This window comes from Marinobacterium ramblicola (assembly GCF_019084545.1).
Classification (GTDB): Bacteria; Pseudomonadota; Gammaproteobacteria; order Pseudomonadales; family Balneatricaceae; genus Marinobacterium_D; species Marinobacterium_D ramblicola.
This window is the reverse complement of record NZ_JAHREP010000006.1, coordinates 56,381-114,051: the sequence shown is the minus strand read 5'-3', so window position 1 is coordinate 114,051 and position 57,671 is coordinate 56,381. Positions and strand designations below refer to the sequence as shown.

Below are 57,671 nucleotides of genomic sequence, written 5' to 3'. Positions count from 1 at the left end.
GTCGGCCGGTGATCGGTATCTGCAACACCTGGTCGCAACTGACACCGTGCAACGCGCACCTGCGCGATCTGGCGGAACGGGTGGCCCACGGTATCTACGAGGCCGGTGGCCTGCCGCTGGAGTTCCCGGTTTTTTCAGCGGGTGAGAGTTCGCTGCGTCCCACCGCCATGATGTATCGCAATATGGCGGCGATGGATGTGGAGGAGGCGCTGCGCGCCAACCCGCTGGATGGCGTGGTTCTGCTGGCCGGTTGCGACAAGACCACCCCGGCGCTGCTGATGGGCGCCTGCAGCACCAATATCCCCGCCATCGTCGTCTCCGGCGGGCCGATGCTCAACGGCTGGTTCCGCGGCGAGCGGGTCGGCTCCGGCACCGCGCTCTGGCAGATGTCGGAGGATATCAAGGCGGGCAAGATGAGCACCGAGGACTTCCTCGAAGCGGAACAGGCGATGTCGCGCTCGCCCGGCAGCTGCAACACCATGGGCACCGCCAGCACCATGGCCAGTATGGCCGAGGCGCTGGGCATGGCGCTCTCCGGCAACGCCGCCATCCCGGCGGTGGACAGCCGCCGTCGTGTGATGGCGCACCTGTCGGGGCGGCGGATCGTGCAGATGGTCAAGGATGATCTCAAGCCCTCCGATATCCTCACCCGCGAGGCATTTGAGAACGCGATCCGCGTCAACGGTGCCATCGGCGGATCTACCAACGCGGTGATCCACCTGCTGGCGATCGCCGGGCGAGTCGGCGTCGACCTGACGCTGGACGACTGGGATCGCCTCGGCCGCGAGATCCCCACCATCGTCAACCTGATGCCCTCCGGCAAGTACCTGATGGAGGAGTTCTTCTACGCCGGTGGCCTGCCGGTGGTGATCAAGATGCTGGGCGAGGGAGGTCGGCTGCACAAGCAGGCGCTGACCGTCTCCGGCGGCGCGATCTGGGACGAGGTGAAGGAGGTGCGCAACTGGAACGAGGATGTGATCCGCCCGGTGGACAAGGCGCTGACCGCCAGCGGAGGCATCGTGGTGCTGCGGGGCAATCTGGCGCCGGGTGGCGCGGTGCTTAAACCTTCCGCGGCAACGCCTGAACTGCTGCAGCATCGCGGCCGCGCTGTGGTGTTCGAGGATATCGACGACTACAAGGCGCGGATCAACGACGAAGCGCTGGATGTGGACGAAACCTGCATCCTGGTGATGAAAAACTGCGGGCCCAAGGGGTACCCCGGCATGGCCGAGGTGGGCAACATGGGGTTGCCGCCGAAGGTGCTGCGCAAGGGGATCACCGACATGGTGCGTATCTCCGATGCCCGCATGTCCGGCACTGCCTATGGCACCGTGGTGCTGCACACCACGCCGGAGGCCGCCGCCGGTGGACCGTTGGCGGTGGTGCGCAACGGTGACTTCATCGAACTGGACGTGGCCAACCGCCGCCTGCATCTGGATATCTCCGACGAAGAGCTCGCGGCCCGGCTGGCGGATTGGCAGTCGCCGGTCAAGGCGCCGGAAAGCGGCTACGCCAAACTTTTTTTCGATCATGTACAGGGCGCCGACACCGGGGCCGACTTCGACTTCCTGCGCGGCTGCCGGGGGGCACCGGTGCCGCGGGACAGCCACTGAATTTCACGATTGCAGGAGTAAGACAATGTTGACAGGCCAACATCTGATCGCCGGTCACTGGTTGGGCGGTAGCGAGACATTCGATCTGATACCGGCTTCCGGGCCGGTACGCAGCTTCGCCGTGGGCACGCCGGCGGAGGTGGAGCAGGCGGCACGGGCAGCCGAAGCCGCCTTTGCCACCTTCAGTTATACAACTCGGGCGCAACGGGCCGCGTTTCTGGATCGGATCGCCGACGAGATCGACGCTCGCGGCGATGCGATCACCGAGATCGGTTGTCAGGAGACCGGTCTGCCGCAGGCGCGACTGATCGGCGAGCGGGGTCGCACCGTCGGTCAACTGCGGATGTTTGCCCGCCATATCGAGGCCGGTGACTACCTGGATCGGCAGCACGACGCCGCACTGCCGGAGCGGCAACCGCTGCCGCGTCCCGACCTGCGCCTGATGCAACGCCCGGTGGGGCCGGTGGCGGTGTTCGGCGCCTCCAACTTCCCGTTGGCGTTCTCCGTGGCCGGTGGCGACACCGCCTCGGCGCTGGCCGCCGGGTGCCCGGTGATCGTCAAGGGTCATGCCGCCCACGCCGGTACCGGTGAGTTGGTGGCGCAGGCGATCGATGCCGCTCGCCGCGCGCTTGAACTTCATCCTGGCGTGTTCTCCTTCATCCAGAGCGGTAACCGCGATGCGGGCCAGGCGCTGGTGCAGCATCCCTTGGTGAAGGCGGTCGGTTTTACCGGTGGCCTGACCGGCGGTCGCGCCCTGTTCGACCTCTGTACACAGCGTCCGGAACCGATCCCGTTCTTCGGCGAGCTGGGCTCGGTCAACCCGATGTTCCTGATGCCGACGGCATTGGTTCGGCGCGGTGGCGAACTTGCCCAGGGTTGGGCCGCTTCGCTGACCATGGGGGCGGGACAGTTCTGTACCAATCCGGGGGTGGCGGTCCTGATCGACAGCGATGAGGCCGACGCCTTTATCGAGGCGGCAACCGGAGCCTTGGCCGAGGTCGGCGCCCAGACCATGCTGACCGATGGCATCGCCCAGGCCTATCGCGAAGGTGTCGGTCATCTGCAGGACTCGGCCAATGTACAGCAGCGAGTGGGTAGCCCCTGCGACAACCGTGACGCTACCCCCTATCTGTTTGTCACCACCGGGGCGGCCTGGTTGCGTGACGCCACCCTGAGCGAAGAGGTGTTCGGCCCGCTGGGGCTGGTGGTCAAGGTGGCCGACCTGGACGAAATGCTGCAGGTGGCCGGCGCGCTCGAGGGACAGTTGACCTGCACGCTGCAACTGGATGCACAGGACATCCCCCAAGCGCGGCGACTGATGCCGATACTGGAGCGTAAGGCGGGGCGGGTGCTGGCCAACGGCTTCCCCACCGGGGTCGAGGTGTGCGACGCGATGGTGCATGGTGGCCCTTATCCCGCCTCCACCAACTTCGGCGCCACCTCGGTGGGCAGCATGGCGATCCGCCGTTTCCTGCGCCCGGTCTGCTATCAGAACCTGCCGGTGGAGCTGTTGCCCGCTGACCTGCAGACGCTCGGGTGATGCTGTCTTGAATCTCGATTGGATCGCCGTGGATTGGGGCAGCACCCGTCTTCGCGCCTGGGCCTGTTCACGTGACGGCAGCGTGCTGCAACGGGCCGATTCGGCCCAGGGCGCGGCAGGATTGGCTCCGGAGCAGTTTGAACCGGCATTACTGGAGTTGGTGGAACCCTGGCTGACGACCGAGAAAAGAACAACGGTTATCGCCTGCGGTATGGCTGGGGCACGTCAGGGCTGGATCGACGCACCTTACAGTGCAGTGCCCTGTAGGCCACTTTCTGTCGAGCGGCTGATCGAAGCGCCGGTGACCGATCCGAGGCTGCGAGTATTGATCGTGCCGGGGCTCAGCCAGGCCTCTCCGGCCGACGTGATGCGTGGCGAGGAGACCCAACTGGCCGGCGTGTTGGCCGCACAACCCGGTTACCGGGGCCTGGTCTGCCTGCCCGGCACCCACTGCAAATGGGCCGAGCTGCAGGAGGGGCGGGTGATCGCGTTTCGCACCTTCATGACCGGCGAACTCTATGCGCTGCTGTCGCAATCCTCGGTACTGCGTCACAGCCTGCATGCCGATACCGATACAGGCGATGGCTGGGACAGTAACGTTTTCGTCGAAGCCACACGGCAGGCACTCGGCCACCCGGAACAGGTATGGGCCGAGCTGTTCGGCCTGCGGGCGCAGGGTCTGCTGCACGGCCAGGCGCCGGCAACGGCCCGTGCCCGCCTCTCCGGCCTGCTGATCGGCGCCGAACTGGCGGCAGCACGCAGCTTGTGGCAGGGCCGAAAAGTCACCCTGGTCGGCAATATCGGTCTGCCGGCGCTCTATCTGGAGGCGTTGCGCGCGCAGGATATCGAGGTGCAGGCCCTGAATACGCAACGCACCACCCTGGACGGATTGACACAGGTGTTCACCCTGATATCTGCCGAATCACAGGAGACAACCCGATGAGTCGCAACCTGATCGCCATCCTCAGGGGGATCCGCCCCGAGGAGGCCGAAGCGGTCACCGCCGCGCTGATCGAGGCAGGCATCACCCGCATCGAGGTGCCGCTGAACTCGCCGGACCCGCTGCGCAGTATCGCCGGCATGGCCCGCAGCTTCGGCGCGGATGCCGAGATCGGCGCGGGTACCGTTCTCGGTAGCGGCGACGTACGCGCCGTGGCCGATGCCGGCGGAGGCTTCATCGTCGCGCCCAACTTCAACCCTGAGGTGATGCGGGAGAGCGTCCGACTGGGACTGGATGCCTACCCCGGCGTGCTGTCGCCGACCGAGTGCTTCGCCGCCCTGGCCGCCGGGGCCAAGGCGCTGAAGGTGTTCCCTGCCTGTATGATGGGGCTGGATGGATTGAAGGCGATCCGCGCCGTGCTGCCGCCCGATGCGCAGGTGCTGATGGTCGGCGGCGTGGATGACGGCAACTTCGGCCAGTGGTTGGCCGCCGGCGCCAACGGCTTCGGTATCGGCTCGGCGCTCTATCGGCCGGGTAAATCGGTGGCGGAGGTGGCAGCGGATGCCGCGCGGATGGTGGCCACCTATGACCGGGAGCTGACAACATGGTGAAAGAGACAGGTGTGAAAACCTACGACGAGCGGCCCTGCACCTTAGGCGAGGGGGCGCTTTGGCACCCGGAACGGCAGCAGCTGTTCTGGTTCGATATTCTCGGCAACACTCTGATGACCCTCAACGACGAGGGGGTGGCCGATCAGTGGCACTTCGACGAGCATGTGTCGGCGGCCGGTTGGATCGATCGTGACACTTTGCTGATCGCAAGCGAGAGCGGCCTTTACCGCTTCGACATCGACACCGGCGCACGCGAACCGGTCTGCCCGCTCGAGGCCGACAATCCGGTAACCCGCTCAAACGACGGTCGCGCCGACCCCCGGGGCGGCTTCTGGATCGGCACCATGGGCAAGGCAGCAGAGCCCAACGCCGGTGCGATCTATCGCTACTATCGAGGCGAACTGCGCCGACTGATCGCGCCACTGACCATCCCCAATGCGATCTGCTTCTCACCGGAGGGGAGATACGGTTACTTTGCCGATACGGCAAAGGGGGCGATCTGGCGTGTAGAACTGGATGGGGAGAGCGGCTGGCCCGCGGGCGAGCCGGAGCTGTTTATCGACTGCAGACGTGAAGGGGTAAACCCGGATGGTGCCGTGGTCGACAGCGAGGGGCGGCTGTGGAACGCGCAGTGGGGCGCCTCGCGTATCGCCTGTTATGACCCCGATGGCCAATTCGTGACGGCGATCGCCTTCCCGACCGAGCAGATCAGCTGCCCCGCCTTCGGCGGTGCCGACTTCAGCCGGCTGTTCGCGACCTCGGCCAGGGAGGGGATGTCGGCCGAGGAACTGAGTGACCAACCGAAGGCTGGGTGTACCTTCGTCATCGGCACCGAAGTCAGCGGGCGGGCGGAGCCGAGGGTGTTTCTCTAGATATGCTTGCCAAGGGCCAGGCCGGAATATGGCAACGAACCTGCCAAGGTCGGAAGGGGTAGTGCTTTTTGGGACCGTCGCCGACACGGATGTCGGCGCCGAGCGTACAGGGAAGTATTCACCGCGTGTCCCGGAAAGCAATACCCCTTTCGACCCCTCGCCCTCTAAAGTTACTCGGCAATATTCAATTGGCTGATGCGATAATCCTTTGGCGTCATATTCAAGTGCTTGCGAAACACGTTGTACAGGTAGTGAACCGACGGGTATCCGCATAGGCCGGCAATTTCGGCGATCGGTAACTCGGTGGTGGTGATAAGCGTCGTCGCCCGTTCAAACTTGGTGAGATGTATCTCGTCGTGAACCGTCTGCTTGCGCTCCTGCCGAAACCGTCGTTCCAGACTGGAGCGTGATACGCCGATGTGATCGCTGACCTGATCCACCTTTATCCCCTTGCAGGCATTGAGGCGAATAAAGTGCATCGCCTGGATCACGACAGGGTCTTTCAAAGCCTTGAAGTCGGTGGACTGACGCTCGATAACGCCGGTCGGCGGGATCAGCTTGCGTACCGAGCGTAGCTCGGCGCCCTGAAGCGCCTGATGGAGCAGCTTGGCCGCATGATACCCCATCGCGCGACACCCCTGGCCGACCGAACTCAGCGGCACCCGGGTCAAATGTCGGGTCAACTCCTCGTTATCGATCCCGATCACTGAGACACTGTCCGGCACCAGAAGACCCAGATGTTCGCACACTTGTAGCACGTGTCGAGCCCGCGAATCGGTGACCGAGATGATGCCGATCGGTTTCGGCAGAGCCTTCAGCCATTCGGCGAGGCGGTCCATATCCTCCTGCCAGGTCTCGGGGCTGGTTTCTCCGCCTTCGAAAATCCTGCACTCATAGCCATCCTTCGCCACCAGACGGGAAAACTCCTTCTCCCGCTCTTGCGCCCATCTTTTTTTAGGGCTGGGCGGCAGCCCATAGCAGGCGAAATGCTCGAGCCCCTTGTGTTTCAGATGTTGGTATGCTTCGCGTACCAGCGACTGATTGTCGGTCGCGACATAGGGTACATGGGGGTAGTCGGCTTCATCCATGTATGAACCGCCTATCCCTATCACCGGGGCGCCGATATCCTTCAGCGCTTCCGCTATCTCCGGGTCGTCGAAGTCGGCAATGACGCCGTCGCCCATCCACTCCTTGATGTGATCGATGCGACAAAGGAAATCCTCTTCGAGAAATATATCCCATGCACTCTGAGATGCCTGAATATATTCGCCGATCCCCTGGATGATCTGGCGGTCGTATACTTTGTTGGCATTGAATAACAGCGTTATTCTGTAGGTGTTGTTATTCATATCACTTCTTGAAACCGTGCAATGCGGTTCTGATCGATTCGGCTGTCCGATCGATCCATGCGCTCGATAGCAGTGTACCAGTCGTCGATGGCCGAATGAATCCACCCGCCCGCGCAGTGCGGGAAAATTTCATAACACCTTTCCAAAAAACCGCAATTGCGGCGCTTTTTCATATCTCGCAATAATGATTCAAAGCATGGAAATCTGTTGAAACCGGCCCGGTATCGGACCGACGACCCAACATGTCATCGCAATATAAATATAAATGAGGCGAGTATGGCTGCTTATTTTAGAGATATAGATCGAGTCAAGTATGAAGGTCCTGAAAGCGATAACCCTTTCTCATTCCGCCACTATAACCCCGATCAGGTGATTCTGGGTAAAACCATGAAAGATCACCTGCGCATGGCGGCATGCTATTGGCACAATTTTGTCTGGAACGGGTCGGATGTGTTCGGGCAGGGAACGTTCGAGCGTCCCTGGCAGCAGCCGGGGGACGAGATGGAGATGGCGCTGCTGAAGGCCGATGTCGCATTTGAGTTCTTCAGGAAACTGAACATCCCCTACTACTGCTTCCACGACGTGGACCTGTTTCCGGAGGGCGGTTCCGTCAAGGAGTACCTCGAGCGTTTTGCACGGATGGAGGAGGTGTTGGCCGCGAAACAGGAGGAGAGCGGCGTCAAGCTCCTGTGGGGCACCGCCAACTGCTTTTCCAATCGCCGCTATATGGCCGGTGCAGCCAGCAACCCGAACCCGGAGATCTTCGCCTACGCGGCAACGCAGGTCTGTGCGGCGATGGGGGCGACCCGGCGTCTGGGCGGTGCCAACTATGTGCTCTGGGGTGGCCGCGAGGGGTATGAGACGCTGCTGAATACCGACCTGCGCCAGGAGCGCGAGCAGCTCGGCCGTTTCATGCAGATGGTGGTCGAGCACAAATACAAGATCGGCTTCGAAGGCACGATCCTGATCGAACCCAAGCCGCAAGAGCCGACCAAGCACCAGTACGACTATGACAGTGCAACCGTGTACGGCTTCCTGAAACAGTTTGGCCTGGAGAACGAGATCAAGGTCAATATCGAAGCCAACCATGCCACCCTGGCCGGTCACTCCTTTCACCATGAGATCGCGACCGCTATCTCACTCGGTATTTTCGGCTCCATCGATGCCAACCGCGGCGACGCGCAACTGGGCTGGGACACCGATCAGTTCCCGAACAGCGTCGAGGAAAACACCCTGGTGATGTACGAAATACTGAAAGCGGGTGGCTTCGTCAACGGCGGCTTCAACTTCGACGCACGCCTGCGCCGAATGAGCACCGATCCCGACGACATGCTGCATGGCCATATCGGCGGCATGGACGTACTGGCGCTGTCGCTCAAGCGTGCGGCTGCAATGGTGGAGAACGATCGGTTGTCGGAGCTGGTGGAACGCCGCTATGCGGGCTGGAAAAGCGGATTTGGGCAAAAGATCCTGCAGGGCGAGCTGTCACTGGCCGACCTGCAACGGTATGTGGTGGACAACGATCTCAAGCCGCAGCCTGTTTCAGGGCAGCAGGAGTATCTGGAAAACCTGGTCAATCGTATTATCTATTAAAGGACAAGGGATGAACTTCGGTTATTTTGTCGAAGTTCTACCCGATTATATGTCATGCCTACCTTGTTGGAAGAGTTAAAACGTTACAGCGTCGTTGTCGCCGATACCGGTGATCTTGATTCGATCAAAAGGTTTTCACCGGAAGATGCCACAACCAATCCGTCATTGATACTGCAGGCAGTTAGTTCCGGTAAATACGATGCGGTAATCAAACAAATATTATCGGAAGCGAAAAAGGGAGCCGATAAAACCCTCGATGAACTCTGCGATAGATTGATCGTTGCGATGGGGCGGGAGATTCTCGAGCGGATACCCGGTCGGGTATCCACCGAAGTCAACGCGCGTCTGTCGTTCGATACCGAAGCAAGCGTCGACAAGGCAAGAGGGCTTATCCGGCTGTACGAAGAGGCCGGTGTGGACCGGAGCCGTGTGCTGATAAAGCTCGCCGCAACCTGGGAGGGGATCAAGGCCGCCGAGGTGCTGGAGCGTGAGGGTATCGGCTGCAATCTGACGCTGATCTTCAGTTTTGCTCAGGCGCGTGCATGTGCGGAGGCCGGGGTGTGGCTGATCTCACCGTTCGTCGGACGGATTCTCGACTGGCATCGGAAAAATGAACCCGATGTTCGGTATGAGCCGGACAGGGAGCCCGGCGTGATATCGGTCCGGAAAATTTATGAGTATTTCAGAGAGCACAATTACCCGACCATCGTGATGGGGGCGAGCTTTCGTAATATCGGCGAGATAACGGCCCTATGCGGTTGTGATCGCCTGACGATCAGTCCGGCTCTATTGGAACAGTTGTCGGCCACCGACGGTGTGTTATCGCCGATACAGGTGAACAGCCCGACCCCGCCATTAATACCGGCCGAACCCCTTGGCGAATCCGAATTCCGTTGGTTGATGAACGAGGATGCCATGGCAACGGAAAAGCTGGCCGAAGGCATTCGGGGTTTCGAAGCAGACCAACTGAAACTTGAAGCGCTATTACTCGATAGGCTGCAAGGGCTTTCATGACGCACGGTAAAACCCGGTGTAGTCGAAGGCCGGCAGCATTGGAGGGAGAGTCTGACCATGTATATGGGCGTTGACTGCGGTACGCAGGGTACCAAGGTTGTTCTACTGGATTCCCGGTCGGGTGTTATTTGCGGGGAGGGGTATGCCCCCCACGAGTTGATCAGCGACGCCAATGGGCGGCGCGAACAACACCCGGCCTGGTGGATCGAGGCATTCCTGAAGGCGTATCGCAGCGCGCTCGGTCAATTCGGCGGTGATAGCCGCGCCATTCGTGGTATCGGCATCTCCGGACAGCAACACGGGATGGTGTTGCTGGACGACCAGGGAGCGGTTATCCGACCGGCCAAGCTCTGGTGCGATACCGAGACCGCCGCCGAGAATGCCGAGTTGATAACCCTGCTCGGCGGCGAGAAGGGGTGTATCGAGCGTTTGGGTCTGGTTGTTGCGACGGGCTATACCCTGTCGAAGCTGCTTTGGGTCAAGCGCCATGAACCGGAGCATTTTCAGCGCATCGCAACCCTATTGCTGCCGCACGACTACCTCAACTACTGGCTCACCGGTGAGCGGGTGACCGAATACGGGGACGCATCCGGCACCGGCTATTTCGATATCCGCACGCGGCAGTGGGCGCCCGAGGTACTGGATCTGATCGATGAGAGCGGGCGTCTGGCCAAGGCGTTGCCGCGCTTGATCGAATCCGACCGGCCGGTCGGCAGGGTGCGGGCCGATATCGCCGAACTGCTCGGTCTCTCCAAGGAGGTGATCGTCTCAAGTGGTGGCGGGGACAATATGATGGGGGCGATCGGTACCGGCAACATCCAGGACGGTATCGTGACCCTGAGCCTGGGTACATCCGGCGCGCTGTATGCCTATTCCAGCCAGGCGCCGTTAAACCCCAATCCGTCGGTGGCGCCGTTCTGCTCTTCGAACAACGGCTGGCTACCGTTGGTCTGCACGATGAATCTTACCGGTGTGATCAACCAGGTGCGTCAGCTGTTCGGCTACGATCTGGCGCGGTTCAACAGCGCCGCCGCCGAAGCGCCGATCGGGTCGGCCGGCATTACCATGCTGCCGTTCCTGAACGGTGAACGGGTGCCCGCCCTGCCTCTGGCGAAAGGCAGCTTCCTGGGGTTGCAGATGCACAATCTGACACCGGGCAATCTGTGCCGGGCGGCGATAGAGGGCACCACCTTTGGATTGAAATATGGCCTGGACCTGCTGCGGGAGTCGGGTATCGAAAGCCGTCAGATCCGTCTGATCGGGGGCGGTGCCAACAGCGTGCTTTGGCGGCAGATCGTCGCCGACATCATGGATGCCGAGGTGATCTGCCCCGTCATTGGCGAGTCCGCGGCGCTCGGTGGCGCCATTCAGGCCGCCTGGTGTGTGGAGGCGATGAGCGGCTCGAGCGCTTCGCTGGCGGAACTCTGCGAGCGCTTCGTCAAGCTGGACGAGCGCTCTTTGGCACTGCCCCAACCCGGTGCGGTGGCGCAGTACCGGGGTGTCTATGCGGAGTACCGAGCGCAGTTGGCGCGGATTCACTGCTCTTGAGTTGTGGCAGTTCATCCTGAACATAAAAAAAGAAAAAGGGAGATTAAATAACGTAATTGAAGCGCCAAAACGGCCACTGTGTAATGAGTCAGAGATGACCGCTCTACCTAGAAAAATAACGAGGAGCTTTATGATGAAAAAAGTGTTGACCCTGGGCCTGGCCCTGATGACCTCCGTTGCTGCCCTGTCCAGTTCTCTGGCTCAGGCGGCGCCAAAAATCGGTCTGTTGATGGCGGACCTTAGAATCGAACGCTGGCAACGTGACCAGAATCTGTTCGAGAAGAAAGCCAAGGAGCTGGGTGCCGAGGTCTATGTGCAGTCGGCCAACGGCAGCGAACAGACGCAGATCGGCCAGATCGAGAACATGATCTCCCGTGGCGTCGATGTATTGGTGATCGTGCCCCAGAACGGCGAGGTGCTCGGCAACGCGCTGGCGGAAGCCAAGCGCGAAGGGATCAAGATTCTGGCCTATGATCGTCTGATCAAGAACGCCGATATCGACCTCTATGTCTCATTCGACAACGTGCGCGTCGGCGAGATGCAGTCCGAGGCACTGATCAAGCGCGTGCCCAAGGGCAACTACTTCCTGATCGGCGGTTCGCCCACCGACAACAACGCCAAGATGTTCCGTCAAGGGCAGATGAACGTGCTGCAGCCGGCGATCGACCGTGGCGATATCGTCATTGTCGGTGACCAGTGGGCCAAGGACTGGATGCCGGAAGAGGCGATGAAGATCATGGAGAACGGTCTGACCGCCAACGACAACCATATCGATGCGGTCGTGGCCTCCAACGACGGTACTGCCGGTGGCGCGGTTCGGGCGCTCGGGTCCCAGGGGCTGGTCGGCAAGGTGGCCATCTCGGGTCAGGACGCCGATCTGGCCGCAGCTCGCCGTATCATCAAGGGTGAGCAGACCATGACCGTCTACAAGCCTATCTCCAAGCTGGCGAGCGCCAGTGCCGAACTGGCGGTCAAACTGGCCAATGACGAGCCGATCAAGACCGAGCAGGTTCTGAATAACGGCTTTACCGATGTTCCCGCCTATCTGCTGGACCCGATCGCGGTCGACAAGAGCAATATCGACGAGACCGTTATCGCCGATGGCTACCACACGCACGACTCTGTCTATCAATAAGGCTTGAGCTGAAAGAAAAGTCTCCGCCGTACTCTTGATGCAGCCTGGCTGCCGGGCAGACGGCGGAGACGCGCCTTGATTGGCTTGAAGTTTGAGGTAGCTATGAGTGAGTTTTTGCTCGAATTGCGCAACATCGTCAAGGAGTTCTCCGGCGTCAAGGCGCTGAACGGGGTGACGCTGACGGTCAAGCCGGGCGAGGTGGTCTCGCTGTGCGGCGAGAACGGCTCCGGGAAATCGACCTTGATGAAGGTGGTCAGCGGCGTATGGCCCCACGGCAGCTACAGCGGCGAGATCATCTTCGACGGTCGCCATCTGGAGGCAAAGGGGATACGCGACAGCGAAGCGGTCGGTATCGCCATCATTCACCAGGAGCTGGCGCTGGTGAAGGAGATGACGGTGTTGGAGAACATCTTCCTCGGCAACGAGATCACGCACTGGGGAAGATTGAACACCGAAGCGATGTTCAAGCGGACGCAGGAGCTGCTGAAGCGGGTGCAACTGGATATCAATCCGGACACTCCGCTGAAGGAGCTGGGCGTCGGTCAGCAGCAGTTGGTGGAGATCGCCAAGGCGCTGAACAAGAACGCCAGGCTGTTGATTCTCGATGAACCCACCTCCTCGTTGACCGAACGGGAGATCGAGCTGCTGCTGGAGATCGTTCGCCAACTGCGCCGGGAGGGGATCAGCTGCGTCTATATCTCGCACAAGCTCAACGAAGTGCTGGCGCTGTCGGACCGGGTCACGGTGATCCGCGACGGTGAACTGATCGGCACCTGCGACGCGGACTCGCTGACCCAGAACGACATTATTCAGATGATGGTGGGGCGCGAGCTTGATCAGCTGTTCCCGCGGGAAGCGCACCCGATCGGCGATGTGATCCTCGAGGTCAACCGCGCCTATGCCTGCAAGCCCGGCGCGTCGCGCCCGCAGGTGGACGATATCAGCTTCAACCTGCGCAAGGGGGAGATTCTCGGTATAGCCGGGTTGGTCGGTTCCGGTCGTACCGAACTGATGCAGTGCCTGTTTGGCTGCTATGAGGGGGAGTCCCGCGTCGATATCACTCTGCACGGCCGCAAGCTGAATATCACCAACAGTCGTGAAGCCCTGGGAGCGGGGATCGCCATGGTGCCGGAAGACCGCAAGCGTCACGGTATCGTGCCGATCATGTCGGTCGGTCGCAATATGACGCTGTCGAAACTGGACTTCTACTCCCGTTGGGTCAGCGGCGTCAACGAACAGGCCGAGTATGTGGATGTACTGGACTACATCAGGCGGCTGACGGTGAAAACCGCGTCGACGGAGTTGGCGATCAAGAACCTGAGCGGCGGCAATCAGCAGAAGGTGATTCTGGCGAAACTGCTGATGACCGAGCCGGAGGTGCTGATTCTGGACGAGCCCACCCGGGGTATCGATGTCGGCGCCAAGTATGAGATCTACAAGTTGATGTATGAACTGGTCAATCAGGGCATGTCGATCATCATGGTGTCTTCGGAACTGCCGGAGGTGCTGGGGATCAGCGACCGCGTGTTGGTCATGCACGAGGGGCGACTCAAGGGCGAGTTCGACCACCGGGGGCTGACACAGGAGATGATCATGGATTGCGCGATAGCCGAGGAGATAAGAAGCCATGATTAAAACCCTTATGGGTGCCGTTGCACCTTTGTCTCGGGATCGCTCGCCAGGCCAGGGTACCGGGCCCGTGGTGTCGATGCTGAAACGTCTGACCACCGCACAGATGCAGATGCTGGTGATGGTCGCGGCGTTGCTGATCATTGCCGTGTTCTTCACCCTCGCCACGGATGGCTCCTTTATTTCGTCCCGTAACGTCTCCAACCTGATCCGGCAGACCGCAATCGTCGGCATTCTGGCGATCGGCATGGTATTCGTGATCATCTCCGCCGAGATCGATCTGTCGGTGGGGTCGATGATGGGGCTGCTCGGCGGCATCGCCGCGATCATGGATGTCTGGTATGGCGTACCCCTGCCGCTGACCATCCTCATCACCCTTGCATCTGGCCTGCTGCTGGGGTTGTTCAACGGCTGGTGGGTGGCGTATCAGAAGGTACCCTCCTTCATCGTCACGCTGGCGGGGATGCTGGCGTTCCGAGGCGCCTTGGTCGGTTTGACCGACGGCTCTACGGTGGCCCCCACCAGCGGTGCCCTGAGCAGCATCGGCCAGAGCTATCTGCCCGGTGGCTGGGGCTGGAGCTTCGGGATCCTGGTCGGCGCGGGGCTGCTGCTGTCAGTGATGAAAAAACGCGGCTCCCAGCGCCTGCATGATCTGAAACCGGCGCCGGTGGCGTTCGATTACGGAAAGGCCGGCGTCACCGTATTGGCGTTGCTGGGGTTGCTCTGGGTGCTGGAGGAGTACCGCGGCTTGCCGACGCCGGTACTGATCATGGCGGCACTGATCCTGGTGATGACGCTGGTCTCCCGGCGTACCGCCTTTGGTCGCAGGATCTATGCGATCGGCGGCAATCTCGAAGCGGCCCGGATGTCTGGCGTCAACGTCGAGATGAACAAGATGCTGGTGTTTGGGCTCAACGGACTGATCGTGGCGATCGCGGCGCTGATCCTGACCTCCCGGCTGGGGGCGGGCTCTCCGTCGGCGGGCAATATGGCGGAACTCGATGCCATCGCGGCCTGTGTGATCGGCGGTACCAGTCTGGCCGGCGGTATCGGCAGCGTATTCGGTGCCATCATGGGCGCGCTGATCATGGCCAGTCTGGACAACGGCATGAGTATGCTGGATGTGCCGACCTTCTGGCAGATGATCGTCAAGGGCGGGATTCTGCTGTTGGCGGTATGGATGGACGCCAAGACCCGCAAGTAATTGGTTTCGGGGCTGCTCCAAACGGAGCGGCCCCTTACCATGTCAGGAAGCGGAACGCTTTAGAGGGTTGGCTCCGGCCCCGGAGCGAACTTCCACTCGATCAGATGCTCGTACACCTCGCCGGGCTCCAATCGCGCCGACGGGAAATCCGGCCGGTTGGGGCTGTCCGGGTAGGTCTGCGGCTCCAGCGCGATCCCGGCGGCCGGATGCAGTGGTCGGCCCTCGCGACTGCTCAGCGCCGGGCTGAAATGGCGGGCAAGGTAGAACTGCAGCCCCGCCTCGGTAGTGGAGAGGCTCAGGCTGCGTCCGCTTTCCGGGTCGGTCAGCCGCGCCACCGGGCGCAGTTGGCCCCGCGCGCCGTCGAGGCAGAAGTTATGGTCGTAGCCGCCGCTTTCGTCCAGTCGTTCACTAATCGACTTTTCCTCTCTGAAATCGAACGCCGTGTCCTCCACCGAGCTGCGTCCCGGCAGCGGGATCAGCTGTTCATCCACCGGTAGATACTCGTCTGCGTCGATCTGCAGCAGATGATCGGCCGCGCTGCGGCTGAAGTCGCCGCTCAGGTTCCAGTAGGCGTGGTTGGTCAGATTGACCACCGTAGGACGGTCGCAGGTGGCGGTGATCAGGCATTGCAGCCGGTCTTCGTCGATGATGCGGTAGGTCACCTGGATCTTCATCGTGCCGGGGTAGCCCTGGTCGCCGTCCGGCGAGGTGAGTGCAAAGGTGACGGAGCGATAGTCGAACGCGAGGGTGTCCCAGTGGCGGCGGTCAAACCCCTCTGCGCCGCCGTGCAGTTGGTTGGGCCCTTCGTTGGCGCTCAGCGCGATCGGTGTGCCGTCCAGTTCGAATCGGGCTTGAGCGATACGGTTGGCAAAGCGGCCGCAGATGGCGCCGACATAGCTGTCATGGGCGGGGTAGTCGTCGAGTTGCGGAAAGCCCAGCGCGATGTTGGTTTCGCTGCCGTCGGGGTTGCGTAGATAGAGCGCCGTGAGGCGGGCGCCATAGCTGCAGAATTCGGCCCGGATCAGATCGCTGTGCAACTCGAGGATGCGGGGTTCATGGCCGGCGAAGGGGGATGCGGTGGGCATCGGGAAATCCTTATGTTTATTGTTTTTAGAGACTGATTGGAATCACTTGATAGCCAAGCGCGGTGCCCGGGCCGAAAGAGGTGTTGGTATCCGGGACACGCTGTGAATACCTCCATGTACGCTCGGCGTCGGCATCCATGCCTCCGACGGTCCCGGACACCAACACCTCTTCCTGCCCAAAAAGTCGGGTGCGAGACTCCAAGCAGCCTGATAAGACCTCATCATACAATAAAAAAAGCGGCCCGAATGGGGCCGCCAAAATCGCTAGATGATGCAGGGAATATAAGGCAGTCAGGCCGCAAACGCCCCCGCCGGATGGTCGTTCGGGTCCATCGCGCCGGTCATGATCGCCACCGCATCGGACATGCTGTGGGTGTCCGGCTTGACCACCGCGACGCGCTGGCCGAGGCGGTGGATATGGATGCGGTCGGCCACTTCGAACACGTGCGGCATGTTGTGGCTGATCAGCACCACCGACAGGCCGCGGTCGCGTACGTCCTTGATCAGGTTGAGTACCCGGCGCGACTCCTTCACACCGAGCGCGGCGGTGGGCTCGTCCATGATCACCACATGCTTGGCGAAGGCCGCCGAGCGGGCCACGGCCACCCCCTGGCGCTGGCCGCCGGAGAGGGTTTCCACCGCCTGGTGGATGTTCTGGATCGTCAACAAACCCAGTTCCGACAGCTTGGCCTTGGCCTGCTCATCCATCGCCTTGCGATCGAGCATCTTGAACACCTTGCCGAGGATGCCGGGCTTCAGCAGCTCGCGACCCAGGTACAGGTTGTCGGAGATGTTGAGCGAAGGGGAGACGGCCAGGTTCTGGTACACCGTTTCGATCCCCGCCTTGCGTGCATCCATCGGGCTTTTGAAGTTGATCGGCTTGCCGTCGAGCAGTATCTCGCCCGCATCGGGTACCAGCGCGCCGGAGAGCGCCTTGATCAGCGAGGACTTGCCGGCGCCGTTGTCGCCGATCACGGCGAGGATCTCGCCTTCGCGCAGTTCGAAGTCGGCACCGTCGATGGCGGTGACATGGCCATAGCGCTTGACCAGACCACTGGCCTTGAGCACGAGTTTCTGAGTATCGGTTGTCATGATCACAGCCTCCTGATTAGACCTTGCGGATCCACTGGTCGAGTCCGACTGCGATGATGATCAGCAGCCCCACGGTAAAGTCTTGCCAGAGCACATCCACGCCGGACAGTGCCAGACCGTTGCGGAATACGCCCACCACCAGGGCGCCGATCAGGGTGCCGAAGATGGAGCCGCGTCCGCCGAACAGGGAGCAGCCACCGATCACCACGGCGGTGATGGAATCCAGGTTGGCCATCATCCCGGCCTGCGGGCTGACGGAGCCGATGCGGCCGATCAGGGCCCAGGCGGCGACCGCGCAGAAGAAGCCGGCTACGATGTAGACCGAGCGCAGGATCTTGTCGGTACGGATACCGGCCAGGCGAGCGGCGGCCGGGTCATCGCCGGTGGCGTAGACATGGCGGCCCCAGGCGGTCCAGTTCAGCGCGTACCAGACGATCACGAACAGGGCCAACATCATCAGCGAGCCGTAGGTGAGGCGGGCGCCGAACATCTCGATACTCTGCCCGGTCCAGTGCAGGATCGGCGCGGCAGCGTCGATCGCCTGGGAGCGGATGGTCTGGCTACCGGAGTACCAGAGGTTGAGCGCGAAGAAGATGTTCCAGGTGCCCAAGGTAACGATAAAGGGCGGCAGTCGGAACAGGGTGACCAGCAGGCCGTTGATGTATCCGGCCAGGGCGCCGGCGAACAGACCGAGTCCGAGTGCCAGCACGGGCGGCAGGCCGAACTCGACGCCGAAGCGGCCCATGATCACGGAGGTCAGCACCATGATGGCACCCACCGACAGGTCGATACCGGCGGTGAGGATGATCAGGGTCTGGGCGATACCCAGAATGCCGATGATGGTAACCTGCTGCACGATCAGCGACATGTTGAACGGGTGCAGGAAGCGCTCCCCGACGATGCTGGTGAACACCAGTATCGCCATCATCAGTACGATGGCCGGTGCCGCGGTCGGGTAGCGGTGGAAAAAGTGATGAAGGCGCGTCAGCAGCGGCTCTTTTTCCGCTGTGAACTTGGCAAAATCGCCGCTGGCGGAGGCTGCGACCAGCTCATGCTCGGCTGTTGCAGGTTTGGCGTTGGAGCTTGCCATGAGAGGTCTCCTGTTGAGTTGATTGCGAGCGATTTGGAGTTAAGGGGCGGGGTGGTGGGCAGGGAGGGGTATTACCGCCCGGGACACGCTGTGAATACATCCTTGTAAGCTCGGCGCCGACATCCATGTCGGCGACGGTCCCGGTCGGCAACACCCCTCCCTGCCTTGGCTAGCCCGGCGCGGGACTCCAAACGCTCTGGGAGAGGGCGTGGAGGCCGGGTATCAACCCCAGCAGATATCCATCCCTTCCTGGGCGCTCTTCGACTCCAGACCACTGACCGGCTTGTCGGTGATCAGCTCGACACCGGTGTTGACGAAGTCCAGACCTTCCGAAGCCATCGGCTTTTCACCGGTCTTGGCGTAGGTCATCACCGCTTCGACACCCTTGGCCGCCATACGCAGCGGGAACTGCATCGAGGTGGCGCCGATCACGCCGGCCTTGACGTTATCCACCCCCGGGCAGCCGCCGTCGACGGAGACGATCAGCACATCCTTGTCGCGACCGACGGCACGCAGCGCCTCATAGGCACCGGCAGCGGCCGGTTCGTTGATGGTGTACACGACGTTGATGCCGGGATCTTTCTGCAGCAGGTTCTCCATGGCCCGGCGGCCGCCCTCTTCGGCGCCCTGGGTCACGTCGTTACCGACGATACGCGGATCGTTTTCGTCACCGATCTTCTTCGGGTCGGCCAGGTCGATACCGAAGCCCTTGAGGAAGCCCTGATCGCGTGCCACGTCGACGCTGATCTGGCTGGTATTGAGGTCGAGCATGGCGATCTTGGCGTTGGCCGCCTTGTCGCCCAGTTGCGCGGCCGCCCACTGGCCGATCAGCTCACCGGCCTTGAAGTTATCGGTGGCGAAGGTGGCGTCTGCAGCGTCGGCGGGGGAGAGCGGGGTATCCAGCGCGATCACCAGCATACCGGCTTTACGGGCGCGGTCGATCGCGGGGACGATGGCGGCGGAGTCGTTCGGGGTGATCAGGATGCCCTTGGCGCCGGCGGCGATCAGGTTCTCCACCGCCTGTACCTGGGATTCGTTGTCACCGTCGAACTTACCGGCGAAGGTGCGCAGCTCGATGCCGTTGGCCTCGGCCTTCATCACCGCACCCTCTTTCATCTTGACGAAGAAGGGGTTGGTGTTGGTCTTGGTGATCAGACCGACGATCGGTTTATCGGCGGCGGAAGCAAAAGAGGTGCAGAGAACACCGGCCAGAGCCAGGGCGGAGACAATTGCTTTCTTTTTCATTGGGGACTCCCGTTGTTTTAATTTTTATCGAGTGTGCAGCGGTTGGTCCGCTGGGTAGGATCGATTAAATGGCCGGGAAATGAATACAGAATGTCGGGCGAAAATTATTTGGTTAACAATTGAAACAGAGCGGGCGCTCCCAAGGTTTAGGTGAGCCTGGCTAATGCTTATGTTGAATAGAATTTGACAACGTTGTCTCTGTTGGATTACTGTTCGACAACGTTGTCATTCATCGGGCGTTTCTGTGATGGTATCGATCAAAGATGTAGCCGAACATGCCGGCACCTCCTTCAAGACCGTATCCCGGGTGATCAATAACGATCCCGGTGTGCGCGAGGAGACCCGCGAGCGCGTGCAGGCGTCGATCGATGCCCTGGGCTACCGCCCCAACAGTGCCGCGCGGATGATGCGCAATCAGAAGTCCGGCGTGATCGGTTTTATCTCCGATGAGGTGGTCACCCAGCCCTATGCCGGCGAGCTGTTGCTCGGCGCGCAGGAGGTGGCCAGCGAACACGACAAGGTGCTGATGGTGGTGAACATCGAGCACGATCGTAAACGCCAACAGCGTGCCATCGACATGCTGCTGGAGCGTCGGGTCGAGGCGCTGGTCTATGCCAGCTACTACCACCGCGAGATTGAGCTGCCGCAGGAGATGCTGCAGGTGCCCTCAGTGTTGGTGAACTGCTTCACCACCGAGGCCGAGCTGCCGACCTTCGTGCCCGACGAGGTTCAGGCCGGATACGACGCCACCCGGCTGCTGATCGAGCAGGGGCACAGTCGCATCGGCATGATCACGCTCAATCCGCAGATCGTCGCGTCGCGCAAGCGTCTGGAGGGTTACCGTCGTGCGCTTGACGAGGCGGGGATCGCCTTCGACGGCGAGCTGATCGTGCAGGGCGAGCCACGCTTCGACGAGTCCGCCGAGGCTGCCAGCGTCGCCTTCGCCGTCGACACCCTGATGGCCCTGGACAAGCGCCCCACAGCGTTGGTCTGCGGCAAGGATGAATTTGCCATGCAGGTCTACTTCCTGCTTGCACGCTTCGGCTTGCAGGTCGGTCGCGACCTGGCCGTTACCAGTTTCGACAACCAGCGCCTGATCGCGCCAGGCCTTACCCCAGGCCTGACCACGATGGAGCTGCCGCATCTCGAGATGGGCCGCGCCGCGCTGCATTGTCTGTTCAACCGGACCGATGACAGGAGTACCCGGTTGATACCCTTTTCACCGATCGTGCGTGAGTCGCATCGGCTGAAAGTCTGAAAAGCTGTACCCGTTCAACAATAGCCGTTCAGCCATCCATTCAATTGGGCACAATAAAAACAAAGGAAAACGCATGAAAAACACCTATCTCTCCGTTCTGCCTTACGCTGTGATGACAACGTTGTCATTGTCTGCCGTCGGTGCCAGTGCCGCACCGGCCGAGATCAAGCTCTGGCGTCATGAAACCAGCAATATCGCCGAGATTCAGGTCAGTAAGGATGCGATCGACCGCTTCAACAAGTCGCAGGACAAGTGGCGTGTCGTGGCCGAGATGATCCCGGAAGGCTCGTACACCGAGACTGTTACCGCCGCTGCCCTGGCCGATGAACTGCCCTGTATCCTGGATATGGATCAGCCGGTGGTGCCGAACTTTGCCTGGTCCGGCTACCTGCGCCCGCTCGAAGGGCTGGTCTCCAAGGAAGCATTGGACAGCCTGATCGACAGCGCCAAGGGTACCTACAAGGGCCAGGTCTACTCCGTAGGTCAGTTCGATGTAGCGCTGGCGCTGTTTACGCGCAAGTCTATCCTCGACAAGTACGGTATCCGTCAGGCCACCATGGAGCAGCCCTGGAGCAAGGAGGAGCTGCTTGATGCCCTGGCCAAACTGAAGGCGGGCGGCGAATACCCCTATCCGCTGTCGATGCGCACCGGTTGGACCGGCGAGTGGTACTCCTACGGCTACACACCCTGGCTGCAGAGCTTCGGCGGCGACCAGATCAATCGCGGCAACTACACCGCAGCCGAAGGCGTACTGAACGGTAAGGCTGCTCTGGCCTGGGGCGAGTTCTTCCAGGATCTGTTCGAAAAAGGCTACGCAGATCGCAACCCGAGCGACGACAAGGCGTTCATCCAGGGCCGCTCGGCGCTCGATTATGTCGGTAGCTGGGAGATGGATAATCACTCCCAGCGTTGGGGCGAGGATCTGGTGGTGATGCCGGTACCGAACTTCGGCAACGGGCCGGTGATCGGCGGCGGTTCCTGGCAGTGGGGCGTGACCCAGTCCTGCGCCGATCCGGAAGGGGCGGCGAAGTTTGTCGAGTTTATCCTGCAGCCCTCCGAGATCGCCGAGATGTCGGAAGTAACCGGCATGATCCCGTCGTCATCGGATGCGGCACGCCTGACCAAGCACTACCGTGAAGGCGGCGACTGGCGCTTCTTCTACGATTACTCGGCAGCCTACGCCAAGTTGCGCCCGGCAACTCCGGCCTATCCGATCATATCCAGCACCTTCGAGACCATGGCACGCAACATCAAGGATGGCGCCAACGTGCAGGATGCGCTGGATGAGGCGGTCGATACCATCGAGCGCAACATCGCCGACAACAAAGGCTATGGCTTCAATTAATAAAAACGGTCGTTAAGCCTCCGTCGCCCCGAAAAAGGGGCGGCGGATCCAAACGATCAATAGCGAGACCTACCCCATGAATGCGGATACTTCAGCATTAAAGGGCACTGCACTGCCGATCCCCTCTGCGGGTGCAGCCGAGCCCTACCGACCGCCCAGGCGTCGTTACGTTTTCCTGTTGAGCACGCCGGCGCTGCTGGGACTGTTTATGTTCCTGATCCTGCCGTTCCTGATGGCGGTGGGGATGTCCTTCACCGACCAGCGTCTGCTGTCGCCGAACGAGACCGAATGGGTCGGCATGCGCAACTACGACCGCCTGCTCAGCGTGAACTGGCTGGTGCAGGAGCCGGTGACGGTCGACGGCAGCGTGCAGAGAGACGCCGACGGCGAGCCGACCTATCCGCGCCTGCGCACCCTGCTGCGCCAGGATCCGGCCTACGATGGGTACAAGGAGCTGACCAGTTGGAGCCTGGGCGACAAGCGTCTGGTGGTATTGGCGAAGGATCCGCTGTTTATTCAATCCTTTCTGAACACCCTGCAGTTCGTGCTGCTGGTGGTGCCCCTGCAGTGCGGCATGGCATTGGGGCTGGCGTTGCTGATCAACCGCCAACTGAAGGGGATCTACCTGTTCCGCACCATATTCTTCTCGCCGGTGGTGACCTCCATCGTCGTGGTTTCGATCGTCTGGAGCTTCCTCTACCACCGCGATCTGGGACTGTTCAACCACTACCTGCAGGCGATGACGTTCGGCCTGATCGGGCCAATCGACTGGCTCGGCGACCCACAGTGGGCGATGCCCTCCATCGTGCTGATGTCCGCCTGGCAGGCTGCCGGTGTGCAGATGCTGATCTTCCTCGCCGGTTTGCAGGGAATCTCGGCCGATCTCTATGAGGCCGCTGAACTGGATGGCGCCGGTACCTGGAGCAAGTTCTGGCACGTTACGCTGCCGGGCCTTAAGAACACCACGGTATTCGTCATCATCAGCACCACCATCCAGGCGTTCGGGCTGTTTACCCAGGTCGACGTGATGACCCGCGGCGGCCCCCAGGGCTCCACCTCAACCGTGATGTACCACGCCGTTACCAAGGGATTCCGCGAACAGGATATCGGCTATGGCTCCGCCATCAGCGTGATCTTCTTCCTGGTGATCCTGGTGATCGCGCTGCTGCAGAAACGTTTCTTCGACAAGCGGGAGGGCTAAGCGATGACTCGACTGACAAAACTGGGCTGGTACCTGCTGCTGGTCGCTTTCGGCTACGTGTTCCTGTTTCCGCTGCTGTTCATGCTGGTCTCCTCGCTGAAGCCGGAGCAGGAGATCTTCGCCGACCTCTACAGCATCCGCGCTATTCTGCCGGTGGGCGAGCTGTCGCTGGAGAACTACCGCCAGGTGTTCGCCAAGAGCGATGTCCTGCTCTACTTCCGCAACTCGGTGCTGATCACCTCGGCCACCGTGGTGCTGGGCCTGTTCGTCAACAGCCTGCTGGCGTTTACCCTGTCGCGCTTGGAGTGGAGCGGACGCAAGTATGTGCTGTCGGCGGTGATCGCGCTGATGATCATCCCGCTGGAGGCGATCGTGGTGCCGCTGCTGCTGCTCGTCTCCAAGCTGCCCACCATCGGCTGGGAGCAGGGGATGCTGGTGCTGAAGAGCTCCTGGCTCAATACGCTGGAGGTGCAGATCCTGCCATTCGTGGCCAACTCCTTCTTCATCTTCCTGTTCTACCAGTTCTTCCGCGACATCCCGAAGGACTTCGACGAGGCTGCCGAGCTGGATGGCGCCACACCGTTCCAGATCTACCGCCACATCATCGTGCCGATGTCCGGGCCGGTGTTCGCCACCGTGGCGATCCTGCACTTCCTGCTGATGTGGAACCAGTACATCTGGCCGATCATGGCGGTGCAGGGCGAAGACGCCCGACCGGTGATGCCCGGCATCCAGATCTTCTTCGGCCGCCAGACCGGCTGGGGCGAGATCATGGCCTATGCCTCCTTCGTCACCCTGCCGGTGCTGGCGGTGTTCCTGGCGTTCCAGAAGATGTTCGTGCGTAGCCTGGCCGGTGCCGGCATCAAGGGCTGACCTGAATTTACGAGTGTGAATCGATACAGCCGGTCCTGCACAAACAGGCGACCGGCGGGAGAATAAAAATGGCAGATCTTAAACTGACCAACGTGTTCAAGCGCTACGGTGAGATCGAGACGATCCACGGTATCGACCTGGATATCAAGGATGGCGAGTTCGTCGTCTTCGTCGGCCCCTCCGGTTGCGGCAAGTCCACGCTGCTGCGCATGATCGCGGGCCTCGAGCAGATCAGCGAGGGCGACCTGCATATCGACGGCGAGTGCGTCACCTCGGTGGCGGCTTCCCGTCGCGGCGTGGCGATGGTGTTCCAGTCCTATGCTCTCTATCCGCATATGAGCGTGCGCGAAAACATGGCCTTTGGCCTGAAGATGGCCAAAACGCCGAAGGCGGAGATCAAGCGCCGCGTCGACGAGGCCGCACAGATCCTGCAGCTCGAGGCTCTGCTGGATCGCAAGCCGAAGGCGCTCTCCGGTGGCCAGCGCCAGCGCGTGGCGATCGGCCGCACCATCGTGCGCAACCCCAAGGTGTTCCTGTTCGACGAGCCGCTCTCCAACCTGGACGCCGAACTGCGCGTACAGATGCGGGTGGAGATCGCCAAGCTCCACGCCCAGCTCAAGAACACCATGATCTACGTGACCCACGACCAGACCGAAGCGATGACCATGGCGGACAAGATCGTCGTGCTGCGCGCCGGCAACATCGAACAGGTGGGCACGCCGCTGGAGCTATACCTGAACCCGGTCAACGAGTTCGTCGCCGGTTTCATCGGTTCGCCGCGGATGAACTTCTTCGAGTGTGACGTCACCGGCCAGAGCGCCGACGCTCTGCAGCTGCGCCTGCCCTGCGGCCGCGAGGTGGAGCTGGAAGCCGATATCGCCGACGCGCCAGCGATGTCCAAGGTGAAACTGGGTATTCGCCCCGAGCATCTGCAGGAGGACGCGAGCGGTGAGGTGCCGATCGGCGTCGAGGTCGATGTAGTCGAGCACCTGGGCGGTACCACCTACGTCTACGCCCGCTACGCCGAGAAGGAGCTGATCCTGCAGGCGGGCGGCCTGAGCAAGATCCAGCCGGGCCAGCGTCAGCAACTGAGCTTCAATCTGGACCGCTGTCACCTGTTCGACTGCAACGGCAAGAGTCTGCGCAGCGCCAAGCCGGTACCGGAGAAGGCACCGATGCAACTACAGGCGCAGGTCGGCTGAGCAGAAGACAGAACGCATATCACCCGTTTCGACAATGGACACCCTATGACGCTTGCAGCAATACCGGCTGCACCGGCCGTGACGCCAGTGCGCCCGACACTACACTTTACGCCGCCCCAGGGCTGGATGAACGATCCCAACGGCCTGGTCTACTTTGACGGCGAGTATCACCTGTTCTACCAGTACCACCCGCACGGACTGGAGTGGGGGCCGATGCACTGGGGGCACGCGGTCAGCCGCGATCTGCTCCACTGGCAGCATCTGGATACCGCGCTGTTCCCGGATGAAGAGGGGATGTGTTTCTCAGGCAGCGCCATCGTCGACCATGACGACAGCAGCGGACTGTTCGACGGTAAGCCCGGCCTGCTGGCGTTCTACACTGCCCATCGTGTCACCGGCGAAGGGCCGCAGGATTATGTGCAGGAGCAGTGCATCGCCTACAGCCGCGACCGGGGCCGCAGCTGGACCAAGTACGCCGGCAACCCGATCATCGCACCGCCGGGCTTTCGTGACTTCCGCGACCCCAAGGTGATCCGCCACGCCGACTCCAGCGCCTGGGTCATGGCGCTCGCCTGCGGCCAGTCGATCCGCTTCTACCGCTCCGAAAACCTGCTCGACTGGACCCTGGCCAGCGAGTTCGGCGAAGGGCAGGGCCGACACACCCCCGGCCCCTGGGAGTGCCCGGACCTGTTCGAACTGCCGGTTATCGGCGGTGAGGGCAGCGGTGAAAAGAGCAGTCGTTGGGTACTGGTGGTCGGCGTCGGTGCCGGTGACGACAGCTGGGGCTCCTTCACCCAGTACTTCGTTGGCGATTTCGATGGCCATACATTCCACAACGACAACGCGCCGGAACAGGTGCTGCTGATGGATGAAAGCCGCGACTTCTACGCCACCCAGAGCTGGTCCGACACCCCGGACGGTCGCCGCATCGCCATCTCTTGGCTCAACAACTGGCTCTACGCCAACCAGATCCCGGAAAACGGCTGGCGCGGCGCCATGAGCCTGCCGCGAGAGCTGCGTCTGGTCGCCACCGACCAGGGCGTGCGCCTGGCGCAACGCTTCGCCGCCGAGCTGAAAACGGTACTCGACCCCACACCCCAGCGGGCCGAAGCGAGCCTGCTGAGCCGGGGCGACCAACTGCAACTGACGACACGCCCCGGCCCGACCCTCGGCCGGCTCAACCTGCGACTCGCCCCGGAGAGCCAGGTCGAACTCTCCCTGCTGCCCTCCGGCCTGCCGGAACTGACCCTGCAGCGCAACGACCAGGGCCTGAGCCTGCGCCACCGACGCCAAGGTGAAAACGGCAATGAAAAATTCGACCGTTACTACCCCCACGACTTCATCCTTGCCCTGGGCGAAGGCGATGCCGTGCAACTTGAGTGGTTCATCGAACACGGCAGCCTCGAACTGCTGGTTAACGACGGCCTGTATTCACTGACCTGTATCCAGTTCGATACCCTGCTCGATCCTGCGGGGCAGGGACCGGTCCTGACCGTTAAGGAGGGAGAGGTGTTGGTGGATCGGCTGGAGAGCCAAGCGCTGAAAGCCTGATCGAAAACCCGGTAAACGGCTTATAACCGTCTCTATCCAAAGGCTGCTCCCGGCGGAGCGGCCTTTGCCGTATCCCTTACGACCACCTTTAACGCCTCTCATCGCTCGGTTGAAAGCGATTGACTTGCCTGCAGACGCAATCCGATACAGACTGAAGTCAATTCGCGCCATAGGAAGCAGTAGGCGCCCCCAATCGACAAGGAACAGGAAACGGGTCGATGGTTAATATTCTGCCAACCTCATCAAAATCTCCCGCCCGCCCGGAAGGGGCCGTTACCCGTCGTAGTGCCTGGCGTTACCGTTTCGCCTGGCCCCAAGGGTGGATCGGTTGCCGTATAGTACTTGGCCAACCAAAGAGAAACCGAGCAGTGGCGTAGTGTCGAGCGATTATGGCGAAAGCAACTATACGGAAAGCGGTCTAGAACGGTTCTGACTGCTTGCGGACTAATACACTGTTAAAAGAAAAAGGGATGGGTCTGAAATTATGGATGAGTCAGAACACGTTAAAGAAGTCTATGCTCACTTTGGTTTGGCAATGTTTCTTGCTCAATGCGTGGAGCAATCACTAATACAGCTTTTGTTTTTTTATGAATTCTTCCCAAAAAATATCAAAGAAAAGATTCATGAAGATCCTGGCTTATGGGCTAAAGAATATGATAAATATGATGATCTAGTGTCCAGTAAAACTATGGGGAGTCTTCTTGGTGCTGTTCGTAAACTTGATGTATTGACTGAATTACAAGTGGAAGAGCTAAAGACAGCTCTTGAAAAACGAAATTGGTTAGCGCATAGCTACTTTTCGCATAGATCATTGCATTTCATGTCATTTGAAGGAAGGGATCAAATGATAAAGGAGCTTGAGGAATGTAGAGATTTCCTTGGAAATCTTGATAATAGACTTATGGAAATAATATCAAACCTAAGCGATAAGTATGGAATCACGGAAGAAGCACTTCATGAAATGAAAGAAGAGATGCTGCGTGAAGTTCAGAGTAGCTTTTAACAAGGCCATGAAATTGACCTCAATACGCTGCGCTCCTTTCGTCAATTTATGGCTGCGTTAGGCCCTGTAGGGATGGTGAGTCGTGAAGAAAATTTGGTTAGTGTCTTTAGTGTGTGTTCTAGCATCTGGATGCAATAGCAAAGCTATATACGACAACGTCCAGCGCAACAATCGACAAGAATGCAACAGTGTTCCGCCTGCTCAATACGAGGAGTGTGTAGCGCGTTCCAATAAGTCTTACGACGAGTATGAAAGAGAGCGGAAAGCCGTAGTAGGGGAAAATTAATGGGCCAGCCTTGGTATTGGCGCCCGCATGAATGTGGGTTTGGCATAACAAGTGACTGTGGTGTCCAGTCATAATATTTAGGCTGTTTTTTCACACCAGCGCTCCTCGTTTTTCAGGAGTGTATTGAGCACCACAATGAACTGCGATGATGGCCACTTGCCCTGTCCTTCAGATGCTCGTAGAAGCGTTTGAGAAACACCGCTGTCTCCGCAGCGACAGATGGAGGGGCTGGGATGGTCGTTCAGCGCGATCCTAAAAAACAGTCAGGAGAGAGTCCTGATCGGCCAGGATTGCAGCAATATTGAAGCGGTGTGTTATACGCCGGAGTAGTATCCTGGGGTAGATTTTGCGTTCCCAATGCAACCAACCCCACAGGCCAAAGGACCCATTATCCGATGTCGCTTATTGCCCAAACCCCCGAACCTCCCTATTACGCGGTTGTTTTTACCTCGGTTCGCACCGAAGGCGACAACGGCTACGGCGAGATGGCCGCCAGGATGGTTGAGCTGGCATCGCAGCAGCCCGGCTTTCTCGGTGTCGAGTCGGCACGTGAAGAGGTGGGGATTACGGTGTCCTACTGGTCGGACCTTGAATCGATCAGGAACTGGAAGGCCAATCTGGAGCATCAACTGGCGCAAAAGCTTGGACGCGAGCAATGGTACTCGGCGTTCAAGACCAGAATTGCAAAGGTCGAACGTGACTATGGTGTTAGTGATAGTGGTATGTAACTGATCGGCAGGGAGTTTTCATGGATAAGTATATCGTTACCCGGCAGGAGATCGAGGAGTACGCTGGGGTCAGTAAAACACACTTTCTCAATCCAAATGCGCAGCGGGTGAATAAGTCGCTGGGCGATCTGACCGGGCTGACCGGTTTCGGCTTTCATATTATCGAGGTGCAGCCGGGCTTCGAATCCACCGAGCTACATAGGCATTACCACGAGGATGAGTGCGTCTACATTCTGGAAGGTCAGGCGCTGGCCCGGATCGGCAATGAGGAGCACCAGGTCGGTGCCGGTGACTTTATCGGCTATCGCGCCGGAGGCGAGGCCCATACCCTGTTCAACAACGGCACTGACGTTCTGCGCTGCATTGTGGTCGGTCAGCGTCTGGATCAGGATGTGGGTGACTATCCAAACCTGAACAAGCGTATCTATCGGCAAAAGGGGCTGCCCTGGAATCTGGTCGATATGGCTGATATCGAGACGCCGGTGGCCGGCAAGAAGGTGTAACGGCCGCCCCAAGGTTTTGTTTTGCATGGAATATAGCGAGCTCCGGCCTATACTGGCCCAAAAACCGATAAAAACAAGGGACTTTCGATGCCAAATACCCCCAGCACATCGCCTTATGTTTTTTTGATCTGTCGTAGTCGAAGCAGCGATGCCTACCGGCTTTATCGGGTCGACCCCGATGCCGAGGAGCTGTTGACCCCGGTCTCTCAGGGCAGTCAAGCCTCCTTCGATCACACCTATCGCATGGCCCAGGTCGGGGGCTATCTGCTGCAGTGGAGCCCGCTGTGCCAGCAGGGGGGAACACCCGGTTTCAACTTCAAGCTGTTGGACTTCAATCCGCAGGCCGCGGACCCGCTGAACGCGCCGGTCGTTCAGAGCGGCTTTTGGGAGAAAAAAAAGTTCTGGGGCTATCGCGCCTACTACAGCGACAACCCCAATGAAGACCAGCATCTGGACCTGATTCCGATGGCCAGCTTCGTGCTGAGCCTGATTCCGGCGAAGGGGCGCGGCACATTCGAGTTGTGGAATTTCGACCCTCAGTGGGATCCCAAGCCGACGACGCCCGGCAACGCCGATCCCCTGCCATACCCCTACACCGGTCAGGGCGGATTCCCGCTGATCAAGCAGGGACATACGCTGATTCCGATCGGCAACTATGTGCTGGACCGGCTGCCGGATCGCAAGCAGTTCCGGTTGTGGAGCTTCGACCCACAGCAGCATCCGCCACTTTCGCTGCCCGCGGTACAGGAGGGGAGTTGGGAGTGGATCGACGAGAACAGCGAGCTGACCGCCATTGGCGCCCATGTTCTGGAGTGGAATGCGGCGCAGGGCAGGTACAGACTGTGGGCGTTCGATCCCGAGCATAAGGATGTGCTGGTAGGGCCGTTGCGCGAGGGCGGGTTACCCTCCGATATCGGTGCCGATGCGGTGCTGACCGGCTACCAGCCGCGTATCCCGGTTCAGGCGGACAGGGCTCAGACCCCGGGCACCATCGACTTCATGCGCTCGAAGATCAAGCATGTGGTCTACTACATGGTGGAGAGTCGCTCGTTCGATAACGTCTGCGGTTGGCTGTATGAAAAGGGCGACCAGGGCTGCCACTACATCGGCTCGCAGCAGCCGTTCGACGGCGTGAGCACCGAGTATTACAACTTCGATGGCGAGAAGAAGGTCCACGTCAGCAAGTACCAGGGCGGCAAGCTCAGCGACCAGTACGACCTGATGGCGCTGAACCAGGACCCCTTCCACGACACCACCGACGCGTTGCAGCAGATGTTTGCCGAGTCGCCCGGCTACTGGGGGCGCTTGCAGCCGGATATGGGCGGCTTCATCCTCAATAACGCCAATCCGCAGGTGATGGAAACCTTCAGCCCGGAGCAGCTGCCGGTATTGAACGGATTGGCGCGCAACTTCGCCGTATCGGACCGCTGGTTCAGCTCCGTACCCGGCGGTACGGACGTGAACCGTGCCTTTTCGGTTACCGGTTCGGCCTTTGACAAGCTCGGCACCTGGGAGGGCGGTAACGCCTACAAGTATTGGCCCGATTCGCCGCACCGCCAGTCGATCTGGAAGGTGCTCTGGAGCCAGGGGATTACCGATTGGAAGATCTACAACTCGATTCTTTGGGAGGAGTGCGTATTCACCTATCAGCTCTATCTGAAGGGGCAGGTGCCGACGGTGGATGCCAATGCGGATAAGTACCTGGCCGGTATCGAGCAGTTCAAGCAGGATGCGGCGGCCGGCACGCTGCCGGCGTTCAGCTTCCTGGAGCCGGTCTGGATCGCGCCTTCCGGCGCCACCTCATACCATCCGGGCGCGGACCTGGTGCCGGCTGAGAAGGCGCTGAATGATATCTATGAAGCGATCAAGAATGGGCCCGGCTGGGATGAGACCCTGCTGGTGATCACCTTCGACAAGAACAACGGCACCTATGACCATGTGGCGCCGCCCTATGCCAGGAAGCCCTGGCCCCATGACATCAACGACGGCTTCGCCTACGACCTGATGGGGCCGCGGGTACCGACGATCATGGTCTCACCCTGGATTAAACAGCAGACGGTGGTCAGGGCCGAGGGCGAGATTCCATTCGACTCCACCTCCTTTGCCGCCACGCTGCTGCACTGGTTCGGTGTACCCAAGCCGCTATGGGCGCTGGGTGATCGTATGGAGGTCGCACCCACCTTCGAGGCGGTGTTGCAGGCTGCGGAGTCGAGGCGCGATGCACCGACGTTGACGCCACCCTATGACAAGTCGTTTCCGCCGGCGGGCGAGGCAACCGGGAAATAGAAGCGAGGAGGGCACCGTTTGGATGCCCTCTTCATTTATCGGCAGTGCAGCTCAGGATTGTGCCAGCTGGTGCAGTTTCTCTTCGGCGTCCCGCAATGCCTGCCACAGGCGCGGCTGCTGGAAACAGAGGCTGGCGCCGCCGCGTTTCTCCTGTGACACCATGCGGTTGAGGTCGGCGACGCAGACCCAGGGCAGGGCGTTGGCACCGTTTTTCAGGGCCACCGCCCACTTGGCGTGATCCTTGGTGTAGTGCCACTCGTAGCTCAGCGACGGATCGATCTTGAAGTTCAGGTTCAGGGTGTCCTCGTCGAACTCGCTGGAGCGGTTGTCCTGCTCCGGTGTTACCGCGCCACGTCGCCAGGTTTCCACGATCAGATCGCAGTTCAACTCCGGCGATACCAGATCCAGCCAGAAGTCCTCGCCCCAGAGCCTGCTCTTGGCGATCAGCGTAAACGCCTGCCCGCCACGAGAGTTGAACTTCAGTGTCGAGGGTTCGGACGACTCGTCCACCCCGTTGCCGTGGAACAACCGTGACAGTGGCTCATCCGCCCGCAGGGAGCTGGGGATGCGTGAGCTCTCGACCAGCACCTGCGGGTTCTGCTGGCTCAACATCTGCTCGGCGATGGCGTTGGCGGTCTGATAGTCGGGCAGGGTGATGCAGATAAAGGTTTGGCCGTAGATCTGTTCATCAACCGGCAGTGTGCTCTCGTTGTTGGCGGGGAAGCGCGGCGTCGAGTGCAGCAGGAAAAGAGCCGAGTCGCTGGCTTTGTCGAACGCCAGGATCCCCTTGCAGTGGCCCTTTTCGGAACTGTTCGAGGTTTGGGCGACATGCTCGTCGTTGTAGGTGATGTAGCCTGTGGTTTCCGCCGAATTGAAGATGGCGGCCAGGGTATGTCCCAGCGCCTGGTTATCCTGGTCTAGCCCCACTGGCGAGAGTGCCAACGCCTCGGCGTTCGGGTCGAAATAGAGGAAATCGAAACCCCTGTTCTCCTCTCTGCCGGTGTGCTCCGGGGTTTTATAGATAAACCACCAGTCGACCGGTTTTCCCTGTTGATCCTGTGCCCTGATCATTCTTTGTCCCTCTCCATCCCTACTGATTGAAACGGGAATCCTATCAAATCATGTGATTATCGCGATGGGAATCAAAATATGGCGCATCCTGCCGACAACACCTAAAGAGCGTTTCCGCAGCCGGTAGGCAAGCAGCTCTTGCTTTCAGGCATAAGCTAAACTGTTGAATTCGGGTATGATCGGGGTATTGTTGTGGCTTCGGTCCGCGGTGCCAGACGCTGCGCGGATCTCTACTGGACGGTGATTGATAACGGAATGTTTCGCTATTTTGGCTTTGGTTCCAACATGAGCATCACGTCGCTACGGGCCAAGGGCGTGGAGCCTCTGACCTCCCGGCGTGCGGTTTTACATGGTTGGCGCCTGCGCTTCAATGTGCAGCATTTCTTTCGCCACGAGGGTGGAGTCGGCAATATCGAGCGTTCGGACGATCCCAATGACCGGGTGCTCGGCGTACTCCACGACTGCCCCGACCAAGCCCTGGCTCCACTCGATGCTACCGAAGCCTACGGTCATGGCTATGATCGCATCAGTGTCGAGGTAGAGGTGGAGGGGACGGACAAGCGAGAGCGACTTTCGGCACTGACCTATGTCGGCATGCCAGCGTTCATCGACGACCGCTGTCTACCCTGTCAGCGCTATCTTAATATCCTGGTCGACGGCGCCATAAAGGCAAGCCTGGATGCCGGTTATGTCCGCGATCTGATGGCGCACCCGATTCATATTCCCGAACCCTATCCGCCGTTTGCACCGCCCCCCGGCGACTACCCGCTGTTCGATAATCTTTTGCTGGCGCAGCATCCCCTGTATACAGCACTCTACGGTGCGGTTTTCGATATGTCGCAGGCACGCCCCCTGCACGAGTTTTTAAAGGGCTTTTTCGGCGGACGAGACATGACGCTGTTCCACCTTAAACGGCTGGATAGCAGCGATGGTAACGAATCTATGGATGATATCCGGCACGGACGCCTCAACGAGGCTCAACTGCAATACCTCAACTGCTATCTCAACGAGTATGCCAGGGAGTATCGCTATGTGGGCCGCTTTGATTACAGCAAGGCGTAAGGATCAACAATATGGATCAGTTTCCCCCGGCTCTCTCCCATGGCAGGATCGAAGAGGTCTTCCCCGACGTGTTTTTCGTCAGCGGCTCGATGGAGACGGTGTTGCAGGGCATGGACTGGCAGTTCAGCCGCAATATGACCGTGGTGCGCGACGGCGAGCGGCTGATTATCGTCAACAGCGTGCGGCTGAACGATGAGGGGCTGGCGGAGCTGGAGCGTCTTGGACGGGTCACCGATGTGGTCCGTCTCGGCTGCCTGCATGGACGTGACGATCAGTTCTATGTGCAGCGCTACGGCGCGCAATATTGGGCGATGTCCGGCATGGAGCATGAGGCCGGCCTGGAAGCGCGTACGCTGAGTCCGGACGGACCGCTGCCGATTGCGGATGCCAGCCTGTTCCAGTTTCAGACTACTCAGATTCCGGAGGGGATTCTGCACCTCGATCGTGCCGGTGGCATTGTCATCGCCTGCGATGCGCTACAGAACTGGCTCAGCCCGGACGAGTACTTCTCCGACTCCTCCCGGGAGCTGATGCAGAACATGGGCTTCTTCACACCCGCCAATCTGGGGCCGGTTTGGGCTCAGGCGGCGGCTCCAAAAGGCGATGACTTTACCCGCCTCAAAACGCTGTCGTTCAAGCACGCGCTGTGCGGTCACGGTGAGCCTCTATGTGATACGGCGCACGAGGATTACCTCGCCACGTTCAACCGCATGTTCGGCGTCTGAAAGGCCGGATCCAGGGGGATAGCGTGCCGGAGGCCGGAATGCAGTTACCCGGTTATGAGATCGGAGCGGTTATATGCCGGGCCGAAGGCCGCGTCGTCTATCGCGCGACCCGCCTCAGCGACGGTGCCGAGTTGGCGGTTGAAACCCTGGATAGCGAATACCCCGACCGCCAGCAGGTCGCGGGGATTCGTCGCGAGGGGGTGATCGCCCAGCGTCTGGTGGAGGTGGAGGGTGTGCGTAAGGTGCATGCCCTGCTGCCACACGGCAGCGGCAATCTGGCTCTGGTCGGCGATCTGTTCGAAAGCTCTCTGCAGGCGCTGTTGCGCGCGCGCAACGGCGAAGGGCTTCCACTGGACGAGGTGCTGGATATCGCGCTGCGGCTGGTGCGTACCCTGGGGGAGATCCACTCGCGGGATATCGTGCACAAGGCGCTGACACCGGCGCACGTGCTGTTCGATCCGGTCGGTGGCGATATCGCCCTGGCCGGTTTCGGCATCGCCTCCGAACTGGATCAGGAGCGGCAGGCGGTACAGATGTCGCGGCGTTTGGAAGGCCCGCTACCCTATATTTCGCCGGAACAGACCGGGCGTATGAACCGGGATCTGGATTACCGCTCCGACTATTACTCCCTCGGCGTGCTGCTGTACGAACTGCTGACCGGCACGCGTCCGTTCCAGGCCGACACTCTGCTGGAGTGGGTGCATAGTCATATCAGCCGTATGCCACCGGCACCGCACGAGATTGCACCCAAGGTCCCCAAGGCGGTATCGGCCATCGTGCTGAAACTGCTGGCGAAGAGCCCCGATGCCCGCTATCACAGCGCCGATGGACTGATGCATGACCTGGCGCGCTGCGCCGACCTGCTGGCCGCCGGCCAAGAGATCGAGCCGTTTGAACTGGGCGAGCAGGATGTGGTGCAGAAGTTCCTGGTGCCTCAGGCCCTGTACGGCCGTGAGCGCGAACTGAAGGAGCTGCTTGGGTTGTTTGAGGCGGCGATAGCGGGTAACACCGAGGTCTGCCTGGTTCACGGTTACTCCGGGGTCGGTAAATCGGCCCTGGTCAACGAGATCGACAGGCCCCTGGTGCGCGAACGTGGCTTCCTGGTGCAGGGCAAGTTCGATCAGTTCCAGCGCGGCGAGGCCTACCGCGCGATCGCGGCCACCTTCCGCGGTCTGGTGCAGCAGGTGCTGGCAGAGCCGGAGGAGGCGCTGGCGCAGTGGCGTCAGCAACTGCTCGAGGCATTGGTGCCCAATGCGCGGTTGGTGGTGGAGCTGGTACCGGAGCTTGAGCTGGTAATCGGGCCTCAGCCCGCCGTGGCCGAACTGCCGCCGGCCGAGGCGCGCAACCGTCTGCAGATCGTGCTGACCGCGTTCCTGCGGGTGTTTGCCGGAGAAGGGCACCCGGTGGTGCTGTTCCTCGACGATCTGCAGTGGAGCGACGTGCCGACGCTGGAACTGCTGCGCCGTCTGGTGACCTCCCATGAACTGAGTCATCTGCTGCTGATCGGTGCTTATCGCAGCAACGAGGTGGGGGTGGGGCATCCCCTGCGCCTGCTGCTCGAGGATCTGCAGGAGCAGAAGCATATCCGCCAGCTCCCCTTGGGGCCGCTGAATCGGGAGTCGGTGGCGCATCTGGTGGCCGATGCCCTGTATCGGGACGTGGATGAAGCACGTCCGCTGAGCGATCTGATCTACGACAAGGCACAGGGCAACCCCTTCTTCACCAATGAGCTGCTGCGTCAGCTCTACAAGGAGGGCTCGCTGATCCCCAACTCGATCACCGGGCGCTGGGACTGGGATCTGGATGCGGTGCGCTGGTCTGGCGTGAGCAGCGATGTGGTCGAGTTCATGGTGGACAACCTGCGTCGCTTGCAGCTCGACACCCAGCGGGTGTTGCAGCTGGCCGCCTGCATCGGCAGCACCTTCGATCTGCATACCCTGTCGGTGATCTACGAGCGCTCCGTCGATGAGACCGCGTGCGCACTGCTGCCGGCACTCAAGCAGCACGCCGTGCTGCCGCTGCACAGCGACTATCGTCTGGTCGGCACTCAGTTGGAAGAGGGCGACGTGGAACCCCAGGCGCTGAATCCGACCTACCGTTTTCAGCATGACCGCGTGCAGCAGGCGGCTTATGCCCTGATCGATGTGAAACGGTTGCGCGAGGTGCATCTCTCCATCGCTCGCCTGATGTTGCAGCACCTGGGCGGAGAGGTGCCGGACGAGCGATTGATCGAGATCGTCGGTCACTTCAACGAGGGGCGACCGCTGATCGAGTCCGTCGAGGAGCGGCATCAGCTGGCCGGGTTGAACCTGCGCTCGGGTGTGCGCGCCAAACACGCCTCCGCCTATGAAGCGGCCCTGACCTACCTGCGGGTGGCGGCCGAGCTGTTGCCGAGCGATCCCTGGCAGGAGAGGCCGGAACTGATGCGGGAGCTGGCCGCCGAAACCCAGCAGTGCGCCTACCTGACGGGACGCACCGAAGAGGCCGACAGTTGGATCGACGTGATGCTCGAACACGCCGATTCAAACCTGGAACGTGCCGATATTCTGGCCACCCGTACCCGCCAGTATGCAACGCTCGGACGCATGGAGGACTCGATTCGCTCTGCCATCGAAGGGCTGGTCCTGCTCGGTGTGCAGTTCACCGAGCGACCCACATTGGAGGATATCGCCACCGAGCGCCGACGGGTGTTGGAGTATCGGGGGACGCGCAGTATCGATGAGCTGGTGGATGCCGCGCAGGTGGACGATCCCGCCACCCTGACCGCGATGAGGCTGCTTATGGAGATCTTTGCGGCCGCGTTCCTCTCCGCCAGTGGCAATCTCTTCCCCTACCTGGTGTTGAAGTCGGTCAACCTGTCGCTGAAACACGGCAACTGTCCGGAGTCCGCCTTTGCCTATGCCGCCTACGGCATGCTGTTGTGCGGCGAGCTTGATGAGCCGGCCGAGGGTTATCAGTACGCCAAGGTTGGACTGGCGATCAATGAACGGCTCGACGATCTGGCCCTGAGGGCGCGGGTGATCTACGTCTATGCCATGTTCGTGCACCACTGGAGCAACCACTGGACCAGCCTGACCCCCTGGTTCCGCAGGGGGATCGAAGCGGGTTACCAGACCGGCGATCTGCTCTACCTTGCCTACAGTGCCCAGGACTGCGTGATCTGGGACCCGACTCTGGATCTGGAAACCGCCCACCGCCAGCACGCCGAGAACCTGGAGATCGTGCGGGAGTGCGCCTACCAGGACTCGCTGGACTCGGGCACGCTGTTTTTGCAGTTGCAACGCAATCTGCTGGGCCTGACCCACGACCCGTTCTCGCTCAGCGATGACAGCTTCGATGAGGAGCGCTGTCTTGACGGCATGCGTGCGCGTCATTTCATGACCGGTATCGCCAACTACCACATCTACAGCGCGGAGATCTGCCTGCTGTACGGCGATTATGACCGCGCTCTCGAACATGTGCGTGCTCAGGATAAGCTGATCAAGTCAGCGATGTCCCTGCCCCAGTTGGTGCGGTTCCGGATCGTCGCCTTCCTCACGCTGGCCCGACAGTACCCGCAGATGCCGGTAGAGGAGCAGGCCGAGACGCGGCAGAGGCTGGAGCAGGAGTTCGCGCGGATGACGCGTCTGGCGGATAACTGCGAAGCGAATTTTCGCCACCTGCAGTATCTGATGGAGGCGGAGCTGACACGGCTGGGCGGCTGCCGGGATAGCGCCCTGGAGCGTTACGACACGGCGATCGAGAGTGCACGTGAAAGCGGCTTTCTGCGTGACGAGGCTACCGCCTGCGAGTGCGCTGCACGCTACCTGCTGGGGCTTGGTCGCCGACGCTCGGCAGAGGGCTACCTGCGTGGCGCCCTGCGTCTATACGACCGCTGGGGCGCGCATCGCAAGGTGCAGATGCTGGCCGAGGAGTTTCCGGTATTGCGAGAGCTGGATGCCACTGCGGAGGTGGCCGTCCAGCGCGGCGCCGTCGGCGACCTCGATCTGGCTTCGGTGATGAAGGCGTCCCGCGAGATCTCCGGCGAGATCGTGCTTGATCGGCTGCTCAACACCAGCATGCACATTCTGCTGGAAAACGCCGGTGGTCAATGGGGCTGTCTGGTGGTTCGCCATGAGGGGCGTCTGCTGATCGAGACGGCTAAGCTGCCGGAAAACGGGGTGTCGACAGAGGGCGTTCCCGCCCAGTCGCTGGTTGGCGATACCGAGGGGGGGCGCGTACCGCTGCCGGTGACCCTGATCAGCCAGGTATTGCACAGCGGTGAGGCGGTGGTACTGCATGATGCGGCGCGCGAGGGGCAGTTCGTGCAGGATCCCTATGTGGTCAGCCGTCGGCCGATCTCGGTGTTCTGCGTGCCGATCCGCAGGGAGCGTTTCGAAGGCGCCCTGTACATGGAAAACAATCTTGCCAGTGGCGTGTTCACAAAACAGCGGGTTGAGGTGATAAGGTTATTGGCGGCCCAGGCAGCGGTGGCGATCGAAAATGCGCGCCTCTACGAACAGGTGCAGGAGCACTCCCGTACGCTGGAGGAGAAGGTCGCGGAACGGACCGCTCGGCTGGAACAGCTCAATGAGGAGCTGCAGGGGCTGGCCGAGCGCGACGGTTTGACCGGCGTTGCAAACCGCAGGCGAGGCGACAACTACCTGATAGAGGTATGGGTGCGCCTGCGCCGAGAGAAAAAGCCGCTGACGGTGATCATGCTCGATGTGGATCACTTCAAGGCGTTCAACGATAACTATGGTCATCAAGCCGGCGATGACTGCCTGATTGCCGTAGCGGAGACACTGCGTAACCAGATGCAGCGGCCTGCCGATCTGGTTGCCCGTTATGGTGGCGAGGAGTTCATCCTGATCCTGCCCGATACGGACCCGGAGGGTGGGACGCTATTGGCAGAGAAGATACGACGTGGGGTCGAGGGCAGGGCGATCACCCATGCACACTCTTCGGTCGGCCAGGTCGTCACCGTCAGTATCGGGGTTGCCACCGCCGTACCCGAAACCAAAGGTGGCGCGGAGCGACTGCTGCGTGCAGCGGATATCGCGCTTTACCAGGCCAAGCGGTCAGGACGCAACCGGGTGCAAGTGGCAGCGGTGGATACAGCGTCAACACAATAACAATAGCAAGCAAACTCAGGAGGAGTAGATGACCATGTCGACCTGGAAAACCGAGCCGGACAGCGGCGAATGGAATAGTGCAAGCAACTGGACACCTTCAGGGGTGCCCACGGACAGCGCAGAATTTGGGCGCTCTTCGCAGACGGCGGTCGGTTTCTCCGCCACCAGCGATGCCAGGGTAGAGGCGATCGAGTTCAGCGAGGACGCCCCGGCCTACACTTTTACCTTGGGTCCCGGAGCAACACCGGCACTGACCATCGCCGGTGCCGGCGTCAGCAACCGCTCGGGAAAACTGCAAAGCTTCATCGTTGCCTCCACCAGCAGCGGATTCAACAACCCGCAGCTGCAGTTCCTCAATTCGGCTTCGGCAGGAGGCGACGACATCTACTACTGCGCCGGTCCTGAGTCGGAGCCGGGCTACGGTGGCGGTGTCATCTGCTTCCATGACAACGCGAATGCCGGATCGGCCGTATTCAAGGTCTGGACCGGCTCAGGTGCGCCGCCGGCGCACAATACCGTGGGTGGCGAGGTGGCGTTCTGCGATTCATCCTCTGCGGACAATGCCCGATTTACCATCTACGGCTCCCTCGGTGCCGACGGCGATACCTTTGGTAACGTGGTGTTTCACGACAGCGCGACGGCGGCCAATGCCTGCTTTACCAATGTGGGCGGTACGGTGTCCGGCGGTGATGGCGGCAACACCCAGTTCTACGGTAACTCGACCGCTGCCTATGGTGTCTACAACAACTGGGGTGGCACGCACGCGAAGGCAAACGGCGGCGATGTGGCATTCGACGCCACCGCCACCGGCGGTCAGGGACGCTTTCATAACTTCGCCGCTCCGGTTGCCGGTGCCTATGGCGGCGTAACCAGTTTCAACAACAACCCGCCGCACATGAACAACCAGGGAGCGAGCGCCGGTAACGGCACCTACATCAATTACGGCGCACGGGTGGGCGAACAGGGCGGGGGCGGCCATCTTGAGTTCAGTGCCCGCTACGGTTCTCCGACCGCGGCCAGCGCCACCATCGTCAACTACGGCAGTGCAATCGCCGGCAAGTCGAGTGCCGGGCATACCATCTTCTCGATCAACCTGCCCACCGACTACTTTCCCACCGCCGGAAACGCCACCATCTGGAACCACCCGGCGACAGCCGAGGGGACAGCCGCCGGTTTCACCGAGTTTTCGGTTTACGGCGCAGGCAGCGCGGGTAGCGATGTCCCCACCGCAGGCGATGCCGTGCTGTTCAATCTCGGCGGCTATACCGGCAAGGCGGCAGGTGGCTATACGGTGTTCTCCGGTGTATCGAGCGCCGGCAACGCCACGCTGATCGCCTACGGCGGCAGCAATGGTGGTTATGGCGGCAAGATCTCGTTCTACGATGAGGCCTCGGGCGGCACGGCCAGGGTACAGCTGTTGGGCAATGGTGAGCTGGATATCGGCAATCACAAGGGAGGGCTGACCATCGGCGAGCTCGATCTGTGTGGCGGTGTCCTGTCGATCCAGCTTGGCAGCGAGGCAACCGGGCTCAGTGTTTCCGGATCGCTCTCGATCAACAGCAGCCAGGTCGAATTCTCGTTCTGGAAACAAGAGGGTGGTGGATTTGCCTTCGATACGCCCTACACTCTGCTGAGCAATGCCAACCTGGCCAGCTTCAGTGCCGAGCAGTTCTGCGGCAATAGCCTGGACGGCGTGGAGCCCACATTCGCAATTGTCGGTAACGAGCTTCAGGTCACCTTCCGCTCATACAACTAACCTTACCCCCTGAGCTGCCCCTGAAACTCCCCGGGGCAGCGTTGCTCAGCCAGACCCTCAGCCAGAACTCGGGGCGTTTTTTCGCTCCGATCAATCGCGCCTTTCATTATCTGTGGTTGTTTATGTAAACAATGTTTACGTGTAATAACTGTTGTGGTTATATGCAATTAGAAATAAATATAAAAATATGGGTTGCCCGGGGGATGTATGTTGTCGAAGAGACCCTTAACCGCGCTCGTTATTATCCTGTCCGCTGGGGCATGGTGTCTGCTGGCTTATCAGATCTATTTTGCCCCACCTGACCGGGGAAACGTTCCCGATGCTTTCGTGATCAGTTCTATCGCCTGGGGCGTCGCGATGTTGGTGGCGGGCTTTCGGTTCAAAAACGGCCCCGGGGGGGGATCCCAGAGCAAGCTTAAAGCGATGGTCGAACGCTTGGTGCGTGGCGATCTCACGCAGGCAGAATTGATCGGGGAGGAGCAGGGAGAGGCCGCCGACCTGAGCAGAGCGATCGACAAGCTGAAGCAGACCCTGAGCCAGTTCTCCCACAACAGTGTGCTGCTGGCATACTCCGCTCAGAGCCTGGACGCCAATCTTCACAGTATCGACAATGCCACCGACGAGATCGTCAACCAGCTGAACATGTCGGCATCGGCCAGTGAGCAGCTATCCGCTGCCGCTGCCGAGGTGGCAAGAAACTGCACAGGCGCGTCGGACAACTCCCGTGAAGCGAACCAGGTCGCCCTTCAGGGCCAGGTTATCGTCGGCAAGACCATCGAGACGATGCACAAGACCACCGACATCGTGACCGAATCGGCTGGAGTGATCCGCAAGCTCGGCGAGCGCTCCGGCGAGATCGGCCAGATCATCGACCTGATCAGCAATATCGCGTCCCAGACCAACCTATTGGCCCTCAATGCGGCGATCGAGGCGGCCCGGGCCGGGGATCAGGGACGGGGTTTCGCCGTGGTTTCCGGTGAGGTGCGCGAACTGGCCGAGAGAACCGCACAGGCGACGGAGCAGATACGCCGAACCGTCGAAGCGATGCAGCTGGAGCTCGACGATGCGGTCGAGGCGATGGAGCAGGGAGTCCGGATCGTGCAGAGTGGTGCCCAGGAGGCGCAGAAGTCCGAGTCTGCGCTCAGCGATATCCTGACTCATATCGCCTCACTGGTCGGCGAGATCGAGCAGATCGCCGTTGCCTCCAGGCAGACCACCGCCACGACAGAGGAGCTGTCCAACAGTCTGCATCAAGTGGCGAAATTGATGGATGAAACCGCCATCAACGTCAACCGCAATGGTCAGATCGTTACCGGTCTGTCCAGCTCGGCGAAAGAGATGAAACACCTGATTGGTCAGTTCCGCCTGGTAACCAAGGCCGACGCCGAGGCGCTGGTGCACAGGGCTTATGCTTATGTGCAGCAGCATGGCCGGGAGAAAGCGATTGCCGAGTTCAACGACCCCACAGGCGAGTTCGTGCTGGGCGAGTTATACGTACTGGTGCAGGATTTTAACGGCCTCATGCTCGCACACGGCGGCAATAGCGATCTGGTCGGCAAGAATCTGGCCGACGCCAAGGATGCAGACGGCAAGCCGCTGTGCCCGCCTCTGGTCGATACCGCCCGCACTCAGGGGCAGGGCTGGTACAGCTACAGCTTCATGAACCCCCATACAGGCAAGCCTGAGCCCAAGCACAGTTTTGTTAAAAAGCTCGGTAACGACGCCTATATCGCCTGCGGCATCTATCAGCCGGATAGCTGACCGGTGGGAGCCTGTGTTCAGGGCGATGGCAGGCTGACAGGTAGCACCAGGGTCACGCCTTCGGCGCACTCCTGATAGACTCCGCTCCCAGTGATCTGGACGGGACAGGCGGGAGTAGCGATGCGGATTCTTCTTTTATCGGCCTATGACGCGGTGAGCCACCGCTATTGGCGCCAGGGGTTGGTCGATGCCTTCCCCGAACACCAGTGGACAGTGCTGTCTCTGCCGGCGCGCTACTTCAGCTGGCGTATCCGCGGCAATAGCCTGAGCTGGGCATTCGGAGAGCGTGAACGGCTGAGCCAACCCTATGACCTGGTGATCGCCACCTCGATGGTTGATCTGACCGCACTGCGTGGCTTTATACCCTCGCTGGCAGTGACACCAACCTTGGTTTACTTCCACGAGAACCAGTTTGACTACCCGGAATCCGGTCGCGAGTACCGCAGTGTCGAGCCCCAGATTCTGAACCTGTACAACGCGCTCTGTGCCGACAGGGTTCTGTTCAACTCGGCTTACAACCGCGACACCCTGCTAACTGGTGCCGACGCACTGCTGCGTAAACTGCCGGACCAGGTGCCTGCCGGGTTGGTCGAGCAGATCCGTACCCGCTCCCAGGTGCTTCATGTGCCCCTGCCCGACTCCGTTTTTCAGCCCCATGAGCCGGCCGACGGCCCGCTGGAGATGGTCTGGAACCATCGCTGGGAGTTCGACAAGGGGCCGGAGCTGCTGCTGGTGGCCGTCACCGAGTTGCAGGCGGCGGCAGTGCCGTTTCGGCTGCATGTGGTGGGCCAGCAGTTTCGTTCCACACCCGAGGTGTTCGAGCGGCTGCATAAACAGCTTGAGCAGGGCGGCCAGTTGGGCTGTTGGGGGCATATCGAGTCGGTAGACGAGTACCGGCGTTTGTTGCAGCGGGCGGATGTTGTGCTCTCCACCGCGCTGCATGACTTCCAGGGGATCGCGGTACTGGAGGCGGTGGCAGCGGGTTGTCGGCCGGTGGTGCCCGATCGCCTGGCCTATCCCGAGCTGTTTCCCGACGACTGCCGCTATTGCAACGTGGATGAGAGCCGGTCGCCGGCACGGATGGTCGCGCAGTTGGCGCAGCGAAAAGCGGCCGGCCTGGCGCTGGATATCCCTGATGTCAGCCATTTGAGCTGGCGATCCATGAGGTCCGCCTGGGCTGAGGCGATGGCGCTGGAACTGGATTAGTGGCTTTTCCGCTACACTCTTTCCGCAAGCGCCCGCTTTCGCTATCCTTCCTGTCTGACTGACGCCGATCAACGACACAAGATCAATAACAAGGCTCACAGGAGGTGGCGGTGAAAACAGTTGACGAAATGATCGACGATATTCTGGTCCGCGAAGGCGGTTATGTGGACCACCCGGAGGATCGCGGCGGTCCGACCAAGTTCGGCATCACCCAGTCCACCCTGTCCCGTTATTACGGGCGAGCGGTCACCAGCGCCGAGGTGCAAGCCCTGTCGGTGGAGGTGGCGCGCGAGATATACGAACGCAACTACTACACCGCACCGAGCCTGAACTCCCTGCCCGATCTCATCCAGCCCTTTCTGTTCGACAGCGCGGTCAACCATGGACCGCGTCGGGCAATACGTTTCCTGCAAAGTGTGTGCAACCAGGCGCGTTATACTCCCAGGCTCTCCGAGGATGGCGCTGTGGGGCCCAACACCCGACGTGCGGCGAACTGGGCCGAGCGGGAGATGGGCAACGTGCTGCTCAAGGCGCTGATCGAGGAGCGGCGCAACTTCTATCGGGTGATTGTGCAGGCCCGGCCATCCCAGAGCGTGTTTCTGAAAGGCTGGATGAATCGCGTGAATGAATTTGAGAAGGAGCTTGCCTGATGGCTTGGTGGAATTTCATTGCCGATATCTTTACCGGCGGAAAAGAGGTCGCCGAGGTCTTTGTCGAGAACAGTGAGCATCGCGGTCAGCGGCAACATGAGCAGCAGATGGCCGATATCGACAGGGATCGCGCATCGCTGGAGCAGTTTTCGGCGGAGTTTCACAACCGCCTGAACCGTACCTGGTGGGATTCGCTGGTGGATGGACTGAACCGTCTGCCGCGGCCCTTGCTGACGGTGGCGGTGTTGAGCTTCTTCGTGCTGGCGCCGATCAATCCGGAGCGGTTTCTGCTGATCGCCAAGTCGTTTGAATTGATGCCGCCGGGCTACTGGGCGCTGTTAAGCGTGATCATCAGTTTTTACTTCGGCGGGCGGATGCAGTTGAAATCCCAGGACTTGAAGATTCGAAGAGAAGCGGTCACCGCCGCCAAAGAGTTGATGGCGATGAAGCGGGAGTTCCGCCGGCTTGCGGATGAAGAGGAGAGTGCTGAATCAAAAATTTTTGATACCGCGGTCATGAGGGGAGAAGCGAAAGTTAACAACAAAGTGGTTGAGGAGTGGCTTGAGGCGAGGGGAACCCGGTAACGGGGCGTTGATGTTGCCATCGGTTAACACAACGGCTCTCCCGTTTGATCGAGGTGTAACGTTTGATATACAAGTGTTTGTTTTAACGAGAATATAATTCATACACGCCGGTTTTTCCGCGTGCCTACCGAATTGACTACGCCAGCGAACGCTTATACTTGAAGGTACCTAACAATCAGGGAGAGCCTTGTTACCTCTAGGGGTTAGGTTTTTCGGCCAGGAAAGAGCCACTACAAAGAGGTTATCCCGATAAAGAGGCTATCCCGATGCCTTCTCAAGCGAGCTTGTTGGAAGTGATCAGACTGCAGACCGATATCGCCAAGATCGGGCTCGACCTGCATGAGGTGATGGATCTGGTCGTTGACAGGGCGCTGCCGCTTACTGGTGCTGACGGTGCGGTGATCGAGCTGGTCGAAGACGATTACCTGGTCTATCGCGCAGCTTCCGGGATAGCGAGAGCACGCGAGGGGCTGAAACTGAGCCGCGAGAACAGCCTGTCCGGTTTATGTGTCGAGACCGGAGCGACCCTGCGCTGTGACGATGCGGAGCTGGATCCACGGGTGAACCAGGAGTACTGCCGTCAGATCGGGGCGCGTTCGATGATTCTGGTGCCGCTGAAATACAAGGATGTGACGGTCGGCGTGCTCAAGGCTCTGTCGCAGAAACCCAGGCAGTTCGGTACTCCGCATATGACGCTGCTGGGGTTGTTATCCGAACTGGTGGGCGCGACGATCTTCTATGCCACCAAATACGGTCGGGATGACCTGTTTTTCAAGGCGACGCACGACAGCCTGACGGGTTTGGCGAATCGGGCACTGTTTATCGACCGCTTGCGTAGCGCCATCGCCCTGGGTTCCCGCGATAAACGTCCTGTCGGTGTGTTGATGATCGATATGGATGACCTGAAGAAGATCAACGATACCTACGGTCACAGAGTCGGCGACGCCGTGATAAAGGAGTTTGCCGCCCGCAGCCGGGCGGGGGCGCGGGCGTCGGATACGGTCGCCCGTTTGGGCGGCGACGAGTTTGGCGTTCTGCTGAAGCCTGTCGATCTGCCCGGCGGGATAGACGCCGCTATCCAGCGGCAATACGAGATGATCGAAACACCCTTCCAGTTTGAACACCGGGTCTATCACATGCATGCCAGCATCGGTGCCGCCAACTATCCGGAGGACGGCAAGGATGTCAGTGGATTGCTCGACGCTGCCGACCGGCGCATGTACGTGATCAAACGCCAACACAAGTGTGGCACCGAACTCCACCAGGCGATCTGATACCCGCGTTGATCGTTACCGATTCTGCTTGGACGCCATGGCAAAGGCATAGCCGTTCTTACCGCTTTTCTTGACGCCGTACATGGCGCGGTCTGCCGCCTTGATCAGGCTATCCAGATCCGGGCCCTGCGCTCATGGCGTTGAGCCTGAGCAAGCAGGCTCAGTGCACTGACGGACAGGTAGTGCAGCGAGGGGATGCCGGTCAATGCGTCGTGGTGGGCCAGATGCTGAAGTTCGCTCTGCGCGCGCTGGGCCTCGTCCAGCGCCGCATGCAGATCGGTGACGTCATATTCGGCGACCAGGATAAGGAACTCGCCGCTCAACGGATGACGGGTCATGCGGATATCCAGGGTGTGGCGTCGCACCTCCAGGCCGGTGGCCGCCGGGTTTTCGATTACGATATTGCCGTCGAGGGTAAAACTGGTCACCAGCACCGTGGTGTAGCGCATCGCCTCCACCAGCAGCAGATTTTCCGGCGTTTCCCCCAGGCTCACCTCCTCATTGATATAGGCGATGATGGCGCGGTGACGTTCGGGCCCAACCAGTACGGCACGGTGGCGCATGTACAGGGTTTTAGGTTTGCCGTTGGGATAGGTGGTCCAGGGATCGATCGTCAGGCCGTTCTTGGCCGCCAGCTCGAAGGTCTGCAACGTGCGGTCGCGAGCGCCCTGGGTATCGCCGGAGAGATCCTTGTCGATCAGCTGTTCCAGGGTGTCGAGGCCCCAGAACCTGAGTGCCGCGCTGTTGCCCCACCACCAGCCGTGCTTGTCGAGATCGAAGATCCACACCACATCGGGAATCAGCTCATAGAGGGCCAGTTCGTCGTGGGAGTGGATATGAACCAGATGACTGTAGTTGCGTTCTATATAGTGGCCTTGCATGGTGTACGCGTGCCTGAAACCGTTCGCAGAGGCCTATATTACAGTGTCGGTATGAGGATTCACTGACAAATCGCTTCCCACTTCGTATCATTCTCCCCCCGAGTTAACGCTGGAGAGTCGCAGGTATGTCGGAAACCGCCATTCGTCTGACCGAATACAGCCACGGTGCAGGCTGTGGCTGCAAAATATCACCCAAGGTGCTGGATCGCATTCTGGTCTCCCAGCTGGCGGTGCCCGATGCGCCGAACCTGCTGGTCGGCAACAGCAGCAAGGATGATGCCGCCGCCTACGATCTGGGCAATGGGCAGGTGGTGCTCAGTACCACTGACTTCTTCATGCCGATCGTGGACGATCCGTTCGACTTCGGCCGCATCGCCGCGACCAACGCGATCAGCGATATCTACGCCATGGGCGGCAAACCGCTGATGGCGATCGCGATTCTCGGCTGGCCGATCAACCAGCTGCCGCCCGAGGTGGCGCAGCAGGTGGTCGAAGGGGGGCGTCAGGCCTGTGCCGATGCCGGCATCCCGCTGGCTGGTGGCCACAGTATCGATGCGCCGGAACCGATCTTCGGCCTGGCGGTTACCGGTTTGACCACCCGCGAGCAGCTCAAGCAGAACAACCGGGCCCGGGCGGGCGACAGGCTCTACCTGACCAAGCCGCTCGGTATCGGCATCCTGACCACCGCGCAGAAGCAGAAGAAGCTGCAGCCGGAACATACCCATCTGGCGCGGGATATCATGTGCCGGCTCAACAGCGTCGGAGCCCTGGCCGCTCAGCTCGACGGGGTCAATGCGATCACCGATGTCACCGGCTTTGGCCTGATGGGGCATCTGCTGGAGGTGTGCGAGGGCAGCGGGCTGCAAGCGGAGCTGGATGCTGCTTCCGTACCGCTGATCCCGGAGGCGATCCACTATCTTGCCCAGGGCTGCATCCCGGGTGGAACCCTGCGCAACCTCGACAGCTACGGTCACAAGCTGGCCGAGATGCCGGAGGCGATGCAGCACCTGCTGTGCGACCCGCAGACCAGCGGCGGTCTGCTGATCGCGGTCTGTCCCGAGCAGGCCGATGCGCTTGAGCAGCTGCTGGCGGAGCAGGGCGTCTGTCATCGGGCGATAGGCGAACTGAGCCCGGCCGAGGGTGAACGGTACATCCGGGTACGGGGTGAGGTCAGCCTGTGAGCCGTGCCGATTGCAGCGATTTTCTGCCGCTCTTCCTCAACGACATACCGCTGATCGATACCCGCTCGCCGATAGAGTTCGAGAAAGGTGCCTTTCCGACCAGCCACAGCCTGCCGCTGATGACCACCGAAGAGCGTGCGCAGGTCGGCACCTGCTACAAGCAGCAGGGCCAGCAGGCGGCGATCGAGCTGGGCCATAAGCTGGTCAGCGGCCAGGTCAAAGCAGCGAGGGTACAGGCTTGGGTCGAGTTCGCCCGGCAGCATCCGGAAGGTTATCTCTACTGCTGGCGCGGCGGCTTGCGCAGCCAGATCTGCCAGCAGTGGATGCGCGAAGCGGGCTGCGACTATCCGCGCATCAGCGGCGGTTACAAGGCGATGCGCCAGTTCCTGATTCGCGAGTTCGAGCGGATCTGCGCGCAGCGGCCGATGCTGCTGCTCGGTGGCCGCACCGGCTGTAACAAGACCGAGATGGTCGAGCAACTGCCCAACGCGGTGGATCTTGAGGGGCTGGCAAACCATCGTGGATCCAGCTTCGGCCGCCGCCCCGGCGGTCAGCCGACCCAGCTCGGCTTCGAGAACTCGCTGGCAGTGGCACTGCTGAAGGTGGACCACGGCGCCGCCGTGCAATCCGGCGCGGCGATCGTGCTGGAGGATGAGGGGCGGCTGGTCGGCCGATGCAGCACGCCGCTGCCGCTGCAGAGCAGAATGACCGAGAGTCCGCTGGTGGTACTGGAGGTATCGCTGGAGGAGCGGGTCGAGCACAGCTACCGCAACTATATCCTCAACAAGCTGGATGAGTGGCGCCAGGCGCTGGGCGAGGAGGCGGGTTTCGATGCCTTCGCCGACGATCTGACCCAGTCGCTCTACCGCGTGCGCAAACGCCTGGGCGGCGTGCGCTACAAAGAGATCGCCGAGTTGATGCAGAGCGCCTTGGACGAGCATCGCAGCGGTAACCCTGAGCGCCACTGGGACTGGATTCTGGCGATGCTGGTCGATTACTACGACCCGATGTACGACTACCAGCTTGAAAAACGCAAGGAGCGGATCGTCTTCCGGGGCGATCGTGACGCGGTGCGGGAGTATCTGGCGTCGGCTCGACCGGAAGCAGTAAAGCAATGACGCAAGCTTATTTTCAAGGAGCAAAGATGTCTCTGATTCGCCGTCTTTTGGCCATCACACTGCTGGTGCTGCCGGCGCTGGCGCATGCCGACACCTTCGTCTTCACCGCCATCCCGGATGCCGACGAATCCCGTCTGCAGCAGCGCTTCGGCAAGGTTGCCGACTACCTGAGCGCTCAGCTCGGCGTGGAGGTGAAGTATATCCCGGTGAAGTCCTACGCCGCGGCGATCACCGCGTTCCGCAACAATCAGGTGCAGCTGGCCTGGTTTGGCGGTCTGTCCGGTGTGCAGGCGCGTCGCCTGGTGCCCGGCTCCAAAGCGCTGGCCCAGGGCTATGAGGACCAGTTCTTCAAGAGCTACTTCATCGCCAACACCAGCACCGGCCTGGAGCCAGCCGACAGCCTGAGCGACGCGCTGAAGGGCAAGACCTTCACCTTCGGTTCCAAGGGCTCCACCTCGGGCCGCCTGATGCCGGAGTTCTATCTGCGCGAGCAGTTCGGTATGGCGCCTGAAGAGGTGTTCGAGCGCGTCGGCTTCTCCGGCGATCACAGCCGTACTATCGCCCAGGTGCAGTCCGGTGCCTACCAGGTCGGCGCGGTAAACTACGCCGTGTGGGAGACCGAGCTGAAAGAGGGCAAGATCGACACCAGCAAGGTCAGGGTGATCTGGACCACCCCGACCTACCCGGATTACCAGTGGACCGTGCGCGGCGACGTGGACCAACACTTCGGTGACGGGTTCAAGGCCAGGGTGCGTGAGGCGCTGCTCAACATGAAGGACCCAGATCTGCTGGCCAGCTTCCCGCGTGAGAGCTTCGTACCGGCCAGCAACGACGATTACGGTCCGATCGAAAGCACCGCGAAAGCGATCGGTCTGCTGGACGAATAAAGCCGAATGAGCGAGCAACGTACACTGTTCCAGCTCTCCGGTCAGTCGCTGAGCTACGGCGAACACCGGGTGCTGGACAATATCAGCCTGCAGATCCGGGCCGGGGAGAGGGTAGCACTGGTCGGGCCTTCGGGTGCGGGCAAAACCACGCTGCTGCACCTGCTCTACCGGCAACGGCCTGAGCAGGTCGCACTGCAGCCGCAGTCCGGTGGACTGGTGGATCTGCTGTCGGTCTACCAGAACATCTTTATCGGTGCGCTGGCCCGGGTCGGCACGCTGCCGGCGCTGTGGAACCTGGTGCGACCGCTTGCCGCACACCGGGAGGCGATAGCCGAGCTGGTCGAGACGTTGGGGCTGGAGGATAAGCTTTGGCAGTCGGTGGACCGGCTCTCCGGCGGCCAGCGTCAGCGAGTGGCGATCGGCCGTGCGCTGTATCGTCGCCAGCCGGTGTTTCTCGGTGACGAACCGGTGTCGTCGGTGGACCCGCTGCAGGCCGAAGCGCTGCTCGAACACCTGCTACAGCAGCACGAAACGGCGGTGGTCAGCCTGCACAACCGCCAGCTCGCGCTGAACCATTTCGACCGCATCATCGTCATGCGTGAAGGGCGTATCTGTTGCGACTGTCCGGCCAGCGAGCTGTCGGAACAGGCGCTGGATGCCTTTTACCAGCAGGAGCCTTCACCCCATCCCGAACCGCCGCCTGAAGACCTGCAGGGCTGGGCGATGGTCAAATCATGACCGCACGCGCGTCCTCGATATTTACCGGCGCAGCCCAATCCAGTGTCCTGACCCTGAACCGGGTCTGCCTGCTGCTGGTCGCGATCGCGCTGCTGGCCCTGTTCGGTGCCGACCTCGCCATCTACCCGGTGGATCCTTGGCAGGAGCTGGCGAGGATAGGGCAGGGTATTCTGCTGCCGTCCTGGCAGGAACCCCGGATACTGCTTGAGGCGCTGGGGCAAACGGTTGCCTTCGCACTGCTGGCGGTGGCGATCGCCGCGCCGCTCGGCCTGGGGTTGGCGATGCTGTTCCACTGGCGTGGCGTGCGTGTTTTGTGTGCCGCCGTGCGCTCGGTGCACGAGCTGTTCTGGGGGCTGATCTTCATGCAGCTCTACGGACTGAGCGCCACTACCGGACTGCTGGCGATCCTGGTGCCCTTTACCGGGGTGTTCGCCAAGGTGTTCGCCGAGATCTTCGAGCAACAGTCCCGCGACCCGGCGCTCACGCTGGCGGTGGGGCTGAACCCGATCAAGCGCTATGTCTACACGCTGATCCCCCAGGCCTGGCCGGCGCTGCTGAGCTACACCCGCTACCGCTTCGAATGTGCGCTGCGCTCCAGTGCCATCCTCGGTTTTATCGGCCTGCCCACGCTGGGTTTCCACCTCGAGACCGCGTTCAAGCAGGGCCAGTACGCCGAGGCCGGCGCGCTGCTCTGGGCCTTTGTGCTGCTGATCGCCTGCATCCGCTTCTGGGTGCGTCCCCGGTTGATTCTGCTCTACCTGGCGCTGTCGATCTGGCTGCTGCCGGAAACCCTCGGCTTCAGTAACGGTGGTTACTTCTGGCGGTTCATCGGCCAGGATATCTGGCCCGCGGCGCTGCGCGAGGGCGATATCGGCGGTGCTCTGAGCTGGTATGGCGAGATGCTCAGCGAGCAGGTCTGGCCGGGTCTGGTGCAGACCCTGCTGCTGACCCAGATCGCGCTGGTGTTGACGGCGTTGGTGATCCTGGCAGTCTACCCGCTGGCTACGCGCGCCATGGCCGGGCCGCTGATGCGCTGGCCAGGGCGCTTCCTGCTGCTGGTGTTGCGCTCGACACCGGAGATGATCCTCGCCTTTGTCTTTCTGCTGCTGTTTGGCCCCTCGGGGCTGCCCGCGGTACTGGCACTGGCACTGCACAACGGCGGATTGATCGCCTTTCTCGTCGCCAACGCCAGCGACGCCGGACGCGGCACCCTGAACGACCGCCCCGACGACCCCAGCGGGCTGCTGCGCTACGCTTATATCGAAACGCCGCGGCGCTTCCCGGCGATGCTGGCGTTTTTGTTCTACCGCTGGGAGGTGATCCTGCGGGAGAGTGCGATCATGGGGATCCTTGGCATCACCACGCTGGGATTCTATATCGACTCGGCGTTCGAGGAGATCCACTACGACCGCGCCTTCCTGCTGATTGCCGTGACGGCGCTGCTCAACGTGCTGGTCGACAGTGTATCGCGCCGCCTTCGCCGTCTGGCACATGCCGAGCCGGTTAGGCAACAGGACAGTTCGTGTTTGAAAGTGGAGTAAGAGAATGGATGAGTCGGTAAAACAGGAGTTGGCGCAGGTCCAGGAGATCTACAACCTGGTGGTCGAGTTCTTCGTCAACTACAGCTTCCAGATCGTCGGTGCGGTGATCGTCCTGCTTCTAGGCCTGTGGGTCGCCAGCAAGGTATCCAACTGGTCGCTGGCACTGATGCAGCGCCACAACCTGGATATTACGCTAAGCCGCTTCATCGCCAGTTGTGTAAAGATCCTGATCATCGCTATGGTCGCCGTCGTAGCGCTCGGCAAGCTCGGCATCAGCGTCACCCCGCTACTGGCGATGATCGGCGCCGTCGGTCTCGGTGCCGGCTTGGCTATTCAGGGGCTACTTTCCAACTACAGCGCCGGCCTGACCATCGTGCTGACCCGCCCCTATGTGGTGGGCGACACCATCAGCGTGCAGGGGGTAACCGGCCAGGTAAAGGAGGTGCACCTGTCGCACACCCTGCTGACCAATGAAGACGGTGTCGAGATCTCGATACCGAACAAGCATGTGGTCGGCGAGATCATCCATAACTCCCACGCCAACACTCTGGCCGAAGTCTCCATCGACATCGCTTACAGCGCCGATCCGGAACAGGCTTGCAACCTGCTCAAATCCACGCTGGCCACATTCGGCGATGAGATCTGCCAGGAACCCGGGCCGCAGGTCGGCATCGAAGCCTTCGGCGAAAGCGGCATCACCCTCGGTATCCGCATCTGGCTCCCCACCGAGCGCTACTACGACCTGCTCTACAGGGCCAATCTGGCGATGTTCAACGCTCTGAGAGCCGAGGGCATCGAGATACCCTTCCCGCAGCGCGAAGTGCGCCTTCTCAATACACCGCCGGCAGCATAGTCAACGCACTCTCCGATCCCCTGTCTGCACTGCAGGGGATCTATTTCCACTCCTGCGACAAGGCTATGGCGGCCGCAGCATAATATGTTCTATAGTTCGACAACGTGTCACAAGGAGTGGCTGTACAGGAATCGTTGCGCCGGTAGGACGGCCGCTCAAGCGGGAAATCAGGATGATGATAGGAACACTTCTCGGCAGACCAGTTCAAGACTACACACTCATCGACGGTGTGGCTCCCGTTGGCTGTTGCCTCACTGCCGTTATGTCTAATCGACGCTGTACGCCATGGTTCTCCCTGCGCAATGAGGTAGGGACTACATGCCCTTACAAAGCTTTTCCCCTATAGAAAGAAGCCGCTGCCACCCGGAGGGGCGCTTGAGTTCAACAGACATTTATACGTCTGCGTGGCAGGCCGTATAAATGCTTAGATGTTATATTTTTGTGAGGCATTATGCGTAAAATTGAAGAAGAAATAATCCTCGATAAAGAAAGTCCAATATTTACTGCTAAGGCAGATGGGCAAACTCTTTCAGTTGATAATGAAACTTACCTAGATAACTACATTATATTATGTTCAAAGTCGTTAACCGCGGTAACTGCTGCAATAACTAAAGCTGAACTTTCTTTAAATATGTTGAACAGTGATTTGCTAAAAAAAATTAGTGAAGAACCTGAGTTTTTAAGTTCGAACATTGAGATGCTGATCGAAAATAGCATTATCAGAGTCCAATCAATATACGATAGAGTTTTAATACTTATTAATAGGATACTAGATTTAGGTATAAGTAATGAAGCGATAAACCATAATTCATTAGTTACCAATGAGCATGTAAAGCGCTTTGATTTAGTAGATAAACTTAAAGCAATTAACAAAGTTTGCAATGATTACCGTTTAGTTAGAAATACCCTTATTCACCATGACCGCTATACTGAAGAACAGTTAGGCTTATTGCAGTTAGTTATAAATGCTGATTACCTATCAAAAGAAGCTAATGGTAGTGAGTTTATTCCATATGAAGAACTAGATTCATTAATTACTAGCTTCCTCGATATCACTAAAAGTGACTTGGAAAGTTATCTCACAAAAATAACTGAAAAAGTAGATATTATATTTGATTCGGTTTTGCCTATATATAATTATCAAAAAAATAGGCTTCGTGAATGAAAATATAACAAGGTCATGAAATTGACCTCAATAAGCTTCGCTTTTTTCGGCAATTTATGACAGCGTTATGACTGGTCGTAGTGTCCAGTTTTGGATGCAGGGGTTGGAGATACAATGCGCATAGGGTCAGTGGCTATCTGCAGATCATACTAGGGCTTGTGTTATTTGAGGTGCTTTTCAAAGCACCGAGATTATCAAGTAAGGAGGTGCCCGCGTGGAGAGGGTGCAAGGTTCATGTCTTTGTGAAAGTGTCCGGTTTGAACTGGACGGAGAGTTCGGTGCGTTCTACCTCTGTTACTGCAATCGATGCCAGAAAGGCACAGGTTCTGCCCATGCAGCCAACCTGTTCGCTCAGTCAGCGAAGCTGAACTGGTTGCAGGGGGAACACCTCGTCAAAACCTACCGGGTGCCAGAGTGTCGACATGCAAAGAGCTTTTGCCAGCACTGTGGCTCGCCGGTGCCCACGGCTTCAGATGAATTGGGATCAGTGGTTGTACCGGCAGGTAGCCTCGATACCCCGGTGACGACTGCGCCGACTGCCAAAATCCTTGTCGCCAGCGCGGCCGGCTGGGCCTTGGATTTGAATGCTGTTACAAGCTTTGAGCAGCTCCCGGATCTCGTTTAAACGCGACTTCCACCGCCAGACGGGCACCCAGACAGGTTCTCCGATCGAGACGACTAAGCCTTCTTATACGGATTCGGCAGCGTGATATTGAATCGAATGGCCAGCGCCCTTAGCACAAAGGCCACGCAGAAGCCGCCGATCAGGTCGTAACTGAAGGGCAGGTTTAGGCTGTTGAGCGCCAGGTAAACCACGGATCCTGCCAGCGCCGTGGTGATATACAGCTCCTCGTTCATCAGTGTCAGGTTGCTGCTGCACAGTACATCACGGGCGATGCCACCGAACGAGGCGGTCATCACCCCCATGCAGACCGCGATCAGCGGAGAGGTGCCGAACTTCAGCGCCACCTCTGTGCCGACCACAGCAAACAGTGCCAGGCCCACCGCATCCATCCAGAGCAGAGCGCGCGACAGTGAGGCCAGTTTGGGGGCGATGAAATAGGTGGCCGCTGAGGCTATCAGGCAGACGCTGATCCAGATCGGCTCGCGGATCCAGAATACCGGCAGGTTGCCCAGCAGCAGGTCGCGCAGGGTACCGCCGCCGATACCGGTGACGGTGCCGATCAGCATAAAGCCCAGTATATCCATGCGGTGGCGTGCGGCATCGAGCGCGCCGGAGATGGCAAATACGGCAACGGCCGCTAAGCCCATGAGGTTGACGACGGCGGTGATGTCGAAAGGCATACTGGTCCTTAATACCGATGGCTCTGATTCAAAGAATCGTTAATAAACGTTATAGCCTTATTGCTCGCTCAATGCCGGGCTCTGAACAGCGTTTCCTCTGCTGCCATATCGTTACGGACTGCGTTTCGGATCGACAGGTCTATGCTGGCATCCTCGCAGTCGTAGAGCCCGCACAGCGCCAGTGCCTTGCGGATCCGCACCTCCTGGCCGAGATACTCATAGACCACCCGCGCACAGCAGGGCATCCGCTCGCTGTTGTCCGACACGCCGATCTTCAGCCCGGTCAGGCGCGAGATACGGTTGCGGAAGCTGGGAAAGAGGATGGTCTGGGTGATCTCGTGGTGGTTCAGGGTTTCATGGTCGATCAGAAACAGCCGGTCGGTGAGCAGGCAGGCGACACCTTGGTAACGGTTGTGGCAGGCGGGCTCGCCTGGAGCGGGGCGCATCCGTTCGGTGCGCTGGAATACCACCTGGCCATCCCTTTCCTCCAGGCAGACCAGGTTGCGCAGCAGTTTGCCGGGGCTGGACATCGACAGGTAGTACTCGAAGTAGAAGCCGAGATAGCGCTCCAGCCCCGCACTGCCGGCATGGGTCAACTGCTCGATACGCTGAGCGACGTCAGACGCTGAGCTTTCCGAGAGGCCCGTACTTTGCGGACGCACCTGCACCAGTCGCTCGAACTGGCCGTGGGGCAGCAGTATCTCGTGTACTTCGACACCGAAAAACTCGCAGATCCGGCGCAGCGTACTGGCCGAGGGTTTGTACTGTCCGCTCAGGTAGCGGTTGAACTGCGGGCGGTTGATGTTGAGCCGTCGGCACACTTCGGCGATCGATTTGTAGTAGGTGCACAGCAAACGGAGGTTCTGTGCCAGATCTTCGTGGATCCCCGGTTGGTTCATACGGAGCCCTAGCCTCGGGTGTAAAGTGCGTCAAACTGCGTCTGTATCTATCTGATGCCGTGTTGGCGTCAAAGTGCGCCAATCTGTAGCCAGAGTGTCAAATT

At 60.3% G+C, this 57,671-nt stretch carries 47 protein-coding genes (1 of these 47 cut by a window edge); 38 read left to right on the top strand and 9 right to left on the bottom strand.

Translation table 11 applies throughout. The annotated features are described in order from the left end of the window. The 5 genes in view from araD to KQ940_RS06200 are tightly spaced (at most 25 nt apart) and all read left to right on the top strand, a layout consistent with a single transcriptional unit that may run on beyond the window. Positions 1-1,613, top strand: the 3' portion of a protein-coding gene (gene araD, locus KQ940_RS06220; RefSeq protein ID WP_217412570.1) for an L-arabinonate dehydratase. 133 nt of this gene lie to the left of the window's left edge; only the last 1,613 of its 1,746 coding nucleotides appear in the window; its start codon lies beyond the left edge, outside the window; its stop codon occupies positions 1,611-1,613. Positions 1,614-1,638: 25 nt separating this feature from the next. Continuing rightward, positions 1,639-3,153, top strand: coding sequence for an aldehyde dehydrogenase (NADP(+)) (locus tag KQ940_RS06215; protein ID WP_217412569.1), 1,515 nt, complete (start codon positions 1,639-1,641; stop codon positions 3,151-3,153). A 7-nt stretch (positions 3,154-3,160) separates the two neighbouring features. Next, a complete protein-coding gene (locus KQ940_RS06210) occupies positions 3,161-4,096 on the top strand; it encodes a 2-dehydro-3-deoxygalactonokinase (protein WP_217412568.1) in 936 nt (311 codons plus the stop codon). Then, positions 4,093-4,704: a 2-dehydro-3-deoxy-6-phosphogalactonate aldolase gene (locus KQ940_RS06205; RefSeq protein ID WP_217412567.1), complete on the top strand. Its 612-nt coding sequence runs from the start codon at positions 4,093-4,095 to the stop codon at positions 4,702-4,704. Before KQ940_RS06210 ends, KQ940_RS06205 begins: the two co-directional genes overlap by 4 nt. After that, positions 4,698-5,576, top strand: a complete 879-nt coding sequence (locus tag KQ940_RS06200; protein WP_217412566.1) for an SMP-30/gluconolactonase/LRE family protein — start codon at positions 4,698-4,700, stop codon at positions 5,574-5,576. Before KQ940_RS06205 ends, KQ940_RS06200 begins: the two co-directional genes overlap by 7 nt. A gap of 170 nt (positions 5,577-5,746) precedes the next feature. Here KQ940_RS06200 and KQ940_RS06195 read toward each other — a convergent pair whose 3' ends face one another. Beyond that, positions 5,747-6,925 (bottom strand): XylR family transcriptional regulator, encoded by a 1,179-nt coding sequence (locus tag KQ940_RS06195; RefSeq protein ID WP_217412565.1) that lies wholly within the window; start codon positions 6,923-6,925, stop codon positions 5,747-5,749. 276 nt (positions 6,926-7,201) lie between these two features. On the opposite strand from KQ940_RS06195, the gene xylA reads away from it, so the two are divergent. The 6 genes from xylA to KQ940_RS06165 all read left to right on the top strand — a co-directional run bounded on the left by xylA (position 7,202) and on the right by KQ940_RS06165 (position 15,048). Then, entirely contained in the window at positions 7,202-8,518 is a 1,317-nt protein-coding gene (gene xylA / locus KQ940_RS06190; protein WP_217412564.1) for a xylose isomerase, read from the top strand. 54 nt (positions 8,519-8,572) lie between these two features. After that, positions 8,573-9,532: a transaldolase gene (tal, locus tag KQ940_RS06185; protein WP_217412563.1), complete on the top strand. Its 960-nt coding sequence runs from the start codon at positions 8,573-8,575 to the stop codon at positions 9,530-9,532. A 57-nt stretch (positions 9,533-9,589) separates the two neighbouring features. Continuing rightward, complete coding sequence (xylB, locus tag KQ940_RS06180; protein WP_217412562.1) at positions 9,590-11,080, top strand: xylulokinase; 1,491 nt, start codon at positions 9,590-9,592, stop codon at positions 11,078-11,080. A gap of 133 nt (positions 11,081-11,213) precedes the next feature. After that, the gene (gene xylF / locus KQ940_RS06175) at positions 11,214-12,215 is read left to right on the top strand and encodes a D-xylose ABC transporter substrate-binding protein (RefSeq protein ID WP_217412561.1); all 1,002 of its coding nucleotides are present in this window, start codon (positions 11,214-11,216) and stop codon (positions 12,213-12,215) included. A 102-nt stretch (positions 12,216-12,317) separates the two neighbouring features. Then, a complete protein-coding gene (locus tag KQ940_RS06170; RefSeq protein WP_217412560.1) occupies positions 12,318-13,850 on the top strand; it encodes a xylose ABC transporter ATP-binding protein in 1,533 nt (510 codons plus the stop codon). Next, positions 13,843-15,048: a sugar ABC transporter permease gene (locus tag KQ940_RS06165; protein WP_281419211.1), complete on the top strand. Its 1,206-nt coding sequence runs from the start codon at positions 13,843-13,845 to the stop codon at positions 15,046-15,048. Before KQ940_RS06170 ends, KQ940_RS06165 begins: the two co-directional genes overlap by 8 nt. 59 nt (positions 15,049-15,107) lie before the next feature. On the opposite strand, the gene KQ940_RS06160 is transcribed toward KQ940_RS06165, so the two are convergent. The 4 genes from KQ940_RS06160 to KQ940_RS06145 all read right to left on the bottom strand — a co-directional run bounded on the left by KQ940_RS06160 (position 15,108) and on the right by KQ940_RS06145 (position 19,560). Further along, entirely contained in the window at positions 15,108-16,133 is a 1,026-nt protein-coding gene (locus tag KQ940_RS06160; protein ID WP_217412559.1) for an aldose epimerase family protein, read from the bottom strand. Between the two features lie 291 nt (positions 16,134-16,424). Continuing rightward, positions 16,425-17,225: an ATP-binding cassette domain-containing protein gene (locus KQ940_RS06155; protein ID WP_217412558.1), complete on the bottom strand. Its 801-nt coding sequence runs from the start codon at positions 17,223-17,225 to the stop codon at positions 16,425-16,427. 16 nt (positions 17,226-17,241) lie between these two features. Further along, entirely contained in the window at positions 17,242-18,315 is a 1,074-nt protein-coding gene (locus KQ940_RS06150) for an ABC transporter permease (RefSeq protein WP_217412557.1), read from the bottom strand. A 222-nt stretch (positions 18,316-18,537) separates the two neighbouring features. Further along, the gene (locus tag KQ940_RS06145; protein ID WP_217412556.1) at positions 18,538-19,560 is read right to left on the bottom strand and encodes a sugar ABC transporter substrate-binding protein; all 1,023 of its coding nucleotides are present in this window, start codon (positions 19,558-19,560) and stop codon (positions 18,538-18,540) included. A 247-nt stretch (positions 19,561-19,807) separates the two neighbouring features. Between KQ940_RS06145 and KQ940_RS06140 the strand changes: the two genes are divergently transcribed. From KQ940_RS06140 to KQ940_RS06095, 10 genes are all read left to right on the top strand, one after another. Then, positions 19,808-20,818, top strand: coding sequence for a LacI family DNA-binding transcriptional regulator (locus tag KQ940_RS06140; RefSeq protein WP_217412555.1), 1,011 nt, complete (start codon positions 19,808-19,810; stop codon positions 20,816-20,818). A gap of 73 nt (positions 20,819-20,891) precedes the next feature. Next, positions 20,892-22,163 (top strand): sugar ABC transporter substrate-binding protein, encoded by a 1,272-nt coding sequence (locus tag KQ940_RS06135; protein ID WP_217412554.1) that lies wholly within the window; start codon positions 20,892-20,894, stop codon positions 22,161-22,163. A gap of 76 nt (positions 22,164-22,239) precedes the next feature. Beyond that, a complete protein-coding gene (locus tag KQ940_RS06130; RefSeq protein ID WP_217412553.1) occupies positions 22,240-23,364 on the top strand; it encodes a carbohydrate ABC transporter permease in 1,125 nt (374 codons plus the stop codon). A gap of 3 nt (positions 23,365-23,367) precedes the next feature. Further along, positions 23,368-24,237 (top strand): carbohydrate ABC transporter permease, encoded by an 870-nt coding sequence (locus KQ940_RS06125; RefSeq protein ID WP_217412552.1) that lies wholly within the window; start codon positions 23,368-23,370, stop codon positions 24,235-24,237. A gap of 68 nt (positions 24,238-24,305) precedes the next feature. Further along, the gene (locus KQ940_RS06120) at positions 24,306-25,439 is read left to right on the top strand and encodes an ABC transporter ATP-binding protein (RefSeq protein WP_217412551.1); all 1,134 of its coding nucleotides are present in this window, start codon (positions 24,306-24,308) and stop codon (positions 25,437-25,439) included. Positions 25,440-25,484: 45 nt separating this feature from the next. Continuing rightward, the gene (locus tag KQ940_RS06115; protein WP_217412550.1) at positions 25,485-26,990 is read left to right on the top strand and encodes a glycoside hydrolase family 32 protein; all 1,506 of its coding nucleotides are present in this window, start codon (positions 25,485-25,487) and stop codon (positions 26,988-26,990) included. Between the two features lie 484 nt (positions 26,991-27,474). Continuing rightward, on the top strand, positions 27,475-27,993 hold the full coding sequence (locus KQ940_RS06110; protein ID WP_217412549.1) for a hypothetical protein: 519 nt from the start codon (positions 27,475-27,477) through the stop codon (positions 27,991-27,993). Between the two features lie 681 nt (positions 27,994-28,674). Continuing rightward, positions 28,675-29,007 carry an antibiotic biosynthesis monooxygenase family protein gene (locus KQ940_RS06105; protein ID WP_217412548.1) on the top strand — a complete coding sequence of 111 codons (333 nt, stop codon included), beginning with the start codon at positions 28,675-28,677 and terminating at the stop codon, positions 29,005-29,007. A gap of 20 nt (positions 29,008-29,027) precedes the next feature. Beyond that, a complete protein-coding gene (locus KQ940_RS06100; protein WP_217412547.1) occupies positions 29,028-29,510 on the top strand; it encodes a cupin domain-containing protein in 483 nt (160 codons plus the stop codon). Positions 29,511-29,597: 87 nt separating this feature from the next. Continuing rightward, complete coding sequence (locus tag KQ940_RS06095) at positions 29,598-31,796, top strand: alkaline phosphatase family protein (RefSeq protein ID WP_217412546.1); 2,199 nt, start codon at positions 29,598-29,600, stop codon at positions 31,794-31,796. Between the two features lie 51 nt (positions 31,797-31,847). On the opposite strand, the gene KQ940_RS06090 is transcribed toward KQ940_RS06095, so the two are convergent. Next, positions 31,848-32,867 (bottom strand): deoxyribonuclease II family protein, encoded by a 1,020-nt coding sequence (locus tag KQ940_RS06090; protein WP_217412545.1) that lies wholly within the window; start codon positions 32,865-32,867, stop codon positions 31,848-31,850. Between the two features lie 255 nt (positions 32,868-33,122). Between KQ940_RS06090 and KQ940_RS06085 the strand changes: the two genes are divergently transcribed. The 9 genes from KQ940_RS06085 (at position 33,123) to KQ940_RS06045 (ending at position 46,999) form a co-directional block, all read left to right on the top strand. Then, a complete protein-coding gene (locus KQ940_RS06085; RefSeq protein WP_217412544.1) occupies positions 33,123-33,929 on the top strand; it encodes a gamma-glutamylcyclotransferase family protein in 807 nt (268 codons plus the stop codon). A gap of 11 nt (positions 33,930-33,940) precedes the next feature. After that, positions 33,941-34,654, top strand: a complete 714-nt coding sequence (locus KQ940_RS06080; protein WP_217412543.1) for an MBL fold metallo-hydrolase — start codon at positions 33,941-33,943, stop codon at positions 34,652-34,654. A 38-nt stretch (positions 34,655-34,692) separates the two neighbouring features. After that, complete coding sequence (locus tag KQ940_RS06075) at positions 34,693-39,768, top strand: diguanylate cyclase domain-containing protein (protein ID WP_217412542.1); 5,076 nt, start codon at positions 34,693-34,695, stop codon at positions 39,766-39,768. Positions 39,769-39,802: 34 nt separating this feature from the next. Further along, positions 39,803-41,524, top strand: coding sequence for a hypothetical protein (locus KQ940_RS06070; protein ID WP_217412541.1), 1,722 nt, complete (start codon positions 39,803-39,805; stop codon positions 41,522-41,524). Positions 41,525-41,851: 327 nt separating this feature from the next. After that, positions 41,852-43,285, top strand: coding sequence for a methyl-accepting chemotaxis protein (locus KQ940_RS06065; RefSeq protein WP_217412540.1), 1,434 nt, complete (start codon positions 41,852-41,854; stop codon positions 43,283-43,285). 120 nt (positions 43,286-43,405) lie between these two features. Continuing rightward, positions 43,406-44,491, top strand: a complete 1,086-nt coding sequence (locus KQ940_RS06060; protein ID WP_217412539.1) for a tRNA-queuosine alpha-mannosyltransferase domain-containing protein — start codon at positions 43,406-43,408, stop codon at positions 44,489-44,491. Between the two features lie 110 nt (positions 44,492-44,601). Continuing rightward, a complete protein-coding gene (locus tag KQ940_RS06055) occupies positions 44,602-45,141 on the top strand; it encodes a glycoside hydrolase family 108 protein (RefSeq protein ID WP_217412538.1) in 540 nt (179 codons plus the stop codon). Beyond that, positions 45,141-45,725, top strand: coding sequence for a 3TM-type holin (locus KQ940_RS06050; RefSeq protein ID WP_217412537.1), 585 nt, complete (start codon positions 45,141-45,143; stop codon positions 45,723-45,725). Before KQ940_RS06055 ends, KQ940_RS06050 begins: the two co-directional genes overlap by 1 nt. 293 nt (positions 45,726-46,018) lie before the next feature. Beyond that, positions 46,019-46,999, top strand: coding sequence for a GGDEF domain-containing protein (locus KQ940_RS06045; RefSeq protein ID WP_343222622.1), 981 nt, complete (start codon positions 46,019-46,021; stop codon positions 46,997-46,999). 104 nt (positions 47,000-47,103) lie between these two features. Here KQ940_RS06045 and KQ940_RS06040 read toward each other — a convergent pair whose 3' ends face one another. After that, positions 47,104-47,880, bottom strand: a complete 777-nt coding sequence (locus KQ940_RS06040; RefSeq protein WP_246589784.1) for a GGDEF domain-containing protein — start codon at positions 47,878-47,880, stop codon at positions 47,104-47,106. A gap of 125 nt (positions 47,881-48,005) precedes the next feature. Here KQ940_RS06040 and selD point away from each other — a divergent pair, with 125 nt between their 5' ends. The 8 genes from selD to KQ940_RS06000 all read left to right on the top strand — a co-directional run bounded on the left by selD (position 48,006) and on the right by KQ940_RS06000 (position 55,988). Then, the gene (gene selD, locus KQ940_RS06035; RefSeq protein WP_217412535.1) at positions 48,006-49,061 is read left to right on the top strand and encodes a selenide, water dikinase SelD; all 1,056 of its coding nucleotides are present in this window, start codon (positions 48,006-48,008) and stop codon (positions 49,059-49,061) included. Beyond that, positions 49,058-50,179 (top strand): tRNA 2-selenouridine(34) synthase MnmH, encoded by a 1,122-nt coding sequence (mnmH, locus tag KQ940_RS06030; RefSeq protein ID WP_217412534.1) that lies wholly within the window; start codon positions 49,058-49,060, stop codon positions 50,177-50,179. Before selD ends, mnmH begins: the two co-directional genes overlap by 4 nt. A 26-nt stretch (positions 50,180-50,205) precedes the next feature. After that, positions 50,206-51,066 carry a putative selenate ABC transporter substrate-binding protein gene (locus KQ940_RS06025; protein ID WP_217412533.1) on the top strand — a complete coding sequence of 287 codons (861 nt, stop codon included), beginning with the start codon at positions 50,206-50,208 and terminating at the stop codon, positions 51,064-51,066. A gap of 6 nt (positions 51,067-51,072) precedes the next feature. Next, entirely contained in the window at positions 51,073-51,804 is a 732-nt protein-coding gene (locus tag KQ940_RS06020; RefSeq protein ID WP_217412532.1) for a phosphonate ABC transporter ATP-binding protein, read from the top strand. Further along, positions 51,801-53,345 carry a PhnE/PtxC family ABC transporter permease gene (locus tag KQ940_RS06015; protein WP_246589782.1) on the top strand — a complete coding sequence of 515 codons (1,545 nt, stop codon included), beginning with the start codon at positions 51,801-51,803 and terminating at the stop codon, positions 53,343-53,345. The genes KQ940_RS06020 and KQ940_RS06015 overlap by 4 nt, the downstream gene beginning before the upstream one ends. A gap of 4 nt (positions 53,346-53,349) precedes the next feature. Further along, entirely contained in the window at positions 53,350-54,198 is an 849-nt protein-coding gene (locus tag KQ940_RS06010; protein WP_217412531.1) for a mechanosensitive ion channel family protein, read from the top strand. Positions 54,199-54,649: 451 nt separating this feature from the next. Then, on the top strand, positions 54,650-55,363 hold the full coding sequence (locus KQ940_RS06005) for a Cthe_2314 family HEPN domain-containing protein (protein ID WP_217412530.1): 714 nt from the start codon (positions 54,650-54,652) through the stop codon (positions 55,361-55,363). A 214-nt stretch (positions 55,364-55,577) separates the two neighbouring features. Further along, positions 55,578-55,988: a GFA family protein gene (locus KQ940_RS06000; RefSeq protein WP_217412529.1), complete on the top strand. Its 411-nt coding sequence runs from the start codon at positions 55,578-55,580 to the stop codon at positions 55,986-55,988. Between the two features lie 53 nt (positions 55,989-56,041). Here the strand turns inward: KQ940_RS06000 and KQ940_RS05995 are convergent, their stop codons facing one another. After that, positions 56,042-56,668 (bottom strand): trimeric intracellular cation channel family protein, encoded by a 627-nt coding sequence (locus tag KQ940_RS05995; RefSeq protein ID WP_217412528.1) that lies wholly within the window; start codon positions 56,666-56,668, stop codon positions 56,042-56,044. A gap of 68 nt (positions 56,669-56,736) precedes the next feature. Beyond that, entirely contained in the window at positions 56,737-57,567 is an 831-nt protein-coding gene (locus KQ940_RS05990; protein ID WP_246589780.1) for a helix-turn-helix domain-containing protein, read from the bottom strand. Between the last annotated feature and the right edge of the window lie 104 nt (positions 57,568-57,671).

Excerpts from the sequence above, each read along its gene's own strand:
- KQ940_RS06215 (WP_217412569.1), top strand. The coding sequence starts at position 1,639 with ATGTTGACAGGCCAACATCTGATCGCCGGTCACTGGTTGGGCGGTAGC.
- KQ940_RS06205 (WP_217412567.1), top strand. The coding sequence starts at position 4,093 with ATGAGTCGCAACCTGATCGCCATCCTCAGGGGGATCCGCCCCGAGGAG.
- KQ940_RS06200 (WP_217412566.1), top strand. The coding sequence starts at position 4,698 with ATGGTGAAAGAGACAGGTGTGAAAACCTACGACGAGCGGCCCTGCACC.
- KQ940_RS06195 (WP_217412565.1), bottom strand. The coding sequence starts at position 6,925 with ATGAATAACAACACCTACAGAATAACGCTGTTATTCAATGCCAACAAA.
- xylA (WP_217412564.1), top strand. The coding sequence starts at position 7,202 with ATGGCTGCTTATTTTAGAGATATAGATCGAGTCAAGTATGAAGGTCCT.
- tal (WP_217412563.1), top strand. The coding sequence starts at position 8,573 with ATGCCTACCTTGTTGGAAGAGTTAAAACGTTACAGCGTCGTTGTCGCC.
- xylB (WP_217412562.1), top strand. The coding sequence starts at position 9,590 with ATGTATATGGGCGTTGACTGCGGTACGCAGGGTACCAAGGTTGTTCTA.
- xylF (WP_217412561.1), top strand. The coding sequence starts at position 11,214 with ATGAAAAAAGTGTTGACCCTGGGCCTGGCCCTGATGACCTCCGTTGCT.
- KQ940_RS06170 (WP_217412560.1), top strand. The coding sequence starts at position 12,318 with ATGAGTGAGTTTTTGCTCGAATTGCGCAACATCGTCAAGGAGTTCTCC.
- KQ940_RS06165 (WP_281419211.1), top strand. The coding sequence starts at position 13,843 with ATGATTAAAACCCTTATGGGTGCCGTTGCACCTTTGTCTCGGGATCGC.
- KQ940_RS06160 (WP_217412559.1), bottom strand. The coding sequence starts at position 16,133 with ATGCCCACCGCATCCCCCTTCGCCGGCCATGAACCCCGCATCCTCGAG.
- KQ940_RS06155 (WP_217412558.1), bottom strand. The coding sequence starts at position 17,225 with ATGACAACCGATACTCAGAAACTCGTGCTCAAGGCCAGTGGTCTGGTC.
- KQ940_RS06150 (WP_217412557.1), bottom strand. The coding sequence starts at position 18,315 with ATGGCAAGCTCCAACGCCAAACCTGCAACAGCCGAGCATGAGCTGGTC.
- KQ940_RS06145 (WP_217412556.1), bottom strand. The coding sequence starts at position 19,560 with ATGAAAAAGAAAGCAATTGTCTCCGCCCTGGCTCTGGCCGGTGTTCTC.
- KQ940_RS06140 (WP_217412555.1), top strand. The coding sequence starts at position 19,808 with ATGGTATCGATCAAAGATGTAGCCGAACATGCCGGCACCTCCTTCAAG.
- KQ940_RS06135 (WP_217412554.1), top strand. The coding sequence starts at position 20,892 with ATGAAAAACACCTATCTCTCCGTTCTGCCTTACGCTGTGATGACAACG.
- KQ940_RS06130 (WP_217412553.1), top strand. The coding sequence starts at position 22,240 with ATGAATGCGGATACTTCAGCATTAAAGGGCACTGCACTGCCGATCCCC.
- KQ940_RS06125 (WP_217412552.1), top strand. The coding sequence starts at position 23,368 with ATGACTCGACTGACAAAACTGGGCTGGTACCTGCTGCTGGTCGCTTTC.
- KQ940_RS06120 (WP_217412551.1), top strand. The coding sequence starts at position 24,306 with ATGGCAGATCTTAAACTGACCAACGTGTTCAAGCGCTACGGTGAGATC.
- KQ940_RS06115 (WP_217412550.1), top strand. The coding sequence starts at position 25,485 with ATGACGCTTGCAGCAATACCGGCTGCACCGGCCGTGACGCCAGTGCGC.
- KQ940_RS06110 (WP_217412549.1), top strand. The coding sequence starts at position 27,475 with ATGGATGAGTCAGAACACGTTAAAGAAGTCTATGCTCACTTTGGTTTG.
- KQ940_RS06105 (WP_217412548.1), top strand. The coding sequence starts at position 28,675 with ATGTCGCTTATTGCCCAAACCCCCGAACCTCCCTATTACGCGGTTGTT.
- KQ940_RS06100 (WP_217412547.1), top strand. The coding sequence starts at position 29,028 with ATGGATAAGTATATCGTTACCCGGCAGGAGATCGAGGAGTACGCTGGG.
- KQ940_RS06095 (WP_217412546.1), top strand. The coding sequence starts at position 29,598 with ATGCCAAATACCCCCAGCACATCGCCTTATGTTTTTTTGATCTGTCGT.
- KQ940_RS06090 (WP_217412545.1), bottom strand. The coding sequence starts at position 32,867 with ATGATCAGGGCACAGGATCAACAGGGAAAACCGGTCGACTGGTGGTTT.
- KQ940_RS06085 (WP_217412544.1), top strand. The coding sequence starts at position 33,123 with ATGTTTCGCTATTTTGGCTTTGGTTCCAACATGAGCATCACGTCGCTA.
- KQ940_RS06080 (WP_217412543.1), top strand. The coding sequence starts at position 33,941 with ATGGATCAGTTTCCCCCGGCTCTCTCCCATGGCAGGATCGAAGAGGTC.
- KQ940_RS06075 (WP_217412542.1), top strand. The coding sequence starts at position 34,693 with ATGCAGTTACCCGGTTATGAGATCGGAGCGGTTATATGCCGGGCCGAA.
- KQ940_RS06070 (WP_217412541.1), top strand. The coding sequence starts at position 39,803 with ATGTCGACCTGGAAAACCGAGCCGGACAGCGGCGAATGGAATAGTGCA.
- KQ940_RS06060 (WP_217412539.1), top strand. The coding sequence starts at position 43,406 with ATGCGGATTCTTCTTTTATCGGCCTATGACGCGGTGAGCCACCGCTAT.
- KQ940_RS06050 (WP_217412537.1), top strand. The coding sequence starts at position 45,141 with ATGGCTTGGTGGAATTTCATTGCCGATATCTTTACCGGCGGAAAAGAG.
- KQ940_RS06040 (WP_246589784.1), bottom strand. The coding sequence starts at position 47,880 with ATGCAAGGCCACTATATAGAACGCAACTACAGTCATCTGGTTCATATC.
- selD (WP_217412535.1), top strand. The coding sequence starts at position 48,006 with ATGTCGGAAACCGCCATTCGTCTGACCGAATACAGCCACGGTGCAGGC.
- KQ940_RS06025 (WP_217412533.1), top strand. The coding sequence starts at position 50,206 with ATGTCTCTGATTCGCCGTCTTTTGGCCATCACACTGCTGGTGCTGCCG.
- KQ940_RS06020 (WP_217412532.1), top strand. The coding sequence starts at position 51,073 with ATGAGCGAGCAACGTACACTGTTCCAGCTCTCCGGTCAGTCGCTGAGC.
- KQ940_RS06015 (WP_246589782.1), top strand. The coding sequence starts at position 51,801 with ATGACCGCACGCGCGTCCTCGATATTTACCGGCGCAGCCCAATCCAGT.
- KQ940_RS06010 (WP_217412531.1), top strand. The coding sequence starts at position 53,350 with ATGGATGAGTCGGTAAAACAGGAGTTGGCGCAGGTCCAGGAGATCTAC.
- KQ940_RS06005 (WP_217412530.1), top strand. The coding sequence starts at position 54,650 with ATGCGTAAAATTGAAGAAGAAATAATCCTCGATAAAGAAAGTCCAATA.
- KQ940_RS05995 (WP_217412528.1), bottom strand. The coding sequence starts at position 56,668 with ATGCCTTTCGACATCACCGCCGTCGTCAACCTCATGGGCTTAGCGGCC.
- KQ940_RS05990 (WP_246589780.1), bottom strand. The coding sequence starts at position 57,567 with ATGAACCAACCGGGGATCCACGAAGATCTGGCACAGAACCTCCGTTTG.